46 protein-coding genes, 2 tRNA genes and 11 pseudogenes (1 of these 59 running past the window's edge) are annotated in these 56,773 nt (G+C 36.7%); 35 read left to right on the top strand and 24 right to left on the bottom strand.

Annotated features, from left to right (window positions below; genetic code table 11):
- The 5 genes and pseudogenes from ACFIJ9_RS04435 to ACFIJ9_RS04415 all read right to left on the bottom strand — a co-directional run.
- Nucleotides 1-181: pseudogene (locus tag ACFIJ9_RS04435) on the bottom strand (XRE family transcriptional regulator); the annotation flags it as partial.
- 70 nt (nt 182-251) lie between these two features.
- The gene (locus ACFIJ9_RS04430) at nt 252-671 is read right to left on the bottom strand and encodes a DNA adenine methylase (RefSeq protein WP_375635925.1); all 420 of its coding nucleotides are present in this window, start codon (nt 669-671) and stop codon (nt 252-254) included.
- Entirely contained in the window at nt 640-948 is a 309-nt protein-coding gene (locus ACFIJ9_RS04425) for a DNA adenine methylase (protein WP_375635924.1), read from the bottom strand. The genes ACFIJ9_RS04430 and ACFIJ9_RS04425 overlap by 32 nt, the downstream gene beginning before the upstream one ends.
- 5 nt (nt 949-953) lie before the next feature.
- A complete protein-coding gene (locus tag ACFIJ9_RS04420) occupies nt 954-1,205 on the bottom strand; it encodes a hypothetical protein (protein ID WP_375635923.1) in 252 nt (83 codons plus the stop codon).
- A 116-nt stretch (nt 1,206-1,321) separates the two neighbouring features.
- Nucleotides 1,322-1,549 (bottom strand): hypothetical protein, encoded by a 228-nt coding sequence (locus ACFIJ9_RS04415; RefSeq protein WP_375635932.1) that lies wholly within the window; start codon nt 1,547-1,549, stop codon nt 1,322-1,324.
- Here ACFIJ9_RS04415 and ACFIJ9_RS04410 point away from each other — a divergent pair.
- The 3 genes and pseudogenes from ACFIJ9_RS04410 to ACFIJ9_RS04400 form a co-directional block, all read left to right on the top strand.
- A pseudogene (locus ACFIJ9_RS04410) lies at nt 1,487-1,866 on the top strand (hypothetical protein); the annotation flags it as partial. The gene ACFIJ9_RS04415 and the pseudogene ACFIJ9_RS04410 sit on opposite strands and share 63 nt — an antisense overlap.
- 612 nt (nt 1,867-2,478) lie before the next feature.
- A pseudogene (locus tag ACFIJ9_RS04405) lies at nt 2,479-3,204 on the top strand (antA/AntB antirepressor family protein).
- A gap of 7 nt (nt 3,205-3,211) precedes the next feature.
- The gene (locus tag ACFIJ9_RS04400) at nt 3,212-3,454 is read left to right on the top strand and encodes a hypothetical protein (protein ID WP_375635922.1); all 243 of its coding nucleotides are present in this window, start codon (nt 3,212-3,214) and stop codon (nt 3,452-3,454) included.
- 88 nt (nt 3,455-3,542) lie between these two features.
- Here ACFIJ9_RS04400 and ACFIJ9_RS04395 read toward each other — a convergent pair whose 3' ends face one another.
- A complete protein-coding gene (locus ACFIJ9_RS04395; RefSeq protein ID WP_375635921.1) occupies nt 3,543-3,782 on the bottom strand; it encodes a type II toxin-antitoxin system YafQ family toxin in 240 nt (79 codons plus the stop codon).
- Entirely contained in the window at nt 3,728-4,030 is a 303-nt protein-coding gene (locus ACFIJ9_RS04390) for a type II toxin-antitoxin system RelB/DinJ family antitoxin (protein WP_375635920.1), read from the bottom strand. Before ACFIJ9_RS04390 ends, ACFIJ9_RS04395 begins: the two co-directional genes overlap by 55 nt.
- A 106-nt stretch (nt 4,031-4,136) precedes the next feature.
- Between ACFIJ9_RS04390 and ACFIJ9_RS04385 the strand changes: the two are divergent.
- The 3 pseudogenes from ACFIJ9_RS04385 to ACFIJ9_RS04375 all read left to right on the top strand — a co-directional run.
- A pseudogene (locus tag ACFIJ9_RS04385) lies at nt 4,137-4,370 on the top strand (head decoration protein); the annotation flags it as partial.
- A 12-nt stretch (nt 4,371-4,382) separates the two neighbouring features.
- A pseudogene (locus ACFIJ9_RS04380) lies at nt 4,383-5,460 on the top strand (major capsid protein).
- A 1-nt stretch (nt 5,461) separates the two neighbouring features.
- Nucleotides 5,462-5,844: pseudogene (locus tag ACFIJ9_RS04375) on the top strand (hypothetical protein).
- A gap of 3 nt (nt 5,845-5,847) precedes the next feature.
- Here the strand turns inward: ACFIJ9_RS04375 and ACFIJ9_RS04370 are convergent.
- A complete protein-coding gene (locus ACFIJ9_RS04370; protein ID WP_375635919.1) occupies nt 5,848-6,933 on the bottom strand; it encodes a hypothetical protein in 1,086 nt (361 codons plus the stop codon).
- 383 nt (nt 6,934-7,316) lie between these two features.
- On the opposite strand from ACFIJ9_RS04370, the pseudogene ACFIJ9_RS04365 reads away from it, so the two are divergent.
- The 5 genes and pseudogenes from ACFIJ9_RS04365 to ACFIJ9_RS04345 form a co-directional block, all read left to right on the top strand.
- Nucleotides 7,317-7,427: pseudogene (locus ACFIJ9_RS04365) on the top strand (phage antirepressor Ant); the annotation flags it as partial.
- 9 nt (nt 7,428-7,436) lie between these two features.
- Nucleotides 7,437-7,913: pseudogene (locus tag ACFIJ9_RS04360) on the top strand (phage tail protein); the annotation flags it as partial.
- Nucleotides 7,914-7,918: 5 nt separating this feature from the next.
- Nucleotides 7,919-8,299: a phage tail protein gene (locus tag ACFIJ9_RS04355; protein WP_273724327.1), complete on the top strand. Its 381-nt coding sequence runs from the start codon at nt 7,919-7,921 to the stop codon at nt 8,297-8,299.
- Complete coding sequence (locus ACFIJ9_RS04350) at nt 8,296-8,520, top strand: tail protein X (RefSeq protein WP_375635918.1); 225 nt, start codon at nt 8,296-8,298, stop codon at nt 8,518-8,520. Before ACFIJ9_RS04355 ends, ACFIJ9_RS04350 begins: the two co-directional genes overlap by 4 nt.
- Nucleotides 8,517-9,830 (top strand): annotated as a pseudogene (locus ACFIJ9_RS04345) (contractile injection system protein, VgrG/Pvc8 family). The gene ACFIJ9_RS04350 and the pseudogene ACFIJ9_RS04345 overlap by 4 nt, the downstream one beginning before the upstream one ends.
- 92 nt (nt 9,831-9,922) lie before the next feature.
- On the opposite strand, the gene ACFIJ9_RS04340 reads toward ACFIJ9_RS04345, so the two are convergent.
- The gene (locus ACFIJ9_RS04340; protein WP_208439803.1) at nt 9,923-10,234 is read right to left on the bottom strand and encodes a DNA-binding protein; all 312 of its coding nucleotides are present in this window, start codon (nt 10,232-10,234) and stop codon (nt 9,923-9,925) included.
- Nucleotides 10,235-10,246: 12 nt separating this feature from the next.
- Nucleotides 10,247-10,570 carry a type II toxin-antitoxin system RelE/ParE family toxin gene (locus tag ACFIJ9_RS04335; RefSeq protein WP_375632850.1) on the bottom strand — a complete coding sequence of 108 codons (324 nt, stop codon included), beginning with the start codon at nt 10,568-10,570 and terminating at the stop codon, nt 10,247-10,249.
- Between the two features lie 182 nt (nt 10,571-10,752).
- Here ACFIJ9_RS04335 and ACFIJ9_RS04330 point away from each other — a divergent pair, with 182 nt between their 5' ends.
- From ACFIJ9_RS04330 to ACFIJ9_RS04320, 3 genes are all read left to right on the top strand, one after another.
- Nucleotides 10,753-11,415: a lysozyme gene (locus ACFIJ9_RS04330; protein WP_375635917.1), complete on the top strand. Its 663-nt coding sequence runs from the start codon at nt 10,753-10,755 to the stop codon at nt 11,413-11,415.
- Nucleotides 11,412-11,639, top strand: coding sequence for a hypothetical protein (locus tag ACFIJ9_RS04325; protein ID WP_375635916.1), 228 nt, complete (start codon nt 11,412-11,414; stop codon nt 11,637-11,639). The genes ACFIJ9_RS04330 and ACFIJ9_RS04325 overlap by 4 nt, the downstream gene beginning before the upstream one ends.
- A gap of 131 nt (nt 11,640-11,770) precedes the next feature.
- Nucleotides 11,771-11,983 carry a hypothetical protein gene (locus ACFIJ9_RS04320; protein WP_375635915.1) on the top strand — a complete coding sequence of 71 codons (213 nt, stop codon included), beginning with the start codon at nt 11,771-11,773 and terminating at the stop codon, nt 11,981-11,983.
- A gap of 259 nt (nt 11,984-12,242) precedes the next feature.
- On the opposite strand, the gene ACFIJ9_RS04315 is transcribed toward ACFIJ9_RS04320, so the two are convergent.
- The 5 genes from ACFIJ9_RS04315 to ACFIJ9_RS04295 all read right to left on the bottom strand — a co-directional run bounded on the left by ACFIJ9_RS04315 (nt 12,243) and on the right by ACFIJ9_RS04295 (nt 15,436).
- Nucleotides 12,243-12,319, bottom strand: a tRNA-Arg gene (locus tag ACFIJ9_RS04315).
- A 39-nt stretch (nt 12,320-12,358) separates the two neighbouring features.
- Complete coding sequence (locus tag ACFIJ9_RS04310; RefSeq protein ID WP_015856479.1) at nt 12,359-12,664, bottom strand: ETC complex I subunit; 306 nt, start codon at nt 12,662-12,664, stop codon at nt 12,359-12,361.
- A gap of 89 nt (nt 12,665-12,753) precedes the next feature.
- Nucleotides 12,754-12,830, bottom strand: a tRNA-Pro gene (locus ACFIJ9_RS04305).
- A gap of 708 nt (nt 12,831-13,538) precedes the next feature.
- Nucleotides 13,539-14,228, bottom strand: coding sequence for a DnaA regulatory inactivator HdaA (hdaA, locus tag ACFIJ9_RS04300; protein ID WP_026500728.1), 690 nt, complete (start codon nt 14,226-14,228; stop codon nt 13,539-13,541).
- On the bottom strand, nt 14,225-15,436 hold the full coding sequence (locus tag ACFIJ9_RS04295) for an AI-2E family transporter (protein ID WP_375635914.1): 1,212 nt from the start codon (nt 15,434-15,436) through the stop codon (nt 14,225-14,227). The genes hdaA and ACFIJ9_RS04295 overlap by 4 nt, the downstream gene beginning before the upstream one ends.
- Nucleotides 15,437-15,594: 158 nt before the next feature.
- Here ACFIJ9_RS04295 and purM point away from each other — a divergent pair, with 158 nt between their 5' ends.
- Nucleotides 15,595-16,686 carry a phosphoribosylformylglycinamidine cyclo-ligase gene (purM, locus tag ACFIJ9_RS04290; protein WP_375635913.1) on the top strand — a complete coding sequence of 364 codons (1,092 nt, stop codon included), beginning with the start codon at nt 15,595-15,597 and terminating at the stop codon, nt 16,684-16,686.
- On the top strand, nt 16,683-17,294 hold the full coding sequence (gene purN, locus ACFIJ9_RS04285) for a phosphoribosylglycinamide formyltransferase (RefSeq protein WP_375635912.1): 612 nt from the start codon (nt 16,683-16,685) through the stop codon (nt 17,292-17,294). The genes purM and purN overlap by 4 nt, the downstream gene beginning before the upstream one ends.
- A gap of 291 nt (nt 17,295-17,585) precedes the next feature.
- On the opposite strand, the gene ACFIJ9_RS04280 is transcribed toward purN, so the two are convergent.
- Nucleotides 17,586-20,120, bottom strand: a complete 2,535-nt coding sequence (locus ACFIJ9_RS04280) for a response regulator (protein WP_375635911.1) — start codon at nt 20,118-20,120, stop codon at nt 17,586-17,588.
- A gap of 210 nt (nt 20,121-20,330) precedes the next feature.
- On the opposite strand from ACFIJ9_RS04280, the gene ACFIJ9_RS04275 reads away from it, so the two are divergent.
- The gene (locus tag ACFIJ9_RS04275; RefSeq protein ID WP_015856485.1) at nt 20,331-20,807 is read left to right on the top strand and encodes a flagellar biosynthetic protein FliO; all 477 of its coding nucleotides are present in this window, start codon (nt 20,331-20,333) and stop codon (nt 20,805-20,807) included.
- 52 nt (nt 20,808-20,859) lie between these two features.
- On the opposite strand, the gene dksA is transcribed toward ACFIJ9_RS04275, so the two are convergent.
- Together dksA and ACFIJ9_RS04265 are read right to left on the bottom strand one after the other, a co-directional pair.
- On the bottom strand, nt 20,860-21,276 hold the full coding sequence (gene dksA / locus ACFIJ9_RS04270) for an RNA polymerase-binding protein DksA (RefSeq protein WP_375635910.1): 417 nt from the start codon (nt 21,274-21,276) through the stop codon (nt 20,860-20,862).
- A 313-nt stretch (nt 21,277-21,589) separates the two neighbouring features.
- Nucleotides 21,590-22,123 (bottom strand): flavin reductase, encoded by a 534-nt coding sequence (locus ACFIJ9_RS04265; RefSeq protein ID WP_026500725.1) that lies wholly within the window; start codon nt 22,121-22,123, stop codon nt 21,590-21,592.
- Nucleotides 22,124-22,269: 146 nt separating this feature from the next.
- Between ACFIJ9_RS04265 and rpe the strand changes: the two genes are divergently transcribed.
- From rpe to ACFIJ9_RS04215, 10 genes are all read left to right on the top strand, one after another.
- A complete protein-coding gene (rpe, locus tag ACFIJ9_RS04260; protein ID WP_375635909.1) occupies nt 22,270-22,956 on the top strand; it encodes a ribulose-phosphate 3-epimerase in 687 nt (228 codons plus the stop codon).
- Nucleotides 22,956-24,263 carry an adenylosuccinate lyase gene (gene purB / locus ACFIJ9_RS04255; protein ID WP_015856489.1) on the top strand — a complete coding sequence of 436 codons (1,308 nt, stop codon included), beginning with the start codon at nt 22,956-22,958 and terminating at the stop codon, nt 24,261-24,263. The genes rpe and purB overlap by 1 nt, the downstream gene beginning before the upstream one ends.
- Nucleotides 24,264-24,332: 69 nt before the next feature.
- Nucleotides 24,333-24,881: an RBBP9/YdeN family alpha/beta hydrolase gene (locus ACFIJ9_RS04250; RefSeq protein WP_375635908.1), complete on the top strand. Its 549-nt coding sequence runs from the start codon at nt 24,333-24,335 to the stop codon at nt 24,879-24,881.
- A gap of 172 nt (nt 24,882-25,053) precedes the next feature.
- Nucleotides 25,054-25,818 carry a phosphoribosylaminoimidazolesuccinocarboxamide synthase gene (purC, locus tag ACFIJ9_RS04245; protein ID WP_375635931.1) on the top strand — a complete coding sequence of 255 codons (765 nt, stop codon included), beginning with the start codon at nt 25,054-25,056 and terminating at the stop codon, nt 25,816-25,818.
- 79 nt (nt 25,819-25,897) lie between these two features.
- Nucleotides 25,898-26,137, top strand: coding sequence for a phosphoribosylformylglycinamidine synthase subunit PurS (gene purS, locus ACFIJ9_RS04240; protein WP_375623949.1), 240 nt, complete (start codon nt 25,898-25,900; stop codon nt 26,135-26,137).
- A gap of 11 nt (nt 26,138-26,148) precedes the next feature.
- On the top strand, nt 26,149-26,820 hold the full coding sequence (gene purQ / locus ACFIJ9_RS04235; RefSeq protein WP_273788188.1) for a phosphoribosylformylglycinamidine synthase subunit PurQ: 672 nt from the start codon (nt 26,149-26,151) through the stop codon (nt 26,818-26,820).
- Nucleotides 26,821-27,110: 290 nt separating this feature from the next.
- Nucleotides 27,111-29,321, top strand: coding sequence for a phosphoribosylformylglycinamidine synthase subunit PurL (gene purL, locus ACFIJ9_RS04230; RefSeq protein WP_375635907.1), 2,211 nt, complete (start codon nt 27,111-27,113; stop codon nt 29,319-29,321).
- Between the two features lie 59 nt (nt 29,322-29,380).
- Nucleotides 29,381-29,614, top strand: a complete 234-nt coding sequence (locus ACFIJ9_RS04225; RefSeq protein WP_375635930.1) for a BolA/IbaG family iron-sulfur metabolism protein — start codon at nt 29,381-29,383, stop codon at nt 29,612-29,614.
- A gap of 98 nt (nt 29,615-29,712) precedes the next feature.
- Nucleotides 29,713-30,045 (top strand): Grx4 family monothiol glutaredoxin, encoded by a 333-nt coding sequence (gene grxD, locus ACFIJ9_RS04220; protein ID WP_015856495.1) that lies wholly within the window; start codon nt 29,713-29,715, stop codon nt 30,043-30,045.
- A 71-nt stretch (nt 30,046-30,116) separates the two neighbouring features.
- Nucleotides 30,117-31,373: a multidrug effflux MFS transporter gene (locus ACFIJ9_RS04215; protein ID WP_375635906.1), complete on the top strand. Its 1,257-nt coding sequence runs from the start codon at nt 30,117-30,119 to the stop codon at nt 31,371-31,373.
- A gap of 362 nt (nt 31,374-31,735) precedes the next feature.
- On the opposite strand, the gene parC is transcribed toward ACFIJ9_RS04215, so the two are convergent.
- Nucleotides 31,736-33,985 (bottom strand): DNA topoisomerase IV subunit A, encoded by a 2,250-nt coding sequence (gene parC / locus ACFIJ9_RS04210; protein WP_375635905.1) that lies wholly within the window; start codon nt 33,983-33,985, stop codon nt 31,736-31,738.
- A gap of 953 nt (nt 33,986-34,938) precedes the next feature.
- Between parC and ACFIJ9_RS04205 the strand changes: the two genes are divergently transcribed.
- The 4 genes and pseudogenes from ACFIJ9_RS04205 (at nt 34,939) to ACFIJ9_RS04190 (ending at nt 38,896) form a co-directional block, all read left to right on the top strand.
- Nucleotides 34,939-36,105 carry a tyrosine-type recombinase/integrase gene (locus ACFIJ9_RS04205; RefSeq protein ID WP_375635904.1) on the top strand — a complete coding sequence of 389 codons (1,167 nt, stop codon included), beginning with the start codon at nt 34,939-34,941 and terminating at the stop codon, nt 36,103-36,105.
- 207 nt (nt 36,106-36,312) lie between these two features.
- The gene (locus ACFIJ9_RS04200; protein WP_011180791.1) at nt 36,313-36,513 is read left to right on the top strand and encodes an AlpA family transcriptional regulator; all 201 of its coding nucleotides are present in this window, start codon (nt 36,313-36,315) and stop codon (nt 36,511-36,513) included.
- Between the two features lie 102 nt (nt 36,514-36,615).
- Nucleotides 36,616-37,474: pseudogene (locus tag ACFIJ9_RS04195) on the top strand (toprim domain-containing protein).
- 5 nt (nt 37,475-37,479) lie between these two features.
- A pseudogene (locus tag ACFIJ9_RS04190) lies at nt 37,480-38,896 on the top strand (DUF3987 domain-containing protein).
- A 963-nt stretch (nt 38,897-39,859) separates the two neighbouring features.
- On the opposite strand, the gene ACFIJ9_RS04185 reads toward ACFIJ9_RS04190, so the two are convergent.
- From ACFIJ9_RS04185 to ACFIJ9_RS04170, 4 genes are read right to left on the bottom strand one after another with little or no spacing between them, the layout of a single operon-like run.
- Nucleotides 39,860-40,852, bottom strand: coding sequence for a hypothetical protein (locus tag ACFIJ9_RS04185; protein WP_375635903.1), 993 nt, complete (start codon nt 40,850-40,852; stop codon nt 39,860-39,862).
- Nucleotides 40,821-41,435 carry a hypothetical protein gene (locus ACFIJ9_RS04180; protein WP_375635902.1) on the bottom strand — a complete coding sequence of 205 codons (615 nt, stop codon included), beginning with the start codon at nt 41,433-41,435 and terminating at the stop codon, nt 40,821-40,823. The genes ACFIJ9_RS04185 and ACFIJ9_RS04180 overlap by 32 nt, the downstream gene beginning before the upstream one ends.
- Nucleotides 41,425-43,209, bottom strand: a complete 1,785-nt coding sequence (locus tag ACFIJ9_RS04175; RefSeq protein ID WP_375635901.1) for an MFS transporter — start codon at nt 43,207-43,209, stop codon at nt 41,425-41,427. The genes ACFIJ9_RS04180 and ACFIJ9_RS04175 overlap by 11 nt, the downstream gene beginning before the upstream one ends.
- Complete coding sequence (locus tag ACFIJ9_RS04170; protein WP_375635900.1) at nt 43,202-44,440, bottom strand: radical SAM protein; 1,239 nt, start codon at nt 44,438-44,440, stop codon at nt 43,202-43,204. The genes ACFIJ9_RS04175 and ACFIJ9_RS04170 overlap by 8 nt, the downstream gene beginning before the upstream one ends.
- Nucleotides 44,441-46,058: 1,618 nt before the next feature.
- On the opposite strand from ACFIJ9_RS04170, the gene ACFIJ9_RS04165 reads away from it, so the two are divergent.
- The 4 genes from ACFIJ9_RS04165 (at nt 46,059) to ACFIJ9_RS04150 (ending at nt 54,820) form a co-directional block, all read left to right on the top strand.
- Nucleotides 46,059-51,026 carry a DEAD/DEAH box helicase gene (locus ACFIJ9_RS04165; RefSeq protein WP_375635899.1) on the top strand — a complete coding sequence of 1,656 codons (4,968 nt, stop codon included), beginning with the start codon at nt 46,059-46,061 and terminating at the stop codon, nt 51,024-51,026.
- A gap of 1,407 nt (nt 51,027-52,433) precedes the next feature.
- Nucleotides 52,434-53,267, top strand: coding sequence for a hypothetical protein (locus ACFIJ9_RS04160; RefSeq protein WP_375635898.1), 834 nt, complete (start codon nt 52,434-52,436; stop codon nt 53,265-53,267).
- An 82-nt stretch (nt 53,268-53,349) separates the two neighbouring features.
- A complete protein-coding gene (locus tag ACFIJ9_RS04155; protein ID WP_375635897.1) occupies nt 53,350-53,928 on the top strand; it encodes a hypothetical protein in 579 nt (192 codons plus the stop codon).
- Between the two features lie 112 nt (nt 53,929-54,040).
- Nucleotides 54,041-54,820 (top strand): hypothetical protein, encoded by a 780-nt coding sequence (locus ACFIJ9_RS04150; RefSeq protein WP_375635896.1) that lies wholly within the window; start codon nt 54,041-54,043, stop codon nt 54,818-54,820.
- Between the two features lie 1,566 nt (nt 54,821-56,386).
- Here the strand turns inward: ACFIJ9_RS04150 and aspS are convergent.
- Nucleotides 56,387-56,773, bottom strand: partial view of an aspartate--tRNA ligase gene (aspS, locus tag ACFIJ9_RS04145; protein WP_375635895.1) — the 3' portion only. It continues 1,407 nt past the right edge of the window; 387 of the gene's 1,794 nt are visible here — the last part of the coding sequence; its start codon lies beyond the right edge, outside the window — the gene reads right to left on this strand; its stop codon occupies nt 56,387-56,389.

The following is a 56,773-nucleotide window of genomic DNA, read 5'->3' as shown; positions in this document are numbered from 1 at the left end:
CTTGATCTAAAGCATAGAGTTCAATTATCTTTTCCTCCAGTCCTACAGGAACAGATTTTTTTCTGATCTATACAAAAGATAAAAATGCTACAGATATGTCTAATTTCTTAGCCATATCTAAGAGGCGTTCTGAGTGATCAAGAGAAAGTTTCCGTAAAATTTTACCAAAGGATGTAAGCATCAAAAACGTCCTGTTAGAGAAAAAATATTTCTTCTGATTCTAACAAATCTTTTTATGATTTCCTCAGTTATTACGAATCAAGAGTTCTTTTCGAAGAGTTTTTTTTAGCAAAACCAGATGTCCAAAGGGTCTCTAATTCTAAAAAGTCAAAATCCCTAAAGATCTCTCGAACCTCATCACTATCATTCAGACTCAAGACAAATTTTCCTTGGATGCTTTTGAGAACTTTTGCCATCCTCACAAAATCATCTTCAACAAAATTCCCAGAGCTGTAACACTTCTTCTTTACAAGATAAGGCGGGTCTAAATAAAATAAACTGTCGGGTGCATCAAAAAGTTCGACAACTCGCTCCCACGATAAATTTAAGATTGTTGTATCAAGAAGCTTCTGTCTAACACGCCGCATCCTTGATAACAGCTTATCGGGATTAAATAATGTAAGCTTTTTTCTTCCAAAACTAAAAGAGACATAATCTTTTTTCCCATACATCACACAACGTTGGAGAAACAAACCATTCTAGTCGTTTGGCTAAATCATCAAAGTCATTTTGAACACATTGAAACAGATTCGTGATCTCTCCATTCAGATCATTAATAACGGAATATTTTGCTGGTCTTTTGTTTAGAAAAATAAAACCTGAACCTAAAAATAGTTCAACATAGGTTTCATGGCCAATATTATTTAAAATCGGTATAATTTTCTTACGCAGATAGTGTTTACCCCCCATCCACGCAAACAATATTTGTGTAAATTCTTGTTTCATCATATTTTTTAAGGAGAGATTTGGATATCTAACTTTTTTGTTATCCACTTTTTGAGGTGTGAGAAGCTATTCTCTACGGCGTCCACAAAACGGGAAAAATCTATTACAAACATAAAGAGGATGAAGGCAATCAATTTCATGATACGTGACATCATCTTTAAGCCTTGATAGGTCTCTATCATCTCGTGAAGGAGCTGTTGTTCTGTTTCTGTAAGACCTTTATCTTTGGTGCTTCGTTTCTTGACCATCTTTCCAACCACATAAATGGGCTCCCTGCTTGTTATGCTTCAAAATATCTCTTGCAAGGTTGGAACTGATGACCGCAACATCCTTGTTATCCAAATAAATGGGCAACCAGCCACCACAAGAAACAGACCTATTTGCCGCGCACCCAACGAGAAAGTTCAGAGCGCACACCAGCATCACTTTTTTGATTAACTTCATTTTCTACCTCAAGCCGCGTTGTTGCTGTCTTTAAAGCATTCTCTGTTTGCTTTTGCCGTTCGCTTTGCTTGCCAAGGTGAAACGCCTTGGCTAAAGCCGCTGTAAAGCAAAACTTCTCGAAACAGATATCATTGGTTCTGGAACACCGATACCTCTTAATTTTTTCAAGCAAAAAAAAACAAAACGCGGTGTAACTTACACAATGTTTGGAAAAAAGAAATCTTGCCTCATGGTTTTATTAAGGGTGGAAATTTTCCAAAGCGTGTTGATTTAAAAAAGATGAAGAGTAATGTTTTTCAAAGAGTAGACGGAGGTAAATTCCCCATTGCAAAACAAGAAGGACCATCAATTGCTGGAGTGATGTCCAAGCCAGAAATTGTAAATTCTATCGCACAATATACCAGTGAAAGATTAACTAAAAACATACAGAGACAACTTGAACGTCAAGAATACGCTGCTAATAAGAAAGCTAAATAATGTTCTCAAGCTTTATCTACCTATCCCGTATCCTTATGAGTTTATGCATTACACACTTTGATTGCAATTTTAAAAACAGATTATCACTTATGCTTTGTTTTTTTTATAAAAAAGTCAATAAAATAAATATAAAAGATACTTCCCAGCGAGTTAGCTTCGTTACGGGGCAGGCTGCGCAAACTATCGCTAGCGACAGAATTTTCAAATTAACTGTACATTGTACACTTAACTCATTGATAAATAATGATTTCAATATGTACACTGTACAGTATATAATTATTTTGAGATGGAATTTATTTTTATTCTCGACATTATTGCGTCAATGTATATTTTCGAATTAAGTGCCTAAGAAACACCTTAAATCGATAGCGGATAGATTACCGACACAATCTCTTCTCCGCACATTAGAGACTTTGACTCATTATATGCTACATGCATATAATGGATTTGTCGGGTGTAGTTACGCTATACAATACTCTTTATGGGGAAAGCGTAACGACGGACTATCGACCGTGTTTCTTAGCGCTCGGCATTCTTCTGGAATGTCAATAAGAAACCTCTAATCGATAGGAGTTCACTATGAACACTCTTATAGAAATTAAATAACGGGTTATTGATAGAGAGGCTGTTCAAACCGTCAATGCTCGTGATTTGCATGCGTTTTTGGAAATTACATCAAAATTTGCAGACTGGATTAAAAATCGTATTAAAGAATGCAAATTTCGAGAAAATATAGACTTATAGCTTTTTCTAAAAATTTAGAAAAAGGTGGGCGTCCAAGCATGGAATATCACCTCACCTTAGACATGGCAAAACACCTTTCAATGATCGAGCGTAATGATAAAGGTCATCAAGTAAAAGAGTATTTTATCGAATGTGAAAAGCTTGCAAAACAAGTAGCGACACCGCAAATCGATTACTCCAAGCCCGAAGCATTACTTGGCGTCTTGAATCACCTACAAAATCAAATCGAACAGAAAGTAGCATCATCGCAGAATAGCACCCAAAGCAGACGCGCTTGAGGATTTAAAGCCTTCTGATGGTTTGTTCGGTCTTATTGAAGCGGAAAAAATTTTTGAAGTACGGCCAAAGGACTTAACAGATTACTTACATAAACATGATTGGGTGTATCGCCGTATTCCAAGTGGTCCATTATTACCCTATCAGGATAAAATCAAGAAAGGATTTATGGATTATCCTGCTATCACTATTCAAGGACCTGATGCTACAGAAAAGATACTGCCTTCAACAAAAATTACACCAAAAGGATTGGCATGTTTGAGAGAACAAATATCTTTGGGGGTATGCAATGAAGGTAGATACCAACTTTTTATGTAATGTGTGAATGGCTTTGTTTCAGTTTGTCAATTGTGAATATGTAGATAAAAAAAATTGTAGTACTCTGGTTAACATTATGGGTGTGATAGAAAAAGCTTTGATTTTAAAACTTCAAGATGAGGTACCGAATATTACAAAGATTCTAGCAGTTCTTAAAGGCTTTGGAACTTCAGAACTCCCGCATAGCATGAATTCGTTATTGCAAGCTTATGCTCCTACTTTGGAGAGCCCTGTTGTGGAAGCTGCTTAGCTAAAAACATAACTCCCCTCTCCATTCTCAAAAATGGGGAGGTAGTTTAAAGATCAAGTTTTGAATGAGAGCCTAGACATACTAAAACCTATCGATCTTGACCAATCAAGCGATAAATCAACACTAAGTCAGGTCGAATATGGCAATCTCGATAATTGCTCCAATTCCCAGTCAATGCATAGTCATGATATCGAGGTTCTAAAGGCTGGTCAATTGCTAATACTGCAATGATTTGGCGCAAATCAATATCTAAAAGATGCCGATACCGTCCTTTCATTTCACGCTTGAAATCACGTTTGGAGATAGTGGTGCGTTCAATCGTCCACATAGATCATCAAATAATTCGTCTACGGAATGAAACTTTTTTAAGTTGCCTTCATCTAATTCCGTAAAAGCCGCTATGGTTTCCGCATTGGGTTGAAACAAGAAGGACGGAATAGCTTTATCTTGTGCAATACGCGTCATCAACACTCTCACAACATCACTTACTGATAAATCTGAAGCTTGAATAACTTGATTAGCGATATTTTGAATTTCTTCTGGTACACGCGCCTGAACCATACGACTAGCAGCCATAATGATCTCTCCTCTTGTAACTGTATTTCAGTGCAATACAATTGGAGTTTAATTTCAACCGCAAAATGTTTGGCTTATCTGATACGCCGAAAACCCCATTCCTCAAGCATCAGAAAAATACATCCCCCTTAATCCAGCAGTATCCGATGGCAGTCAAACACCGGCAGGGATTTCTTTTGCCACTGTTGACGCAACAGGCGCAGATCAACGCGCCGTGATTACAGCACGCTTATGCACTGTAAAAGCTTCTGAATTGCTATGGCCAGATGACATCACAGATGAGCAAAAGAACGCGGCCATTCAGTCTTTAGAAGACCATAACAACATTCTATTGCGATAGGAGAATGCAAACATGGATATGAATTTTTTTAAACATGATGCTTTCTCAAGCATCACAATGATGAGAGCCATTGAAAACTATGAGTTTCAACCTGGTCTTGTGAGCTCTCTTAATCTTTTTGAGGAAGTTGAAACCAGTACCACAGTGGTTGGGATTGAACGGCGTGATAATACATTTTCCCTTATTCAAACCAGTGAACGTGGCGCACCTTTGGCAGAAGGTGATAGAGAGGGTCGTAATCTTCGGTTTTTCAAAACAACACGGATTGCCAAAAGTGATACGGTGAAATCAGAAGAAATCCAAAACCGTCGTGAATTTGGCGCAGAAGATCAGTTAGAGACAGCAATGAAATATATTGCCAGAAAACAAAAGAAACTGATTTCTGAAATTGAATTGACATGGGAAAATATGCAGCTTGGCGCTGTTCAAGGTGTTGTCCTTGATGCTGATGGCTCCGTGATTGTCGATTGGTACAAAGAATGGGAAATCACACCACCAAAGCCCATTGACTTTAAACTAAATACAGAAACAACCAATGTTGCTGACCATGTTGACCAAGTCATTATGAGGATGATTGAGGCTTCAAAAGGAGCATTTTCTGATCGTTCACGCATTATTGGACTTTGTGGAAATGAATTCTTTTCCAAGTTGAAAAACCATAAAACAATTCGTGAAACTTATCTCAACACAGCCTTAGCACAAACACTTAATAGCGCCGGAGGTGTTGCAACACCAAGCGCTCTTGGCTCGGGCAGCTTTGGCAGTTTTGACTTTGCTGGTGTCACTTTCATTAATTACCGAAGTATTCACAACTATAATGTAAGTGCACAGGCTGGAACAAAGCGCGCCATAGGAATTAAGCCTGATGAATGTCAATTCTTCCCTGTTGATGCGCCTGGTGTCTTCCAAAAAACCTTTGCACTAGGTGAAAGCTTGGATTTTGCCAACACGGTTGGAAAGCCTCTCTACACCATGCTGATCGTTGATCACGACCGTAATGCATGGGTAAAACCGGAGGTTCTATAGCTATCCGCTTTACATTTGTACACGCCCAGAAATGCTGTTTAAAGCCGTGATTGGAGCGAAATAACATGCGATGGCACGGGCTGCTAAACCAAATGGTTAAAGATGTGCGCAACACTTTTGGGAAGCCCATCATCTACACGCGAAAGGACAATCAGCAATCTTTTCGTATCACAGCGATTTACACCATTAAGCATTCAGAATCGGACGCTGGTGGCAGAATCCCTACCACAATTGCAAGAAAGGAACTTGATCTTTGTATCAATGATATTGGGGGCGGGTGCCACCAAACCCTCAAGATAGTGTTATTGTGATGGTTCCTAAAAACAGCAAAGCTCCCTCTTCCCAAGAGCACTTCGTGATCACAGATGTCCAAGCCTCAGAATCTGGTATGTATAAGCTTATCTTGCGGGAGATAAAAAATGGACGCAACTTTATCTTGTGTGTTTAAAAATCAATAAGGCTGCCCAAGAGCCCGGATTACTGCTGCAAACCTTGGATTTGGAATGGCACTAAATCGGTAATTCCATGGTGCGCCAGTACGGTGACTGATGTGACATCTTTGGTATGTTATAGTGACTGATGCAATTCCTGCCCAAGTAGTCCTTTCATTATCTTCAGGGCTTTCAAATACAATAGCTTGGTTTGTTACTAAAAGACGTCCTAAAGCTGGAGTCTTTTCGCCAATATTGAAGGTAACGCGTTCTTGAACTCCCAACAGTTTTTCATTTTTTGCTAAACGATAATCATATTCACTTGCATCAAGTTCTTGAAACATTTCACATGCTTCCTCAAAATTAGAGGGAGGAATATCTGATTGCCACAGAGAAACTTCTTGCTCAAAGTTTTTTTCCTTTTTCGCCTCACGATAGGCAATAATAACAAAAATTAAAACAATAAGAATGGGTACTAATAACCATGGTGTAATAGTTACTGTTACCACAATGCCTCCACTCAACAGAACACAAAGGAGAAAGATCTGTACCCTCTTTTCTAACCGTTTTTTTTCAAGTTCCAGCGACATTTTATTAACAACTGATAAATCAGAAGAAGGGTGGATATGGGGGGGAGGCATTAAAACCTGCTCTGAAACTTTTTCTTTAAAACGCTTTTTGCGTCTATCTTGCCAATGAACAAAAATAGACAAAGCAATAAATGCAAAGAAAATTAACCTGAACCATCCCCAAAAACCTAGACCATTATTTTCGTCTGACTTTTTGTCTTGAACATGGATACTTTGCTTATCAGTATTCTCAGGTAGTACCTGTTTCACGCTTTCATTTTGAGTAGCAACATATATTAATGAAGTCGAGGAGGAGGAAAAAATTTCATTATTGTATGTAACTTGATCTGGTTCGATTTTGTGAAAAAAAAACGCACCTAATATTGCAGAGCCGAGAAATAATAAAACTCCAATACCAAGAGTTTTCAGTCCGTTTTTCCGCCATTTTTTTATACACACTAAAACAAGTCCGACAACCATCACTGGGAATGATAACAAGTATACGATCACCGCAATTGTATCAAGCGTATCGAGCATTATTTCCCCCTCCACTATAAATAAAAAACTAAGCCAAAAAATTTAAAGTGAGTCGACAAATAAAGTAAAGATGTGCTTATAATTTTTAGAAAAAAGTGATATTGCTGCGTGACATTATTACAGCGATATGAATAATCGAATCAGGTGCCTAAGAAACACTTTAAAGCAACTAGCGAACGGATTGATGGAACAATATCTTCTCCGCCAATTAAAGTTTTGACTCGTTGTATGTTACACACATATAATAACTTTGTCGGGTATAGTTACACTATACAAGACCCTTTACGGGGAAAATATAACGACGGGCTAGTTGCCCATGTTTCTTAGCACCCAGAGCTCTTTTAAAGTGTCATTAAGAAACATCTAACAACTAGGAGTCCTTTATGAATACCCTTATAGAAATTAAAGAACAAATTATTGAGCAGGATACAGTTCAAACGATAAATGCTCGTGAGTTGCATGCATTTTTGGAGATAAAATCCGATCTCATTGATAGCTTGTGAGACGGCATCAAAAGCAAGTGGTAAACCTTGTCCGAATGGTTTAGCGGCATGATAAGCAAATTAACCAACTGGATGCCTAATTGGATGAAAGAAAAGTTAGGGTTTAATGTTTCAATTAACAAAACTTCAACCCAAACCATTAAAACCTTTACCGATGAAACCAATGCACGCGCAAAAAGAATGCTGGATACAGTAGTGGTTACAAATACCCCACCTGAAAAACGCAAGAGTGGTTTTAATACAAGTGTCATTGAAACAGGACAAATGCAGGCAACAAATAAAGTGGGTGCCTTTAAAGCTCCAAAGCCAATTACGGTTCATAAACCCGTTGAAGTAGACGCCCGTGTAACCATTACAAATCTAAATATTTCAGTACCAAATGGTCTCAAGGACGAAATCAGAGACGCTGTCAATCAAGCACTTGAACGCTATGCAAAACAGCAACGTTTAGCCATAGCCTCTAGCCTTTCGGATTAAATACCATGATGTTAGCTTTGGGTGGTTTTATTTTTTCGATTGAAACAGCAGCTTACCAAACACTTGATATGTCTTATGGAGTTCCATGGGTAGAGCAAGGGCGATTGGGGAGAAAGGCTGCTCTTCAATTGCCTGCTGTTGCAAATGCGGAATTTTCTTTAGCAGGCGTAATTTATCCAGATTTCAAAGGTGGTCACAGACAGCTCGAATATTTGCGACAAATAGCGCATATGGGACCTCACATTCTTGTGACCGGTCAAGGTAAAATCTTAGGTAAGTTTGTCATTCTTTCTGTAGAGGAAAAACAAAGCATTTTTCATCATAATGGCACCCCCAAAAAACAAGAATTTACGATAAAGTTGAGAGAATATGGTGAAGACCTATGAGTGACCTTTATATGACCAAAGATGGCGATATGGTAGATGCCATTTGCTGGAAATACTATGCCAAAGGTCAACAAGCGCTTGCTGTTGAACACGTCTATGCAGCGAATTTGGGGCTTGCAGACTATGGACCCATTTTAAAAGCAGGTATCACGATACTCTTACCAACCCTCCCCTATCCGAAAGCCACACCAGTGATCAGAATTTGGGGTAGCAAATCATGAAACCTTTTTGCACGGTTCTGGCAAATGGAGAAGACATCACCAAAACGCTCATGGATTATGTTTTATCAATTGAAATTACCGATGAAGCAGAAAACAAAAGTGATCGTATCACTATAGAGCTTGATGACCGTGCACGTGACAGTGATAACGGCTTTCTTGATATTCCTCTTATCGGGACAGTTATTTCCATAACACTTGGCTATGAAGGCGGGAAAAACCGCGATATGGGAGCCTATCTGATAGACGAAATCTCTGTAAGCAGCCCACCACAAAGCTTAAGTGTTACAGGGCGCGCCGCATCAATGAACACGTCTTACAGAACCCCAAAAAGCCAATCCTATCACCAGCAAACCCTTGGCAGTATTGTTCAAGAGATAGCAGAGCGTAATGGCTATACACCAAAGGTTGATCCTTCTCTTGCAAAAATCGTTGTGCGTCACATTGACCAAACAGCTGAAAGCGATATGGCTTTTGCTACACGCCTTGCAGAAGAATATGATGCGGTAGCAAAGCCCGTTGATGGCAAACTTGTGCTTGCCAAACGGGGTGAAGGCAAAGCCATTACCGGTGAAACACTCCCTATTGTTGTTATTCATGAGAAACATTGCACCTCTTGGGATTTTAAATACAGTGCGCGGGATGAAGCAGGTGCAGCCAATGGCTTAGAAACGGATGTGGGAGACGACCAAAAAGCCGCTGCTGATGCACGAGAACCAGAAGAGATTGATGATGATGAAAACTTTATCCATATGGATGACAGTGACAGAACAGCACCATCATCATCTGAATCGGAAAAAGCAGAAACAACACCTGAGAAAGAAGAGGAAGACAAAGAGAAAAAAGGCGGTGTTCTTGCAACCTATCATGATATCCGCAGTGGTGAAAAAAAAGAAGTCAAAGTTGGTAACCCACCGTTCCATGAACTCAAATACACCTACCATAACCAATCAGAGGCTGTTGCGGCCATTGCTGCTTATCGCAATAAATCATCACGCGGTAAGTCTTCTTTCTCATGTGATATCGGTGGTGATCCCTTTGTGCAAGCAGAAGCAAAGCTTGTTCAAGATCCCCCTTTCCGCCCCTATATTCCAGCAGAATAGCGCATCAAGAGCGTTAAGCACAAACTTGATAAAACGGGTGGTTACACCACAAAAATAGAGTGCGAACTTTTTGATAAAGCGCAAGAAGATGCGGCTGGAAACGTTGCAAACACAACACCAGACAAGGATGATACCCTTGATCCAAACGCCCCACCAAACGCATGTGACGAAGGCGAAGGCGTCATCCATATGGATGAGGAAGATACATGATAGGTTATAAACTAGATGTAGAGCCCCTCATTAAAAATGATTGCTTAAATACCTCCCTTCCCCATCTTTAAAGGTGGGGAGTGGAACTAAAGTTACACGTGTGGAACTGGTCGTTCAAGAGGCTGTACAGCCAAACGAAACCCCATGGTACGCAGTAAAGCATTCAAGCTGCGGAACTCTGGATTACCTTTTTCTGAAAGTGTACGGTAAAGTTGTGTTGGGTTCAAGTTGGCTGCTTTAGCTACAGCTTGAACACCACCATAAGCTTTGGCCATTTGGCGTAGAGTTACAAGCAGCTCACCCTGATCACCATCTGCTAGGATTGCATCAAGGGTAGCTGCTGCCAACTCAGGATCATCACGGAATATTTCTGCCATTGCATCATCATGGTTACGGTCTTTCATTTTTGCACTCCTTTAATCTTCACGGTTTTGCCAATCACGCCAGCAAGCACATGCACGAGTGATATCAGTCTCTTGTGTTTTTTTGCTGCCACCGCATAATAGCAACAATACGGTCTTTCCAGATTGGACATAATAAACTCGGTAGCCAGGACCAACATTAATACGCAATTCATGAACACCCTCACGAAGCGGCTTGAAATCGCCAAAGTTTCCCTGCTCTAAACGATTAAGGCGGCGAATAATTGCAGTTTTAGCCTGTATATCACGGAGCTTTCGCAGCCAATCAGCTATCAAGTCTTTGCCATCAGAAGTAAGGTAGTGACGTATTTCAAACATGATGTATATTCGTTTATAAACGAATATTTGTCAAGAGAGAAATTAAAAGTTGAGAAAAAATCTTCTTTTATTCCAATGAAAAAGCGACATGAAGCTTAACCAAGCTATCTTTCCGAATGAGAAAGATGTCAATTTTTTAATCCAGCTCTGCTTTTTGCGGAGCTTTTTTTATGGAGAATCATATGCGAAAAATATCATCAGAAGGACTAGCACTTATTAAACAATGGGAAGGTTTGCGTTTGAACGCCTATAAAGATGCCATTGGGGTGTGGACAATAGGTTATGGACATACAAACAGTGCTGGAAAGCCTTTTATTTACGAAGGCATGACAATCACTGAAAAGCAAGCAGAAGAACTTCTTTGCCAAGATTTAAGACAATTTGAAAATGTCGTTGAACGCGCTGTTACAGTTTCATTAACAGATGAACAATTCGCGGCGTTAGTGTCGTTTTGCTATAATGTAGGAACAGGAGCCTTTTGTAACTCGACACTGTTAAAAAAGCTCAATCAAGGTGAATATGAAGCTGTCCCTGCCGAGCTACAGAAATGGACCAAAGCAGGCGGGAAACGTCTTGAAGGTCTCGCACACCGGCGTGCGGCAGAAACAGGCTTATGGGCAAAAGGGGCTTATGTTTCCTCCAATTATCAAACAGTAGAAACGCAAGCACCAACGGGGGTTTTCAAAGCAGAAGCTCTTGCACCGATTATTGGCTCTTTCTCAGGTCTTGGCGGCTTGTTAGCAGGAAATGGACCCATCCAATGGGCTTTGGCAACCATTATGATTTTAGCCGCATGTGCGGGCATTTTCTTTGTTGCTAAACGCTTTCAGGAGCACCGCCTATGATCTTATGGATGAAAAGAAATCTGATGCTAACAGGCGCGGCTTTAGCCGCTTTTTTTATGATTTTAGCAAGAGCTTTTACCCTTGGTAAAAAGAGTGAACAGCAAAAGCAAACGGAAAAAGCTTTAAAAGCAGCCACAACACGTCTGGAGGTGGAAAGTGAAGTTAATCAAAAAAGTGATGCTGATGTGCGTGCTGCTCTCTCTGACTGGTTGCGCGACAAATAAATATGCTTCTTCTTGTGTTGGCTGGTTGCCAATTTATTTAGACAAGAAAGATCTGAACGCCATCAGTTCAAACTTAGCAAGAGAAATTTTAAAGCACAATAATCTAGGTGAACGCGTGTGTGGGTGGAAACATGGCTAGAAAAAAAACACAAGACGATATAGAGCTTACAGAAGCAGAAAAAGAAATACTTCAAGAAATCATCATGACCTACAAAAGTGTAAAAGTGATGTCTCGTTATACGAAATGGATTGTACTCATTATACTCTTATTAGCGCTTGATTTTTCACGTATTATGGATGCATTAGTAAGTATTTTTACACAAAAACCAAATATCCGACTCTAAACATACTCTGAGACGCGCGAAATCCTTTAGAAAACGGATTCTTAATTTTGCTCGTCTCATGGAGGCGATAGAGAATGTCTTCGCCCATTTGAAGCAGTGGATTTCAAAGAATTCAAAAAATTATTAGAGAATGTTGGAGGAAAAAGATGAGCTTTGTAACGGTATGTTGGAAAATCCTATTCCCGAACTTTTGTTAACGCTCCCGAACCTTTAAAAAGATTACAAAGAATCAATACGTTATACATGGGTAAAAACTGGATGGTGATCCCGACAGGATTCGAACCTGTGACCCACGGCTTAGAAGGCCGTTGCTCTATCCAGCTGAGCTACGGGACCCCACTGATTATTTTCTCAATTCAAAATAGCATCTTTAATTCAATGTGTCCAAGAGTGCTGCCGATCACTGCGAAAATTATCAGAATAAGAAATAGCACGTCGAATCGACGTACGTTTCTTTTCTACACGGTAAGAGATAGCATTCTTACGCGCAAAAGCAATCGCTTCTTCCTTCCTATTAAATCTGATCCTTACCTGATTATTCATATCAGACGTTGCCGTGTACCCCATAAGAGGTTCAAGCATTTTTGCTTTCACCGGCTCATACTCTAGAATCCAAAAACCTGTATTCCCCTTACCTGACTGCATAGCTGTCTTAGCAGGACTATAAATACGTGCGATCATGCCTTTTTCCTTCAGATTACACAACGCTTGAATGATAGTTTTCCACCACACGTACCCAATTGGGTCATTCTCACACACTTAATCAAATATGGTCGGAGCGATAGGATTCGAACCTACGACCCCCTGATCCCAAATCAGGTGCGCTACCAGGCTGCGCTACGCTCCGCCATTTACATTTACTTGATGCACATTTCCTAAAATTTTCACAACAGAAGTGCAAGAGAAAAACACACTTTTTTTTAATTTTGTTGCATTTCTTTACAAAAAAGCACGTTTTAAAAATTTTTTCCCTACTCAATAACATATTTATTGACAAATAATAGAAAACAACCTCCGTAAAGAATCCAATCTATATTAAAAAAATAATGAATTTCTCTGTAAGGATTTCATAATTTTCATCCTGCTTTAAGCAAACTCTCACTGTATCAAAACGCATTCTACAGATACAATTTTAGAAAAAAACGACTTAAATATCATAGAAAAACTTTCCAAAAGAGAACACAAGCCAAAAAATCAGCTGTATTAAGCTTTTTCCCCTCTTTTTCTATCTTGCAAAGAACTCTTTTATTAAAAATCCTAGAATCTTCTAAAATCCAAATCCATAAACAACAAACATTTTTTCAAAGCACGAAAGTTCCATTATAAATAAAATAAAGCGCTTTTTTAGAAAAATTTTCAAATGCAAAGATGGAAAGAATTCAACATCATACAATAAAATCTCAAAGCTATTTAAGATAAACACATGACTAAAGTAAAAAGTACTATTTTTCACTCTTAACAGATATCAAAAAAGAAGAAAATTTAAATGACTTGTCTTGCCACATATTGAAACGATAATAGAAGGACAGAATAAGTAAGCCATGATAGGGAGTATTTACGGATTTCTTCTATTCAAAACTTCAGCAATAACAGCACGTGTTATTTTTCTTTTTCTTTGTAATGCCAACTGATCAACAGAATCAATAACACGCTTCAATGAAAATAAAGAACGTTCACAACGACTTACAAGATAATAAACCGTGTCTGGATGTACAATAAGTTGCCTATCGGAAAAAAGCTTAAATGCAACAGCTGTTAATAATGCATCATCAGGCTGATTAATTTCAACGAACATCACCGAATTAAGACGACTTTTTAGATCATTTAACTTTAAATTCCAAGCGGAAGGAAGTGTTCGTGCCGTCATCAATAAAGTAGCTTGTCGTGCATCAAGATTTGCTTGCTTAATACTGTTAATTAAATGAAAAAGTTCTGTCTCATTAATTTCACCTGCACCAATATCCTCTATTAAAAATGATCTGCCTAAAGAAGCCATAGTAACAGCCTGATCAATTTCATTGTGCTGAATCCTGAAAGCATCTGCTTTTTGGAGCCATATATTAGAAAAATGCGTTTTCCCAGATCCTTCTTTTCCAACCAAAACTGCAATAGGTAAGCTCCAATTGGGCCAATGATCAATAAGCTGAAAAGCCATACGATTGCTTTCCGTTACCACTAAATCCTCAAATTGAAAAATCGGATCATAAGGAAAATTTAAAGATAATTGCGTTTCACGCCCATTCATTTTAGCGGCTCCGAATTTCCCCTTCGCGAATACATCTGAGAACTAAGATAAGTATGAAGAGCAAAACGAACTAAAACGCCAACAGCCGCCGCCGCAGGAACAGCAACAAGCATACCAGTAAAACCAAAGAGTGAAGAAAAAGCAAAAAGTGAAAACATCAACCATACGGGATGTAATCCCACTGATGAACCTACAAGCTTGGGTTGAAGAATATAACCTTCAATAAATTGACCAATTAAAAAAAGTGCCATCACAACGATGATTCCTCCCCAATTATTGGGATAAAACTGGACCCATGCAATACCAACAGAAAGGACCAAACCACTCATTGTGCCGATATAAGGAACAAAGCTAATAAGACCAATAAACATACCAATCAAAAGACCAAAATTGAGTCCTGAAATCGTTAAACCAATAGCATAATAGCCTCCCAATATAAGACAAACTGTTCCTTGTCCACGAACAAAGCCTGCAATAGCTCTATCCATTTCATGAAAAATACTCCGAACGGTTTCAAGATGATCACGCGGTATTAACGAATCAATTGCTGTTACCATACGCGGCCAATCTAATAACATATAAAATGCCACCACAGGTGCCACAACAAATAGGCTAACGATATTAACGATAGATTTTCCTGACTTTAAAAGTGAATTCAAAAGAGACGTAATAAAATCAGAACCTTCTCCCAAAAATCCTTTAATATTATTCCGTAATTCATTTGGATCACTTCCAAAATAGCGCCTTATCCAATCAAAATCATGCTCAACAAAAAAGGTTTGAATACGATTAATATAAACAGGTAAACCATCACTCATAAATTGCTGTATTTGCCAACTAATAACAGGAATCAAAATAACTAAAGCAGCAACAAAAGTAATAACAATAAATAAGGTAATGAGGACAGTCCCAAACACACGGCGAATACCAAATCTTTCAAGTAATTGAACAATAGGATTGAGAAAATAAGCCAACACAATCCCTGCCACAAAAGGAAGCAAAATCGATCCAAAAACAAACATAAAGAAAATGAAAAAAATCAGCGTACCAAGCCAAAAAAAGATTTGCCTTTTCATATTATTCGGCAACGGTAATTGAGTATACGCTGGCACATAAGTCTTATAACGATCACGAGATGTATTCTCACTCACTTTCTTTCTCATAAGCTGCCAAGAAGACTGACCGTGATTATCTGATATCTTGCTCATAAAATATCCTAAAAAATTCTTCACAAAAAATTATAAACATCTTCAAAATAAGGTACAAGCAAAGTTGCTTATTTTCTTATCAATATCTCTTGCAGAGAGAACTCTATCATGGCATTGCATAATATCAAAACCCGATTTTCCATTAAAGGAAGGCTCCAATGAGCAATCAAGATCTTACAAATAATAAATCCAAAGTTGGTCTTACCTACGCAAAAGCCGGTGTAAACATCGATATGGGTAATGCCATGGTAGAAAAAATTAAACCCTTTATACGCGCGACAAAACGAGCCGGAGCAGATGCAGAAATTGGCGGTTTTGGTGGTCTTTTTGATTTAAAAGCAGCTGGCTTTACAGATCCTATCCTAGTAGCAGCCAATGATGGTGTGGGAACAAAATTAAAAATTGCCATTGAAGTAGGTCACCATAACACTGTAGGTATTGATCTTGTAGCTATGTGTGTCAATGATTTACTCGTACAAGGGGCTGAACCTCTCTTTTTTCTGGATTATTTTGCAACTGGAAAGCTTGACCCTGAACAAGGTGCTACGATTGTTTCTGGTATTGCAGAAGGATGTAAACAAGCCGGTGCTGCGCTTATTGGAGGAGAAACTGCAGAAATGCCAGGAATGTATGCAGAGGGAGATTATGATCTAGCCGGTTTTGCTGTAGGAGCATGCGAACGCAGCAAGCTACTCCCTTCAAAAGATTTAACAGAAGGGGATATTATATTAGGTCTAAGCGCCTCTGGAATTCATTCCAATGGCTTTTCGCTTGTTCGACGAATCATCCAGCAACATGATCTCAAATGGAATGACCCTGCCCCTTTTACCCCCGAAAACAGCCTTGGTGTAGCACTTCTTACACCAACACGCATTTATGTAAAATCGCTTCTTCCCATCATGCAAAAATACGAAGGGATTAAAGCTCTTGCTCATATCACGGGTGGAGGCTTTCCTGAAAATATTCCACGTGTTGTTCCATCTTATCTCTGCGCTGAAATTAATCTTTCTACCATCAATGTTCCAGCAGTATTTTCATGGATTGCCAAACAAGGTAAAATAGAAGAAGCAGAAATGTTAAGAACATTCAATTGTGGTATTGGCATGATCATTATCGTAGCACAGCATGCAGCTGAAACAATTACGCAAGCTCTTGAAAGAAAAGGAGAGAGTGTAACTCCCCTTGGCATTTTAACAAAACGCCAAGATCAAAATAAAGGAATACTTTATAAAGGGGTACTGCATTTATGAAAAAACAAATCGTCGTTTTCATTTCTGGTAATGGATCCAATATGGTCGCCCTTGCTCAAGCTAGTCAGCAAAAGGAATATCCTGCTGAAATCGTCGCAGTTATTTGCGATAATCCGCGTGCAAATGGTATTGAAAAGGCACAAAACCATAACTTACCTATTCATATTGTTGATCGCAAAATTTACAAAACAAAAGAAGAGCATGAAGAAAGTATTTTTACGATTTTAGATCAATATAAACCGGATTTTCTCTGCTTTGCAGGATATATGCGCCTTATCTCACCACGTTTTGTAAAACTTTACGAAGGACGAATTTTAAACATTCATCCTTCTCTTTTGCCTTCATTTAAAGGCTTAAACACACATGAAAAAGCTTTACAAGCAGGCGTAAAAATCACGGGTTGCACTGTTCACCTTGTTACAGAAGACATGGATGCAGGAAAAATCCTTGCCCAAGCAGCCGTTCCAGTCTATCCCCATGATACTGCTGAGAGCTTAGCACAAAGAGTTCTTAAAGCAGAGCATAAACTCTACCCCGAAGCCTTAAAAGCATTTATTGAAGGGAAGAGCAAAATGGTAGATACGCAGCAACAGCTTTTATCTTTTTGAGTGTATCAACAATCTATTAATTAGCATTTTTCAATGTTTTACACATAATTTGTGCTCAGTGTCTATAATTAAAAATCTCTATGAAATATTAACATAATAAAGTCTATCTCTTCATAAATTTTTGCGCAGAATGTGTGATTTTTTTGAATTTTAGTTAATTTTTCAAATTCTTCTTTTTTATTCAGTTCTATGACATTATCACAAGATCACAAGCCCTATTTATTAAAATACTCTCATATTTCGCCTAAAAAATCTTAAATACGCAATTTTTCTATTGCATAAATTTTTGCCTCATGATGAAAGTGTTTCTTTAACTGTTAGAGCTAACTGTTTGAGTGTAAAAGGTTTAGATAAAAAACCAAAAACAGCATCTTGTGGAAGATTTTTAGCAAAAGCATCTTTTGCATATCCAGAAACGAAAAGAAATTTGATATCAGGATAGTTTTTACGTACTTCCTTCAATAAAGTGGGCCCATCCATTTCTGGCATCACTACGTCGGAAACAATAATATCAACAGCTCCTTTTTGTTCCTCAAGAATAGAGAGTGCCTCCACCCCACTCGCTGCCTCTAAAACCGTATATCCTCTCATTTGAAGAGCTCTTACCCCCCCCATTCTAACCGCATCTTCATCTTCAACCAATAAAACAGTCGCAAATCCTGTTAAGTCTATATTTTTATCTTTTTCTTCATCTTTTTCAATCTTTTGAGAAATTTCTCCTTTTATATTGGGGATATAACGGGGAAGAAAAATATGAAATGTTGCTCCTTCACCTTCTTTACTTTCACAATAAATGCACCCACCGCTCTGCTTGATAATTCCATAAACCATTGATAAACCAAGGCCTGTTCCTTTTCCAACTTCTTTTGTTGTAAAAAATGGCTCAAACATTTTTTCTTGTATAGCAGCAGATATACCAGCCCCTGTATCTGAAATAGTCAATTGCACATACTCACCAATTACTAAACCAAGATGATTAAATTCAGCACTTTGTTGCTTTGTAATATTGTTTGTCGCAATCGTAACAATACCTCCATCTAACATGGCATCACGCGCATTAATAACCAAATTCATAATAACACGCTGAAAAGATGCTTGATCAACTTCAACACTCCACAAATCTCTTCCATGGATAATTTTTAACTGAATATTATTTCCCAAGAGTGGTACAATAAGATTGCGAATATCCGATAAAAATTCAGTAAAATCAACTTCTTCAGGTCGAAGTGTTTGCTTTCTAGAAAAAGCTAATAATTGCTGTACAAGAGCAGCTGCACGATTAGCATTATTTTTAATATTGATCAGATCAGCATGAGCAGGATCAGAACTACGATGCGTATTTAAAAGAAGATCACACGACATTAAAATTGCTGTTAAAACATTATTAAAATCATGAGCAATGCCGCCAGCCAATTGTCCAACAGCTTGCATTTTCTGACTTTGCATCATTTTATCTTCAAGCGTTTTTTGTTCGGTTGTTTCAATCACAGAGACAATAAGTAAATCTTGCAATGCATCACCATGATAGGGCGGTACAGACATAATATGAAGCCGTAAATGGCATTCTTCATTTTTTTCCAAAACAGTTTCTAGAGAAACAAAATAATTTTTATTTGTCGCGATTCTCTGAAAAGAACGCTCTAACTGCACACAATCACGACGAGAAATAACATCATAAAAATTGACTGCTTTGTCCACACATCCCGTGAGTGATGAAAAAGCTTTATTCATATGAACCAATTGCCCTTCATGATCCACCACGGCTATTGCAAAAGGACTCGCATCAAAATATTCTCCTAATATAGTGGGTAATTTTAATTGATCGTCCTCTTCTTTTTGTATTTGTTGTGGAATGATCACAATGCGATAAACGGCTTCCTCTTCTAAGAGAGAAGAAACAGAGATAAGACAATGGAATATTTTCTCACAAGTCGCTTGTGAATTTAAACATAACGAAAACTTATAAGGTAATGAGTAACCTGAACTTTGATATCTGTTGGTTTGCAAACAGATATCACTCCATGAGCTCTTAGCGCCAACGCTATCAAATAACGAATCAAAATTATATTGACCAATTGAGAAACTCGCTAAATCAATTGAAAACCATTCGGCAAAAACCGCATTAGCATAAAGAATAGTTCCTTGTGTATTAACTGATACAAAACCAATAGGAGCTTGATCCAAGTGATTGATAGCCTCTTGAAGGTTCGAGAAAAAAACTTCTCGCGTTTGTTGTAAATGCGAAATATCAGCAATACGCCAAAATAAAAGCTTTTTTTTCTGTTTTGTGATAGGTTGAACAGAAATATTATACCAAACAGATTTTTTTGGTGTAGCATCGGTAAAAATTGGTTGTTCTACTCTTAATTCCTCTTGCGCTGCAAGATTATTACAGGCTGCAACCTTTAAGCGATACGAAAGTGCGCCAGCTCCTGGAAGATCAGCAATAACCATATAACAAGACACTTCAGGCTTATAGGTCAGAATTTTTCGATAGTTTTGATTAGAATAATAAACAAAACCAGAAAGGTCAGAGATTACAATTGCATCATCGCTCCCATTAAAGATGCTAAAATCAAAATCTTCATGCAACCACACATGGTATCTTAAAATTCCCATTCCACACAAAACAAGTGTTGCAACGCCGATAATTGCTAGAATCAAAAAAGATATCAATATAGCCTTTTGCAAATAGCTTTGTGGATAAAAAAAACCTAAAATACCCACAATGAAAAGAGAAACTAATATAAAAACAACACTAAAAATCACAACTCTTCGATGAACAGAAGACGCTGATCTTTTATTATTATCAAAACCTTTATCCATCTCTCATTGCCTTAGATTTAGTTGTTTCTTATATCACAAAACTTCCTTTATATTCATTGTTATAAAGTATATACTATGATATTATCTCTAAGAAAGCTCACTTAATGTTAAAAAGTTTATTTCTTGTATTTAAGTGAACCTTTTAAGGGTGTGTTTATAAATTTATCTCGATAAAAAACGATATTTTCACACAAAAATGGGAGAAAATCTATGTATATCTGGTTATCAGAGCAAATAGGTGTATCTGCTGCGAAAATAACGATAAGCTTTTTGTTTTTTATAATAACAATCGTTGCTATTACCATAATTATCTTGTTTTTACGTCGTTTAAGTACGAGAAGATTCAGCATTAATAGAAAAAAAAGTCTATCACGATTAGCATTATGTGAAGTAATTTCTATAGATCGAGCACGCCGCCTTGTTTTAGTCCGTTGCGATAATAAAGAACATTTGCTCCTTATTGGTGGATTAACAGATGTGGTTGTAGAATCCGATATTACCGGTACATCAAAAATACAAAAGGGAGAAACGCTCACACATCCCAATTCCGCCCCTACAGAAAGAAACGATATACCGGATAAAAATCCCTCTCCTTTTACGAATCAAGCGGTAAAAGATTCAGCAATTACCGCCGAAATTGAGGGACGGCAAGAACCATCTTTATTCATTCCTACCCCTCAAAAATAAAAATATACAATTTTATCACCACGAGTTTTGTTTGTTTATCATTTCAATGACCTTAATCATCGCGATAAACTCTTTCACGTCGTTCGTGACGTTCTTGCGCTTCCAATGACAAAACGGCTATTGGCCGAGCCTCAAGACGCTTTATACTAATGGGTTCGCCGGTTTCTTCACAAAAGCCATATGTCCCATTATCAATGCGCTCTAAAGCAGCATCTATTTTTGAAATAAGTTTCCTCTGACGATCCCGCGCACGTAATTCGATTGTACGATCAGTTTCACAAGAAGCCCTATCAGTCAAATCAGGTTGACCAACATTCTCTTCCTGCAAATTTTCCAAAGTCTCACGAGATTCTTTTAATATATCATTCTTCCAAGAAACCAATTTAGCACGAAAATACGCCTTTTGCCGCTCATTCATAAAAGGCTCATCTTCACTAGGGCGATATTGACCATCAATCTCTTCGCTCATGCAATAAAAAACCTCCACATATGCTATGTGCGGTCTATATATTGTGCAATACCCATCAACACAAGAGTAAAATGTTTTTTCATAACAATCTACAAATATGTCTAAATACACTGTTTAGATTTGATCGCTTTTCTATGTAGATTGGATTCTTGATCAAATCTCATCCAGAACATTTTTCTTGCTTACTGAGAAACTTCAAAAAGAAGGAAATCTAATATCAGATATCAGAGTCATCACTCCCCTGCTTTCTCATCGTTTAAAATCTAAATGAAGCAACAATAAATCATTTCAGCAATGCAAAAAAATAAAATCTTTATAAAGGCAAAGTGTGATATTCACGTTTTAAATACATCAAAGCATCTTTTTCTTTATTACAGTTGATTGCAACAACCTCACCAATCAAAACACAATGGGTTGCGTGCTCGTGCCAACAAATCAAACGACAATCAAACGACGCTAGAGCGTCTGAAAGACTAGGCGCCCCCGTTTGCAAAACTCCCCATTGAGCAGCATCAAAACGCTCATTTTGTGTAAGAGTGCAACACCTCGAAAAAACATCCGCTAATGAACGATGTTTTCCTGCCAAGCTATTAACACAAAAATTTCCATTCTCCATAAACACCTGATTCTTTAAATTATGGCGCATGAGACAAACAAGAAGGGTTGGAGGATTATCAGATAAAGAACAACACGCCGAAACAGTCACCCCGCGTCTTCCCTTAATGCCATTTGTTGTCACAATATGCACAGCTCCTGCAAAAAGACTCATGGCATCTCGATATTCTTGGGAAGAAACCGCAATATTATGTTGAAGTTCAGGCATCAAATATGTTTTATGATTCGACATATCTTTCACTTATAAAGCTTTAAAATTTCAAGCGATCTTTCCATAACAAAGACCTATAATACATATTTTTTCTTTTCCGTCATAACACAAAAGATATTTGTGTATACACAGCGATATGATAAAAACAGCCAATCAAGGAGATTTTAATGCCCCATTCTCATCTCATTTCGCCTTCACTCTTGGCTTCTGATTTTTCTAAACTTGGACAAGAAATGTTAGATGTTGTTGATGCTGGTGCAGATTGGCTTCATCTTGATATCATGGATGGACACTTTGTTCCTAACATCACCTTTGGTCCTGAAATAGTCAAGGCTCTGCGCCCATTAACCAAAGCAACATTTGATGTCCACCTGATGATCGCACCGGTAGCCCCTTATTTGGAAGCTTTTGCAAAAGCGGGTTCAGATATTATAACCATTCATGCTGAAGCAAGTCCACATCTTCATCGTTCATTACAAACAATAAAAAAAATGGGAAAAAAAGCAGGAATTGCACTCAATCCAAGCACCCCTGAACATGTACTTGAATATTTGCTTGATCAATTAGATCTCATTCTCATCATGACTGTTAATCCCGGTTTTGGTGGACAAAGTTTTATTCCAGAAATAAAAGATAAAATTAAGCGCGTTAAAAGCATGATTGCAAACCGCCCTATTGATCTTGAAGTTGATGGTGGTATCACCGTTGATACAATTGGGATAGCTGCAAAAGCTGGTGCAAATGTATTTGTCGCAGGCTCTGCAATTTATAAAAACGGAAATAAAGAGCTTTACAAAACACGTATTAATGCATTGCGCCAAGCCGCAATCCTCTCACAAGAAGGAAAAAAATAATGATCGCACGTTATTCCCGCCCTGCAATGGTAGCAATTTGGTCTCCAGAAACAAAATATCGTATTTGGTTTGAAATTGAAGCCCATGCCTGTGATGCCCTTGCTCACTTAGGGATTATTCCGAAAGAAGCCGCCAAAGTCATTTGGGAAAAAGGGGCAGTAGCTAAATTTGATATCAATCGCATTGATGAAATTGAAGCAATTACCAAACATGATGTTATCGCATTTCTGACCCACCTAGCTGAATTCATTGGACCAGAGGCACGTTTTATCCACCAAGGCATGACATCATCTGATGTTCTAGATACAACGCTAAACATTCAATTGATGCGTGCTAGTGATATTTTGCTAGAGGATATAGATCAACTTCTTGAAGCATTAAAAAGACGTGCTTTTGAGCATAAAGAGACAATCACCATTGGGCGGAGTCATGGCATTCATGCTGAACCAACAACATTTGGAATCAAGTTTGCTCTCGCATACGCTGAATTTTCCCGTTGTCGCAAACGTCTTCTTGCAGCACGAGAAGAAATTTCTACTTGCGCAATTTCAGGAGCTGTAGGAACTTTTGCAAATATCGATCCCCGCGTTGAAGAACATGTAGCAAAAGCCTTGAGGATGCGTGCTGAACCGGTTTCCACTCAAGTAATACCAAGAGATCGTCATGCTATGTTTTTTGCAACACTTGGTGTTATTGCTTCCTCTATTGAAAGGTTAGCAATAGAAATACGCCATTTACAACGAACAGAAGTTCTTGAAGCAGAGGAACATTTCTCACCTGGGCAAAAAGGTTCATCGGCAATGCCTCATAAACGTAATCCAGTTTTAACAGAAAATTTAACTGGATTAGCCCGCATGGTACGTGCATTTGCACTCCCAGCCATGGAAAATGTTGCACTTTGGCATGAACGTGATATTTCCCATTCATCTGTTGAGCGTTATATTGCTCCAGATGCGACTATTACACTTGATTTTGCTCTTTCTCGCCTTACATCTGTCATTGAAAATCTCATTGTCTATCCAGAAAATATGCAAAAAAATCTCAATAAATTCCGCGGTCTTGTTCACTCACAACGGGTGCTTTTAGCACTCACGCAAGCAGGAATCAGTCGTGAAGATTCTTATCGGATTGTACAACGAAATGCGATGAAAGTTTGGGAACAAGGAAAAGATTTCTTAGAAGAACTCCTCAACGACAAAGATGTTACCAAAGCTTTAAGTGAAGAAGAACTTCGTGAAAAATTTGATCTTTCTTACCACACCAAACATATCAATACGATTTTTAAACGTGTTTTTGAAGAACAATAAAGGCGACATAGGAAACCCAAATCTATTCTACCTATGATCAAAAATCTATTGTAACAAAGAAAACAATTCATGAAAGCAAATCAACTCGATATTCTTATTGTTCCTGGCTACAAAGGATCTGGTCCAGATCATTGGCAAACACGCTGGGAAAAAAAATTGTCGACAGCCCGCCGCATTGAACAACTCCATTGGTCAAAGCCTGTTTGTGAAGAGTGGGTTAACAAAATTAAAACTGCCATCGCAAAAGCTCAAAGGCCTGTTATGCTTATTGCTCATTCATTAGGAGTTCCCAGCGCTATTCATGCAACGGTACAAAATACAGAAAAAATTTGCGGCGCTTTCTTTGTTGCACCTCCAGATGTCTCCAATGAGAAAATACGTCCCAAACATTTAATGACATTTGGCCCCTATCATCGTCAAAAACTGCCTTTTCCTTCTATTGTCATAGCCAGTCGCAACGATGAGTTTTGTCAATTTTCAGTAGCAGAAAAAATTGCCAATGATTGGGGATCACTCTTTGTTGATGCTGGGTATTCTGGCCATATTAACGCAGAATCCGGACACGGACCTTGGCCTGAAGGGCTTATGGTCCTCTCTCACTTTCTTGCAAAAATTTGATCAAAGAGAGGCAATCTTCTTTCTCATCACTTATGTATCTTCACCTTTGGGTAGACGTGTAATGACAAAAATTATAAAAGTATCATAGCAATATCATTGAGAAATTCTATCAATTAGGATAGTATCATTCACTAATGTTATTAAAACCTCTCAAGATAAATAGAGAATCATGATGAATCGTCGCCACCGTATCTATGAAGGCAAGGCTAAAATTTTATATGAAGGACCTGAACCAGGAACTTATATTCAATTTTTTAAAGATGATGCAACTGCCTTTAATGCAAAAAAACATGAGATTATCGACGGAAAAGGGGTTTTAAACAACCGAATTTCGGAACATATCTTTAGCCATCTTGGGCGTTTGGGCATCCCAACACATTTTATCAAACGTATAAACATGCGCGAACAGCTTATTAAAGCAGTGGAAATCATTCCGTTGGAAGTTGTTGTTCGCAATGTTGCTGCCGGCTCTCTTGCTAAGCGTTTAGGACTGGAAGAAGGAACCCCGCTTCCGCAAGCCATCATTGAGTTCTACTATAAAAATGATTCTCTCGATGATCCTATGGTAACGGAAGAACATATCACAGCTTTTGGGTGGGCTGTCCCACAAGAGCTAGAAGATATCATGCAACTTTCAATTCGTGTTAATGATTTTCTTTCTGGGCTTTTTGCCGGTGTTAACATCCAATTAATTGATTTTAAAATGGAATTTGGTCGCCTGTGGGAAGATGAAACGATGCGTATTGTTCTTGCTGATGAAATCTCACCTGATTCTGCACGACTATGGGATATGCACACACAAGAAAAAATGGATAAAGACCGTTTTCGTCGTGATATGGGTGGGCTTATTAATGCCTATCAAGAAGTTGCCAAACGCCTTGGTATTATGAATGAAAACGAACCAACACGACCAAGTGGTCCCGTTCTCGTAAAGTAAAAACAGGGCAAAAAAACATCACCTTATATAAGTACCCCTCTTCAAAGGAGAGGTTCTTTTAACAAGCAGGAAGCAAAAAATGAAAGCACGCATTACGGTTACTTTAAGAGAAAGCGTTCTTGATCCACAAGGAGAAGCAATTGTCGGTGCTTTAAAAAGTTTAGCTTTCGAAGGCATTCAATCCATTCGTCAAGGAAAGGTTTTTGATATTGTTCTTGATGATCTACCTTCTGAAACCGCAAAGAAAAAACTTGAACAAATGTGTGAAGAGTTACTCGCAAATACTGTCATTGAAAATTATACAATCGAACTTTTTTAAGTGGAACACTCATGAAAACTGCCATCATTCAACTTCCTGGATTAAATCGTGATCGAGATATGGTTGCAGCATTACACCATATAACGGGAGTTGAGCCACTAAAAATTTGGCAAACAGAAACAACAATTCCAGATGTAGATGTTATTATTATTCCTGGTGGTTTTTCCTATGGCGACTACTTAAGATGTGGTGCTATTGGAGCGCGAACTCCCATCTTAAAAGCCATTCGTGAAAAAGCACAAGAAGGTACTACAATAATAGGTATCTGTAATGGATTTCAAATTTTGTTGGAAGCAGGATTATTACCTGGAACTTTAATGCGTAACGCTTCTTTAAAATTTGTTTGTCGTGAAATCAAACTTGAAGTCGTTAACGCCAAGACGAAATTTTCTCGATATTATTCTCAAGGACAAATTATTCGTTGTCCTGTTGCCCATCACGATGGAAATTATTTTGTTGATAGTGAAACATTAAAGCAAATGGAAGACAATGAACAAATTGTTTTTCGCTATGCAGAAAATACAAACCCGAACGGATCAATGAAAGATATTGCTGGTATTGTTAATAAAGCTGGTAATATTCTTGGTATGATGCCTCATCCTGAAAACTTTATTGAACCCGCCCACGGAGGTATTGACGGTCGTTTACTTTTTCAAAGTGCTTTAGAGTTGGTAAATGGATGATGTTGCAAAAATACTCGCGCTCCATGATTGTCAAAAACAAGGATCTATACTATTCCTCGCATCGTAAATCTATGAACAAAGCTCTTCACAAACAACAATGGATATTATTTTCTAAACACATAAGTATTTAAGACCATTTTAGTCTTAAATCCCACCAAACAAACGAACAAAAACTTCAGATTAATATCTATAACTATTTATTATTAAACGACATTATTGCTTATAATATAAGCTACTAGATTAAAAAAATAAAAATGCTAAATTTCGATTAATTTAACGGATAAATACTCATGAAGCCTTGCAATAACATCATTATTACACCAGAACTCATTGCACAACACGGGCTAAAAGAGGATGAATATCAACGTATCCTGACGTTAATCGATAGAGAACCAACATTTACTGAACTAGGAATTTTTTCTGCAATGTGGAACGAACATTGTTCCTATAAATCATCTAAAAAATGGCTAAAGACTCTTCCGACAGAAGGAAAATGTGTCATCCAAGGACCTGGTGAAAATGCTGGTGTTGTCGATATTGGCGAAGGGCAATGTGTTGTTTTCAAAATGGAAAGCCATAACCACCCTTCTTATATTGAACCTTATCAAGGTGCAGCGACAGGTGTTGGTGGTATTTTACGTGATGTCTTTACAATGGGAGCCCGTCCTGTTGCTGCTATGAATGCATTGCGATTTGGTGCTCCTGACCACCCACGAACACGCCATCTTGTTTCTGGTGTTGTTTCTGGAATTGGTGGTTACAGCAATGCTTTCGGCGTTCCAACTATTGGTGGAGAAGTAAATTTTGATGAGCGTTATAATGGCAATATCCTTGTTAACGCTTTTGTCGCCGGTATTGCAAAGACAAATGCCCTTTTTTATTCTAAAGCGCAAGGTATTGGACTCCCTGTTGTTTATCTTGGTGCAAAAACAGGACGTGATGGTGTCGGTGGAGCAACAATGGCTTCTGCTGAATTTGATGATTCAATCAGTGAAAAACGCCCAACTGTTCAAGTAGGTGATCCTTTTACAGAAAAATGTCTCCTTGAAGCATGTTTAGAGCTCATGGAACTTGGAGCCGTAGTTGCTATTCAAGATATGGGGGCAGCAGGACTCACCTCTTCTGCCGTTGAAATGGGTGCAAAAGGAAATCTAGGGATACAGCTTAATCTCGATACAGTTCCTGTTCGAGAAGAAAACATGACAGCTTATGAAATGATGCTTTCTGAAAGTCAAGAGCGTATGCTCATGGTTCTTAAACCAGAACTAGAAAAGCAAGCAGAAGCAATTTTTCATAAGTGGGGGCTGCATTTTTCTATCATTGGAAAAACAACCGATGATTTACGTTTTCGTGTATTTCATCAAGGAGAAGAAGTTGTCAATCTTCCCATCAAAGAGCTTGGTGATGAAGCGCCTGTTTATGATCGTCCTTGGAGTGAACCGGCAAAAAAAACACCCTTGAAAGCAGAAGACGTCAAAAAAGTTGAAAATCTTGGTGATGCGCTTTTGACCTTATTGAATTCTGCTGATCAAAGTTCACGGCGATGGGTTTATGAACAATATGATACCCTTATCCAAGGAAATAGCCTTGTTTGTCCAGGAGGTGATGCAGGCGTTATCCGTGTAGGAAACAACAGCAAACGTGCTCTTGCTTTTTCTTCTGATGTAACACCTCGCTATTGTGAAGCAGACCCTTATGAAGGAGGAAAACAAGCTGTCGCAGAATGCTGGCGAAACATTAGTACGACAGGTGCAACACCACTGGCTGCGACAGATAATCTCAATTTTGGTAACCCTGAAAAACCTGAAATTATGGGACAGCTGGTTTTAGCTATTAAAGGTATAGGAGAAGCTTGTAGAATCCTCGATTTTCCTATCGTTTCAGGCAATGTTTCTCTTTACAACGAAACAAATGGGGAAGCCATTCTTCCAACCCCCACAATTGCTGGTGTAGGCCTTCTTAATGATTGGTCTAAAATGGTAACAATAAGTGGTATGCAAAATGGAGATATTCTTGTTTTAGTAGGAAATTGCGGCTCCCATTTAGGACAATCAATTTATGCACGTAACATTTTAAATATTGATGCAGGTACCCCCCCCCCCGTAGATTTACAACTTGAAAAAAAGCATGGTCAATTTGTTCGAGATGCCATTAATAGCGGTTTTGTTCACGCCGCCCATGACCTTTCTGACGGAGGATTAGCGATAGCACTTGCTGAAATGGTGATTAAAGCAGGTAAAGGAATCAAAGTAACGTTAAGCAATAAATCACCCCATCATGCAGAACTTTTTGGAGAAGACCAAGGACGTTATCTTTTAGCCGTCAAACCTCACTCTCTCAATAGTCTTAAAGAGCGTGCACAAATCAATACAGTTTCTTTAACAGAGCTAGGTCAAGTTGAGGGAACTTCTCTCAATATAGATGGGATATTAACACTTTCAGTAGACAAACTCACAAAAGCCTATGAAAACTGGTTTCCACAATTTATGGGTGAAGAGTAAAAATTGTTTTTTTCTCTTAAACAGCCTTTATAAAAAATGAATAACATAGGAGAATAATGATGGCAATGAGTGCCCATGCAATTGAAACGCTTATTCGTGAAGGCATTCCTGATGCTACTGTAACAATTCGTGATCTTGCTGGAGATGGGGAACATTACGCTGCAGAAGTTATTTCTGAAAGTTTTCGTGGTAAAACCCGTATTCAACAACATAAAATGGTCTATGATGCCCTTAAAGGCAATATGGGAAATGACCTTCACGCCTTAATGTTGCAAACAAATATCCCAAAATAATCTAAAATTTCTTCTTGCATTCACTCATTTAATACGATTAAAAACAGTATGAATATAAATTACACACTTATAAAAATCTGAAATATCGAGGGATAAAAATGACCACTGTTCATGATTTTATTGACAACGAGATTAAAACAAACGACGTCATTTTATTCATGAAAGGAACACCTGACGCTCCGCAATGCGGGTTTTCAGGACAAGTTGTTCAAATCCTTGACTATTTAGGATTGAATTATAAAGGAATTAATATCTTAACTTCTAACGAATTGCGTCAAGGAATTAAAGATTACTCAAATTGGCCAACAATTCCACAGCTGTATATCAAGGGTGAATTTGTCGGAGGCTGTGATATTGTTAAAGAGATGTTTCAAAACAATGAGTTACAGGAACTTTTGAAAGAAAAAAATATTCCCTGTAATCAATCATAGGTATCTTTCATTTTATTCAGACTCTTAAAAAGAGCTGTTTTCAGACGAAATTTCTATTTCAAGGATGCCATATGTCATATTCAGTCGATGAACAAACGCATAGTGATGCGATTAGAAAAAAAATTGGCTATAAAGAATTTGTTATTCTTATTGCTTCGCTCATGGCTATTAACGCTATAGCTGTTGATATTATGCTGCCAGCTATGCCTAATATTTTAGATGGCTTAAATGTTCTCAATGAAAATGATCAACATTATATCATTTCGAGTTATCTTATTAGCTATGGTATTGCTCAAATATTTTTCGGTCCAATAAGCGATAGGTATGGACGACGTAAACTTATTCTTATTGGTCTTGCTTTTTATTCATTTACGGCGATTGGCTGTGCCTTTGTAACTGATTTTTCTCTCTTACTTATTTTGCGTATCTTACAAGGTATTGGAGGAGCTGCTATGCGGGTTCTTACAGTTTCCGTCGTACGTGATCTTTACAGTGGTCGAAAAATGGCAGAAGTTATGTCTATTGTTATGATGGTTTTTCTTGTTGCACCAATGGTTGGTCCCGCAACAGGACAGATCATTTTACTGCTCGGACATTGGCAATATATTTTTATTTTCATGGCAATGATTGGTTTCGGGTTGATGATTTGGATTCAATTCCGCTTGCCGGAAACTCTTTATGCGCAACGCTCTCTTTCCTTTTCTTCAGTCAAACATAATTTATGGATTGTAATAACCAATCGCACAACACTTTGCTATACACTAGCAACTTCGATTATTTTAGGCTGTATCTTTACCGCCGTTAATACATCACAACAAACGTATGAAGGGATCTATAATCTAGGACTTTGGTTCCCTATTGCCTTTGCAGTTGGTGCTGCATTTCAAGCTCTATCATCATTCTTTAACTCTCAACTCGTTGGACGCCTTGGAATGCGGCGTATTGCTCATACTATGCTTTTGCTCTTTTGTATCACTTCATGTGTATGGTTTGTTGGCTCTATCTTAACAGATGGTATTCTTCCTTTTGCTTTTTACATGCTGTTATTCTGTATACTGATGTTTGCCTGCGGTGGTATTATGGCCAATTTCAATACACTCGCTCTTGAACCTGTAGGAGAAATAGCTGGAACAGCTTCTTCTGTATCCGGCTTTCTTCAAACATCTATCGGTGCGGGACTCAGCTTTTTTATTGCCCAACAATTTGATGAAACCACCATCCCAAACTCAGCAGGATTTTTCTTTCTGAGTCTCACTGCCATACTTCTCGTCTTATGGGCTGAACGTGGTCATCTTTTTAGGCAATATCATAGTAATCCTAACGAATAAATATTACGACGAAAGATTAATAACATCTCTCTTGAACAATAAGGAGATAAACCTATCAGACAAATAAAACATCTCCAAATAGAACACTCTTGTGTTAAACAATCACATTGTTTGTTTAAAGGTACAACTCTGTTTGTTTAAAGATACAGCTCTCAAAATATCAAATCATTTCACGACAGCCCCCATAAATGCTGTAATGTTAAAAAACAGTTTTGATTGATTTAACCTGAACAAGATCGAAATAGAAAAAAACTCACGCTTTAGGTTTTTCTTTCAATATAAAAATAATAAATTATCCTTATAAATTAATATCTTACACAATCATGAAACCATAGGGAATTTTCCCCATTTATAAAATACATTTAATTAATAAATTTTCCTGATTTTGGAAATCCTTTTGGAACCAAACGCCCGACGCCTGCACGCGTTCCCATCCATTCAAAGAGATCGTCCGCCTGACGGTTAAAGATTCGTTCAGCTGTATCTTGCCAACTTAAGCCTTCTGATAAATTAAAAGTCTTGGCATCAACAACACCACCTTCTTTATAACGCTGTAAACGAACACCTTTACCGCGATTCATTTCTGGTATTTGTTCAATAGAAAAAATAAGCATTTTACGGTTCTCACCAACCACCGCAACATGATCACCATTTACTTGAACACAAAGCTTTACCTTATCAGGAGCTTTCACATTCATCACTTGCTTTCCTTTTCGTGTATTGGCGATCACTTCTGCAGAAGAAACAATAAAACCATTACCGTGAGATGAAACCAAGAGCAATTTTTCCTCAGCGTGATGCACAAAAGCTGTAAGAACATCGTGCTCATCATCCATATCAACTAAAAGACGAATAGGTTCACCATGTCCCCGCCCTCCAGGTAAACTATTTGCACCAATAGCAAAAAACTTTCCCCCCGTACTTATCAGCACAATCTTGTCGGTCGTAAATGCTGGAAATGCTAACTTTAAACTGTCTCCTTCTTTAAAAGAAAGTGCTTTATAATCGCTCAAATGTCCCTTCAAAGCACGCATCCATCCCTTTTCAGAAATAACAATAGTAATCGGCTCTTTTTCGATCATTGCCTGTTGAATATCATCAAGATCATGTCTAGGTGCCTCTTCAAATGTCGTACGTCTTTTCCCTAAGAGTGTTTCAGGACCAAAAGTATTTCGAACTTTTTTGATTTCTTCTGAAATTATTTTCCATTGTTTTATAGGAGAAGCCAACAAATTCTGTAGCTTTTCTTTTTCAGCTTTCAAACTTTCAAATTCTTTACGAATTTCAAATTCCTCAAGCTTACGCAAAGAACGCAAGCGCATATTAAGAATAGCTTCAGCTTGATTTTCTGTTAATTCAAAACGACTAATCAGCTGCTTTTTAGGTTCATCCTCTTCACGAATAATCTGAATAACCTCATCAAGATTTAAATAGGCAATAAGATATCCATGAAGAATTTCTAATCGACAATCAATTTGATCAAGCCGATAATGAGAGCGACGAATAAGGACTTCTCGACGATGTTCGAGCCATTGCTGTAAGCTCTCACGCAAAGAGAGAACATTGGGTATTTTTCCCAAAGACAAAACATTCAGATTAAGGGGAAATCTTACTTCAAAATCAGTCAATTTAAAAAGAGACTCCATAAGAAGCTCCGGATCAACCGTACGATTTTTAGGAACCAGCACGATTCTGATATCTTCTGCTGATTCATCTTGGATATCCTCAAGCATTGGCAATCGCCGTGCAAGCAATAACTCTGCTGTTTTTTCAATAAGACGTGACTTTTGAATCTGATAAGGAATTTCAGTCACAACAATCACATAAGAACCACGGCTACCCGATTCCTGATGCCAACGTGAACGCAAACGAAAGAATCCACGCCCAACACGATAAGATTCCTCAATACTTTTTTTAGGCTCAACTAAAATTCCCCCTGTCGGGAAATCAGGACCAAGAACGAATTGATTTAATTCCTCATCATTTACATCGGGATGCGCAATCAAATAGAGCGCTGCATCACAAAGCTCAGCAACATTATGAGGTGGAATAGATGTTGCCATACCAACAGCAATACCAGAAGAACCATTTGCTAAAAGATTAGGGAAAGCTCCTGGTAAAACAACAGGCTCTTCATCTTCTTCATTATAGGTTAAACGAAAATCGATAGCATTCTCATTAATTCCTTCAAGTAACAATGCAGCCACTTCAGTCATACGTGCTTCCGTATAACGCATGGCAGCAGCATTATCACCATCAATATTACCAAAATTGCCTTGCCCATCAACCAACGGATAACGAACAGCAAAACTTTGAGCCAAGCGCACCAAAGCATCATAAATAGACGCATCCCCATGAGGATGAAATTTTCCCATGACATCACCGACAATCCGCGCACATTTCGCATAAGACTGTCCAGGATTTAGTTTGAGAAGACGCATCGCATGAACAATCCGCCGGTGGACAGGCTTCAATCCATCACGTACATCAGGCAATGCACGGTGTGTAATCGTAGAAAGTGCATAAGCCAAATAACGTTCCTGTAAAGCAGAACGTAATTCTATTGGTTCAATATGTTCTTTATCAAAAGGTAAATTCATTTTATCAGACATAGTATTAAAATAACAATTCCCACAATAATAAGAAATTATTTTATAGGATTTATTTAATGAAATCTTCTATGAGTCGACTTTTTTATTAAAAGTCAATTACATAAAAACAAACGCCGCGATTAGAACATGAACAGAAAATTATATCAATTTGAAAAATTTATACATGTCCTTCCCCCTTGTCCTAAGTGATTTATTGAAAGCTTTGTCAAATCCGACAATAATTTAACTGCTCACAAAGAGTTATTTCATCTCTTTTTGGAATGACAAAAGCACCTTTCAAACATCATCTTTTATTATAAAGGTAAATTGTATAACAACCCCATTCAGTTTTTCTATGAAAAACTAAAAAAATATTCAAAGCTTATAAAATTTAAACTTTTCAGAATAAGTTCATAGAATAGAAAACCGTATTATTCTCATAAAAACGAAGAGACACAATTCTCTGCTACAACATTGTAAAAACTTCAACAAAAAATAAATAATATATTGACTTATAAAGATAATTCATTTTTTTCAACTAAAATGAGACTCCCAAAACTTATAGAATTCTCTTATTTCTAATTTATTCATGATAAAACAATCACAATCATTTCCTCACCTATCACAAGGGAGAGAGGCATTATAAAAACAAGGAATAAAAATGCCTCGTAAAGAATCAACACAATGGCGTTTTTGTCTATCTAAATTTCACAAACAGCACACACACATGATGCTCTTGAGAGACATCAAAACTTCACTCTACATAAGAAAAAGATGAAAACAATCCATAATCAACTTTACAAGGCATTGATTTATAATGATAATTCACTGTTTTGTATGTTGAATGAGAGTCTCGAATATCGTAAGATTCTTTCATTTCAAAGCTGTTTATCTTGAATCAATCAAAACCACTCATTTGCACATAACAAGTGGGATAAGTGTGTGGACAAAATTTGTATAAGAAAGGACTAAAAATGGCTCTTATGAACCGTCTTAATGCAAGAGCTGTCGCAACATTAGGGGCTGGCAAATATAACGATGGTGCTGGCTTGTTACTTCATAAGCGTAAAGATGGAGGTGCTCAATGGATTTACCGTTATACCATTCATGGTCGTCGTCGCGAAATGGGCTTGGGTGCCTTGAGAGATGTTTCTTTAAAACAAGCCCGTGAATGTGCAATGCAATGGCGTTCTGTTTTACGTGAAGGGCGTGACCCCATTAAAGAACGTGAGAAACAAAAGCGTGAGGCAATAAGTAATCTCCATTACTTAAAAGATATTGCCTTGGATACTTTTGAAACTCGTAAAGCTGAATTAAAAGGGGATGGGAAAGATGGACATTGGTTTTCGCCTTTACAACTTCATATTCTCCCTAAATTAGGTTGTCTTCCTGTGTCAGAGATTACACAAACAGAAATACGTAATACACTTGCCCCTATCTGGCATACAAAAGCTGGAGCTGCTCGGACAGCATTGATACGTCTCAAACTTTGTCTCAAACATGCTGCTGCATTAGGTTTGGATGTTGATTTACAAGCAACCGAAAAAGCACGCGCTCTTTTAGGAAAACAACGCCATAAAGTCAAAAATTTACCTGCAATGGATTGGAAAGATATACCAGCTTTTTATCAAACACTTTGCGAAGCATCAACCCTAACACAACTGGCTTTGCGTTTGCTTATCCTTACAGGGGTTCGCTCTAACCCTTTACGTCATATTCATAAAGATCAAGTTGAAGGTGATATCTGGACAATCCCTGCTGAGAATATGAAAGGAAAGCGTGATACTACAAAAGAGTTTCGTGTGCCCTTATCATCTGAAGCATTAGACATTTTAAAACAAGCGCGCTCACTTTCTCGCAATGATTTCTTCTTTTCTGCAACCGGTCGCGGTCCCCTTGCTACGAAGTGTATGGCTCAATACATGAGAGACAATAAACTTGAAGCCTGCCCCCATGGATTTCGCTCTAGTTTACGTGATTGGCTCGCTGAAACAACCGATGCCCCCTATGAGGTCGCTGAAACCATTTTAAGTCATACGGTAGGAGGACAAGTAGAGCGTGCCTATCGTCGCACTGACTATCTAGAACAGCGCCGTGTCTATATGGATAAATGGGCGGCATATGTCACAGGTCAATCTTAAGATATGGGGTGCATAACCCCATTATCTGTGGATAACTTTAACTCTCTTTTCTCTCATTCTTTCTCAATAAGATTCATCACGTATCACATTAGAAATTGTATAATAAAATATTGTTTTCTATGAATAAAACATCTTTCTAAATGAACCAAAATGTGGTTAATAAATAGTTATGATTTGTTCTCATTTTTTGATAGAAAGGAAATTATTATGACAGAAAATGATATTCTTTTGACAGACCGTGAAAGTGCAAAATTGCTTCATATGAGTGTCTCAACATTCCGCCGTCATGTTACCAATGGCTCTTTGCCAAAACCTTTAAAATTTGGCTTTTTATCGCGTTGGTTACAATCAGATCTTATCAATGTCATCGAACAAGCAAAACAGCAACGTCAAAGTGACGCGGCATAAAAAAAAACCTTGTCACGTAAGGACGGACAAGGCTTTCTCAAACTCATCACCCTAGAGTTAGCATAATCCGTCCTATGGTGCAATATTCATAGGATAAAAAACATGTTTTCTTATATAAATGCTCGGGACATCACAAATGCCTTGCATGGGGTTTGGCATGGATATTATGGGATAGCCCGTTGTCCTGCTCATGATGATAGGCTGCCTAGCTTATCCCTTTCTCATGGACATGATGGGCGTCTCTTACTTTATTGTTATGCTGGCTGCTCTTTTAGAGAGATCATACAAGCGCTCATCAGAATTGGCTTGCTTGGAAAACAAGCCTTTTTTGATAAAGCTTATGATCAGACGCTCTCTTTATCAAAACAGAAAACAGAGAGAGCAAAAGCAATTTGGCAACAAAGCCAACCAATCAAAAATACTTTAGCAGAAACCTATTTACGTATGCGGGGTATTACATGTGATTTGCCTACTGATTTACGCTTTCATAGCAAATGTCCACACCCCTCTGGGGGGTACACTGCCCGCGTTGGTTGCTCTTGTTAAGGGTGCTGGCTCCTTTGCTATTCATAGAACCTTTTTACAAGCCAATGGCTGCAAAACAGATCAGAAACCAGCAAAAGCCATGTTGGGATCTGTAATGGGCGGTGCTGTGCATTTAAGTCAAGCCAATCCCAAACATCTGGTTATTTGTGAAGGCATTGAAACGGGGCTGTCTCTGCTGTCTGGGTTGTTATCAGAGCCCGTTGATTTATGGGCGTCTCTTTCAACCAGTGACATGATGCGTGTGAATTTACCCCATACAAAAGGACGTCTGACAATTGCAATGGACGGCGATGATGCGGGTCGTAAAGCAGGTTTTACCCTAGCCAAGCGTGCTTATAGCCAAGGCTTTGAGGTCTTTATCATGCAAGCTCCTAACGCTTTAGATTTCAATGATTTTCTCTATTATTCAAGGTAAGTAATATGACAAAAGATAATCAAAATATTTTAGAGAATAATACCCCCGTCAATGATAACGATAATGCTTGTTTAAAAGCCATTCCTTATGAACAAGCCTTGCAACAAAACGGTTGGGGGGAATTACAACAGATTGAGAGTGCTCTTTTACCCGTTGAACCTTTTAATCCATTACAGCTCCCAATGCCATTCATGGACTATATTTATGACGTTTCAGAGCGTCAACAAGCTCCTCTTGATTTTGTGGCTGTCGCTGCTTTGTGTGGCTTGGCTGCTCTCATTGGCAATGGTGTGCGTATTGCTCCAAAACAACATGATGATTGGAAGATTGTTCCTAATCTCTGGGGCGCTCTTATTGGACAGCCTTCAACATATAAAACACCAGCCATGAAAGCCGCTTTAGCTCCCATTACTTACCTTCAAAAGCAATGGTATAAAGAGTGGTTAAAACAGAAAGAAAAACAAGAAATTGAAGAGAGATTTGAAACTTTAGACAAACGAGAAAAGGAAAGACAAGCTCATAAAGCGCTCAAAAAAGGAGATCTTGAAACAGCCCGTGCTCTTTTGTCTGAAACGCTCTCTCAAGACAATGAGCATGATGATGATGTCTCTCGGTTTATTGTCAATGATGTGACGGTCGAAAAGCTTGGAGAATTATTAAAAGAACCCCCCCGTGGTTTATTGTTGGTTCGTGATGAGTTATCTGGTTTTTTAACCAATCTGGAAAGAAAGGAATATCAAACAGACCGTGCCTTTTATTTAACAGCTTTTAATGGCAAAAAATCATACACCTATGACCGTATAGGACGTGGAACCATTTTTATTCCCAATGCAACTATTTCCATTATTGGGGGCATTCAACCTTCACGGATTATTCCCATTATTCAAGCAATGCACCATGGAACAAATAATGACGGCTTATTGCAACGATTTCAAATGCTGGTGTGGCCCGATGAACGAAAAGAGCGTTTATGGGTTGATAGACCTCCCAATCAAAAGGCATGGGAAAGTTATCAAGGAGTCTTTCGTGTATGGTGGGAAAGTTTTCAAAGAACAATCAAAGGGGGCATTTCTCTGCAAGTTTACAAGCACATCTTTTGAAATGGATAAAACCATACCAACCCTTGCGTTGATTTTTGAATTGACCGAAGGAGGCATTTTGAAATAGGCTTGCCTTCACTCACTATGACATTGTGTTGATCACCCTATTTGTTAAGTCATGCAAAACTCATTGTAGAGCCTTGTGATCATTTACCAGATGGTTTTTACCTGCACGAGATGTTTATAAGCGTGATTGGAAGCTTTTAAAGGATAAAGGAATTATTCAACAAACTTTAGAGCTTTTATGCTGTTGCGACTATCTTCGTGAAATTTATGAAGACAAAACCCAAAATGCGGTCGGCCTACAAAACGCTATGAATAGCCCACCTTGGTGAAAAATCATAGGACCACACAATAGAGAAATCTCTTTTGAGAGTTTTTCAAGCCAATCGCTCAAAGCTCTTTTTAGTGATATTCTCTTCATTGCTCTTTTTTCAAAGAAAATGATCAGCGTTCTTCTTACAAAGAGTTTTGTTGCTTTTGGAGAGTTATTCCAATGTTTATGTTATTTTTTAAATAATAAAAAACATTATATTTTAATATTTTTGTTTAGGATTTCGAGCTACTCTATGGAGATTTCTATTTTTGTAAAAAATCCAAACATGCAACAGCATGGTAAAATATATTTTTATGACATTGGTGATTATCTCAAGAGAAAAGAAAAACTTACGATAATAGAAGTTATTTGGGAGTATTGATGGTATTACGTGAATATCAGCTACAATATCATCTGGATTTATATTACTCGTAATTGGCATTTTGGATGCATGGCTCATTTGTTCTGCAAACTATTGAACTTGAATGTTTAATCTATAAAGCTCGGTATTGATGATATTAGAATAAAAGCCATCTTGATTTGTAAGTTTAATCGAATGCAAATTGAGAACATTCGATATAATAACAAGCGTATGCTTCTTAGCTAGCCCCCTTTAAGTAAGATAATAAGGCCACCTGCTATACTGTTCTGATTGGGGTTGAGCTCAGCTTTATAATAAACATCAAGCTTAAAAATACCGTTCGCTTATTTTGAGTTACATCAAGCTGAAATACCTATAATTCTTTCTCATCAAAAATCTTGAATAAAAAAGGCAAGTTGCTGCTTAAATTACTGCTAATATTAAAAAAATCAAAACCAATTTTGCCACCATCTTTGACACTTTTAGTACACCATCTTTGACACTTTTAGTATATGAGATTCCGATATATGAGACAAACACCATATCGTTCTTCCATCGGTATGTCCTATATCTATTCACGAAACATCGCTGCTTCAGAGTGGGAAACACTATATATTTGTAGCAATTTCTTTTAATGTATTCATATCAAAATACAAATCCGATACCTTTCGGCAAAATTTATCAAGATAAATAAACAATTCATCAGAGAGATATATCTTTTTTTCTCGAATTCTCATTAAATCCTCAGTTTTATTATTTAACGGATGCGCTTCAAAGTTACTTGCACGATTTCCTGCTAATTTGGTAGGCATATAATGATTTATGATGTTACAAAAACTACAATCTAAAGGGCCAGAAACATTACTTCCAACCATACCAACGTAGTTATTTTTATTCTCAAAACACTTATATAATTCTTTAATATTACTTGCAAATGGCTTATAGACAAAAGCATTATAGCCATATTCGTGAATTTTTTCATAACCACATTTCACGAATGTCTCATCAGCGATATTTAAGAAACCCAAATTTGGAATTTTTGAAGGAAATTTCATAGGCTGTTCTATTCCAAACAAATTATTCTTATCTATCCTATCAATAAAATAATTCCACTGCTCAAAATTAATACTTGCATTGAAATCAATAATAAATTTTACATTTTTGTTTTCATTAACAATTGCAATTGTATCATCCAAATACTGATTCGATGATTTCAATTTTATCAAATCGTAATTACGTATCTCATCATCAATAATTGCACCTATTCCTATCGTTTTAATAGATTTCATTAATCCAGAATTAATAATTTTAGCCATTTCAACTTTTTTAAAAAAATCTTCCAACCCAAAGAAATAGCTTAAAGAATTTGCAAAGTGTTTACTTTTATTTATTGATCGTTCATTTATAGATTTTATAAAATCGTCCGGCATTTCTCCGTGACTAGGTGACAATGGCAACTCCATAGCAAAGGGCGAAATAACTTTATCCTGAGCAGTAAATAAAATTATCAGTTCTGTTTTTTCAACTAATACACCAGAAGAACTGTGAAAAGAATCCGATAGTTTATATTTATTGGTGTAAACTCTGATGCGTATATCCATATTTTATCTCACAGTCAGAAAAAAAATCCCGTATCATATTTAACTGAAATGTATTCTCATACTTTTTTCTATTTTCAAAATTAACTAAAATGAACTCGGGAGTAGCAATACGTATTAGAGCTAACACTTCTGCCAAATCGAATCTCTCCGATAAAGTAATCGTCACACTATATGGTACGCTATCTTTTTTCATACATTCTATGTTACGCACCCACGTTTGTTTATATTTTTTACTGTCTAGATTTCTTATCTCTGAAATAACATCTGTGCCTATTTGTATCCCTAAAAAGAACGGATTACTCTTTAATAGCTTCAAATATGGTTGAATATAGATGTGCCCCCCTGTTGCAATCCGAAAATATTTTTTACAAATGAGACACATACAAGTATATTTATGAAGTAAATCATAATCGAGCTCAAAAGGCTCTCCACCAGAAAGAATAATAAAATCAGATTTTATGTCATTTATTGTATATAAAGATTCAGGCAACGCGTCATCTCTCACCATATATTCCATCGAATACGGACAATGATTGCAGCCCGCACTGCAATTTTCATTACAAATTACAATATTATCGCCCATGAAATTTCTTATTCAAGTTTATATAATCCAATACTAATTGTTTCATGAAAATATTTTGGTATAGAGAAAGATCAGAAATTTTTTTAGCCACAAACGCTTTTATCATTGGTAAAGCTTCATCCTTTGATATAGACAGCAAATGAGAAATATAGTCTATCCGTTCTTCTAAATTGAGAGATAATCTTGGACTGGTGAAAAATGTTAAGATATCCAATTCCGGACTAGCTTCTTGACATAAATCCCAATCCACTACCATAAAAGAACTATCAGAAGTAACAATGATATTATCAGGATGTAAATCTCCGTGTGATAAGATTATATTCTTGCTTAATCGATCTTGAAAGATCTTATTGATTTGATCAATAATCGCCTTTTGATGTAGCAAATCCATTTGGCTCAATGCAGTACCCCGGATAAACTCCCATTCGACTATTTCATCGCAAAGTGTTATCAAATTTGGTGCAGGATAGAGACTTTGTCGAAAAGAGCCATCCTTGATGTTTTCATTAATGCACGATGCTTCCGGATAAATTTGCCCATAGCAAAACTCTTGATGCTTGCGTTTCAGGAAATGTTGTTTTGACGATTGTGCATTTTCAGGCTGCAACCAAATGATTTCTTGTTTTCTGACAAAAATAATTAAAGCAGACACCCCAAAAATCACAGCCATAATCACTGCCAACCACAAATTAGCTTGCCGGAATGTTGAAAAAACATGACCGTATAAAAAACTGAATGCAAAGGATACAACAGCTGTAATAATGGCTGTAAATGATAAAACAGTCGCGATAGCTTTGGGATCAATCAGTGAATTTATAAGAAGAGACGACAGATAAGATCGATAAGCAGATTTAAAAACACATAGCAGTAAAAATCCTAATATAAGAGCCGCAATGATTCGAAATGACATGAGAAAAAAAGCAATGGTTACCATACAACCAATCATTAAGACGGGAAAAATAGGATTTTGAAACTTTGAAAAATACTTCTGAAACAATATATTGGAACTTGCTGAAAAAAAATTCCCAATGATAAAAATAATCGAAACCAAAATAGCAGGTTGAAATGGCAAAAAATCAGAAAATGCGATAGAAACAGTTCGATTATTAACCAAAATAGCAAAAGCTGAAACTGCACTTAAAAAAATAAGAGTGAAGCGATAAGGACTTTTGACTTCTTTACGGCTGGCGCACATAACTGTGAAAATATTCGGATGAGCGTTGATATGAAAACTATCTAATCCCTTCGTCAGTTTTGAAAACATAAAAATAGCAAAAATTAATGAAAGGACTTGAAAAATCACAGGCAATGCAGGATGCACATAATAAAGTATTCCTCCTAAAAAAATAAGTACCGTTGTCACACTATAGGTAACAGCAGCCACTTCGGACTTAACGGAAAACAGTGTGCGATGCTTTGGTACTACAGAAAAGAGTAAACTATCTTCCGCACCTGAGAAACAAGCGGCTGCTAATGTAATACACAACAAATAAGTGGCGTAAGCAAAATATGCATAATTCATAAAAAGAGCTAAAAAACCGCAAAGAAAGAAAAACAGCCCAGTATAAATAACGCGCTTACTTCCATAAACATCTGATAATAAACCCAAGGGGACTTCTAAGATCAAAGGAAGCAATAAAAAATAACTACCGATTAAAACAATATCCGCTTGCGACAAATGCAATTTTTCCGACAAAAAAAGTGGTAAAACAGCAACCACTAGAGCAGTAGACTTGCTAACACTATAAATCTTAAATTGCTTAACCTTATCCACAAAACACCTTCCCACGACATCCGCTACATGCGCCAGATTCTTTCAAAGATTTTAAAACGCTTTGAGCAGACCAATCTATTGCCTCATAATTTTGTAGATTCCCAAAAGCTTCTGAATAAAAGCAATTTTTTAAATCTCCATTATAGTCCAATACCAAGGATGAAAATGGAAATAAACACATTAACGGCGACGAAACGTACGTAGAATTCTCGCCTAAGTAATAATTAATACAATTTACAAAATTTTGTGACGTCCATGAGATCTTCCTTTCTTGGAACTTTTTATCTATATAAATCTGGAGGGGGGATTCTTTCCTTGATAATTCATCTCTCAAATGAAAAAGTGAAGCGTTTGGCGGAAGAGTTTTGTTTCTTAAAGCCTTAGATCGATCCTTTGTATTATTTTTTCTAGAAAAACTAAATGACGACGTATCGAGCGGGCTGAATCCGATATAATCGACATCTTTGCTTATACAAAAATCGATAAAATTAATAATATTTTCTAGAATCTCTTTGGTAACTGTCGCTCTTATTCCTATACTTTGCAGAGGTTGGAGATTCTTAACTGTTTCAATGTTTTTCCACACGCGATCAAATTTATTCGCCCCCCGTATATCATAATATCCTTGGACACTAGTCGAATCCATAGAAATAACAATTTCTTTTATGTCATACTGTGAAATCCATAAATTTTTATGCAATAAGATGCCATTAGTATTTAATTCAACGGGCAGACCTAGTTCATTCAACGTTAATAAAATATCTTTAAGCTTCGGATGCATTAAAGGTTCTCCCCCAGAAAGCATCACTGAGGCAGCTCCTTTTTCTTTCAACATTCTAAATAAGGGTATTAAACTTTCTGGAGTATGCCAATTTTTTTCCTTAATCTTCCAGCAATCGCACGTGATACAAGGGCTATTGCAATTCTGGATAATATGTATAATAGGTGTTACAGGTACCCATAATTTTTTAAGATCAAAAATCGAATCTGACGCACTAATCAAGTTTTCCTTCTTTAAAAGAAAACCATTCTTTTCTAGTTCTCTTAACAAGATTGAAAAATCTGATGCTAAAATCTCTGTCTCTACATTAAGCTTTGCCGCAACAGTTTCAATTTTCTGATTCTGTAAAAAAACTGAATCAATTAAAATTATAGCTGAATCATTAAGCACAATAGTCTGAAAATCATTTAATCTAGTTATGCTATTCTCGTCGAGATTAATACGAAACATTTCCCCTCCTAAATTGTTTCTTAATAATACAATGGATAAGGGCGCTGCTGCGCCCTTATCCTGCTTTTTTATTTTTTTCTATCTCGCACCAATGGTTTATAACAAGTTAAAGTTGCACTATTCACAGTGCCAATCACCTGCGGTTTTTTATATGACATAATATCCTCCTCATATTGTTATTATGTACCTTATTTATATTCAAGACATTGTGATTTACAACTTTATAATTGTAAAGTCAATTTAACTGTATTATGCAATATTCAGTTTGGGAAACAAATTGGCCTATACCGGTATAAATCGAAAAACTCTTGTGCTCAGCTAATTTCCATTTTAATTAGTAAGTTCATTCAAAAAGTATTATTCCTGATTTCAATGGCTATTTCACTTAAATCGCAATAAGAAATATGCAATGTTCTGCTTTATCAAGTAATTTTAAAAAGATTTTTTGGGCTGAAATAAAGAATAGTTGTTGCGTAAATCAGCTTCTCAGAAGAAAAAATTTTCAATTATTTTTCTGTTTTAATTGTAATTTTGTGAAATACTACTTGCGGTGAAATTACTTTTAAAAGAGGTTCAATTCGACGCCAAAATACAAACTTTTATTTCTTATTAAAGATACAATCATATTGATTTATAATGATAATCTAGCATTCTTTGGTTAAAAACAACAGCATAAAACAATAAAGAAATCTCTTTTGAAGTCTTTAAGACAACCACGCAAAACTCTTTTTATGGCATTCTCATCAAGGAACTTTTTTCCAGAAGCAAATGATCTGAGTGACCTTATCAGAAGAGTTTTGTCAGTCTTATCAGTTCTTTTTAGAACCTATATCATTTTTTTAAATGAGAAAAAATTAAAATCATTATATTTCAATAAGTTAATTTTTGTCTATTTTTCAAAATACAACTTATTAAAACAACCATAACAAATAAATACAACTGTAAATATATATTTGTCAGTTTGTGTCAGTAAATTGAACTGACAAAAGTGATCATTTTACTGAGTAATTAAAAACGTGCTTTATGAAAAGCATATGATCCTTTAAAGCCTTTCAAAAGAAAGGGGTATAATCATAAGAAATGCTATCAAAATCATTATGGTTATGAGTTTTGAAGAGGTTTTGAGTTTTGACGGTTGCTGCTTTTATATAAAAAAATAGCAAAAAATAAAAACGTTATATTTCAATGTGTTAAGATTTTACAGATCTTAAAAAAACAACCTATATCGACATTACAACCTATAAATTCAACTAATAATATACGTTTTGAGGGGGTTTTGACGATTTTTATACCTTCAAAACCTCTCTATAAAATAATTCATAAAACTTATCAAAATACTCATTCTGATATTTTAAAGCCCATGGTGCATTTGTCTTGATTAACAGGTCAATTAACACATCAAATAAACAGCAAATTTCACTATTTTGCTGATCTGACCTCTCTCATGGGCTGTGGATAAACAGCCTTAAAAAAACTTTTGAAAAAAATTTATCCGCTTTTGAATAACTTTACCTCTTCTGATACTCGCTATTTGTCCTAAATGGATTTAATTGACTTCATTTCGATTCTTTTGAAGAGAATTAATCAATAGAATATATTGTTATGGAGTTTATTCTTTATGTCTCACCTTCATAAGTCTGATCATGAACATGTCTCTTTACGCTCTCTCTTAGAATATTATCGTCAACAAGCAAAATCACCTCGTGAATTGGGAACATTGTTTGAAAACCTTGTCATGGCTTATCTTATGCATGACCCTCTCCATTTTGGACGATATGAAACGGTTGAGAGCTATTATGAATGGGCAACAGAGCATGAAGGTTGGAATAAAAATGATATCGGCATTGATCTGGTGGCAAAGCTTCGTCATCAAGAGGGATATGTGGCTATTCAATGTAAGTTTTATAAAGCTGACCATCAGATCAGTAAAAAAGATATTGATAGCTTTATCGCTGCCTCTGGAAAAGACATCTTTAAATATCGTCTTCTCGTCGATACCACGGAAGTGGAATTAAGTGACAATGTCAATGCCATGATCAAAGGACAAGCGATACCCGTTTATCGCATTGACCTTCGTCATATGGAAAACAGTCGTATAGATTGGCAAATATTTGCAACTAAAAAAGAAATTGTTCTTAAATCAATAAAAGAGCCTCGTCCCCATCAAGAAGAAGCCATCAAGAAAGTCTGTGAAGGGTTAAAAGAAGCAGACCGTGGCAAGCTGATTATGGCATGTGGAACGGGCAAGACTTTCACTAGCCTTAAGATAGCAGAAACCATAGCAGGAAAAGGCAAGCGTGTGTTGTTTTTGGTGCCCTCGCTTGCTTTAGTCTCACAAACGATCCGTGAATGGACAGCCGATGCACAAGTACCTTTGCGTTCTTTTGCTGTGTGTTCGGATACAAAAGTAGGCAAGCGTCGTAAAAACCAAGATGATATTGTTGGCATGGAAACATCAGATCTTGTGCTCCCTGCTACCACGGATGCCCAAGCCCTTGCCAAAGAAGCTAGTGAAAACCTAGCAGATGCAATGACGGTTATCTTTTCAACTTACCATTCTATCCAAGTGATTTCGGATGCACAAAAAGAGCATGGTTTACCCGAATTTGATCTGATCATTTGTGATGAAGCGCATAGAACAACTGGGGCTTCATTGGGAAGTGAAGACAATGAATCTGAATTTATCAAGGTTCACGATAACAGCATCATTCGAGGTAAAAAACGGCTGTATATGACAGCAACGCCGCGTATCTTTAGTGATACTGCCAAAAGGCGGGCGGATGAGATTAATGCCGTTCTCGCATCTATGGACGATGAAACGCTTTATGGCAAACAACTCCATCATTATACATTCGCGGAAGCTGTCGATAATGAACTTTTAACTCCTTACAAGATTGTGGTCTTGGGTATTAATGAAACCTATATCACACCAGCCATACAGGAGATTATTGCCAATGAAAACCGTGAAATTGATTTAGATGATGCGGCAAAAATTATTGGCTGTTATAGAGCACTTACCAAAATAGATAAGCAAGCCGCTGTCGATGATGATGATACAGAGCCCATGCAATGTGCTTTAGCTTTTTGCAAAGATATCAATACCTCTCAATATATAACAAAGCTCTTTAATAAAATTATCAAATCTCATATTGATGATTTCCTTCAAACCGTTCCCTTTCTGAACTGTGAAGTAAGACATATTGACGGAACGCAAAGTGTCAAAAAGCGCAATGAGGAACTGGATTGGCTTAAAGAAGATGCTGGGAACAATGTTTGTCGGATCTTAAGCAATGTTCGGTGTCTTTCAGAAGGGATTGATGTCCCTGCTCTTGATGCCATCATGTTTTTACACCCGCGTAATAGCCAAGTCGATGTGATACAGGCGGTAGGGCGTGTGATGCGCCGTGCTCCAAATAAGAAAACGGGCTATATCATTTTACCCATTATCATTCCTTCACACTTAGAAGCCAAAAAAGCTTTAAAAAACAATAAGAGATACCGTGTTGTTTGGCAAGTTTTGCATGCTTTACATTCTCATGATGAAAGGCTTGCTCGGACAATTAATCAAATGTCTTTAGGACAAGATAGCAGCCATACGATTGAGATTATAGAAATTAAGCGTGAGGATGAATTAAAAGAGCTTACCACAACGGTTGATGAGATCTCGATACCATCAAAAGCAGAAAGTTCTGGACGTGTCATTGGAACAGCAGAAAGCAAATCTCAATCGGTATCTGGAGGACAAGGAGACTTATTCCCCCGTTCTGAATTTTTTGATTTTGTCAAAGCCATTTTTCTGGATAGTTTTAAAATCACGGATTATTGGGGCATTTGGGCGAACAATGTTGCTGAGATTGCTCAAAACCATATCAATCATCTTAAAGATATGATTTCCGATGAAAAGAGTGAAGCCTTTCACGCCTTTGATGCATTCCATAAGGAATTAAAGAACAACGTCAACAGTGAAATCAAGCAAGAGGAAGCCATTGAGATGTTAGCGCAACATCTTGTCACGCGTCCCGTGTTTGAAGCTTTATTTGACGGTAATGAATTTGTACAGAACAATGCCATTTCACAAGCAATGGACAAGATCTTAAGAGAACTGGATAAAACGAACATTGAAGAAAAAACCAAAGATCTTGATAAATTTTACAAAAGTGTCACGTTCTGTACAGCAGGTATTACAGAAACTCATGCAAAACAGAATCTTATTATCAAACTTTATGAAAGTTTTTTTGCCAAGGCATTTAAGAAAACCACGGATAGGCTTGGGATTGTTTATACCCCCGTTGAAGTTGTGGATTTTATCATTCATTCTGTTGATGATGTGTTGCGGAATGAATTTGGCAAAAGCTTGGGGTCACGGGGTGTTTCTATTCTTGACCCTTTCACTGGAACGGGTACTTTTATCACGCGGCTTTTACAATCCAATCTCATCAAACCAGAGGATATGGAATATAAGTTCCGTCATGATATCCATGCCAATGAGATTGTTTTACTTGCCTATTACATAGCAGCGATTAACATTGAATCGACTTATCATAGTATCATGAAAGGTGAGTATATTCCTTTTAAGCATATTGGTTTGACTGATACGTTTCAGATGCTTGAAGAGAAAAATCTTCTACAGGAATTATTCAAAGAAAACAGTGAATATTTAGAGCATCAAAAGAAACTAAATATTGAAGTTATCTTTGGTAACCCTCCTTATTCGGTAGGACAAAAAAGCGAAAACGACAATGCAAAGAATACTCCCTACCCGATATTAGATGATCGCATTCGTGAAACTTATGCTGCTCAATCTAAAGTAACAAATATACGAGCACTTTATGATAGCTATATCCGCGCTATTCGTTGGGCAAGTGACCGTATTGATAATGCTGGGGTAATCGGTTTTGTTTCTGGTTCAAGCTATATAGAAAAGCCAGCAATGGATAGTTTACGAAAATCTTTAGCCCAAGAATTTACGAGTATTTATGTGCTTAATTTACGAGGTGATATCCGTAAAAATATGATGAACAAAAATAACGCTCAAGAAGGAGAGAATATTTTTGGCAATGGTAGTATGACGGGTATTGCCGTAACATTATTTATTAAAAATCCCAATGTTTCTGGAGATTGTAAAATTTACTATCATGATATTGGAGATAATCTTTCCACCGAAAAAAAACTTGAGATGCTTCAGTACTTTGGTAGTGTTGGTGGTATTACACGTGAAAACGGTTGGAAAATAATTACACCAGACAAGCATAATGATTGGCTTGGTCAACGTGATGATAGTTTCAAGACATTCCTAGCTCTAGGTATTAAAAAAGGTCATAGTAAAAAGCTCTTTGAAACTTATTCTCGTGGTATTATGAGCAGTCGTGATGCTTGGGTATATAACTCAAGCAGTGAAGTTTTAGCTAAAAACATGAGTAATATGATTACTTTTTATAACAGCGAAGTGAAACGTTTTAATGATGCTTTCCCACATACTGACTGCAAAACACGCGAAAATTCTGTAAACAATTTTGTAAATTTAGATGCAAGTAGAATTAGTTGGAGTCGTGCACTTAAACAACATTTAGCTAAAGGAAAGATTTTTGAATTTGAGACTACATGCCTTACGCAAAGTTTGTATCGTCCATTTACACGACAGTGGCTCTATTATAGTCGTGCCTTTAATGAAATGGTTTACCAAATGCCGCGGATATTCCCTATAGAGCAAGCGGTTGAAAATAAGGTCATACAAATTTCAGGTATGGGAACTCAATCAGGTTTTTCTGTTTTGATATCTAAGTCTATACTTGATCTTCATGTTGTGCATAATGGTCAATGTTTTCCACGCTATATTTACGAAGACACTCCGGTTTCAAAAGATAGAAACAAGAAACAAACTCATTTATTTACGAATTCTATAGAAAAAAGCATCAATGCTGATTTACAAAAGCGTGATGCCATTACTGATGAAGGATTAGCACATTTTAAAGCTGCTTATCCGAATGAAATAATCACTAAAGATGATTTGTTCTATTACGTTTATGGTCTTTTGCATTCGGAAGATTACCGTGCTCGTTATGCTGATAATCTCTCTAAGGAATTGCCTCGTATCCCTTGTGTTAAAAGCACTGATGATTTTTGGAAATTTGTAACAGCAGGACGTGAACTCGGTCATTTGCACGTAAATTATGAAGATGTGGAACCTTATCCAGTGACCTTTAAAAAAGGCAATCCTAAACAGACTGATATCTTTAATCCCGAAAAATTTTACTACGTTACAGAAATGAGATTTTTGGGGAATAGTAAGGAAAAGGATAAATCAACTGTTTTTTACAATAGCAATATCACAATAACAGATATCCCTCTTGAAGCTTATGCGTATATCGTCAATGGTAAACCCGCTCTTGAATGGGTTATGGGACGTCAATGTGTTAAGACTGATAAAAAGAGTGGCATTGTTAATGATGCCAATCGCTATGCTGTTGAAACCATTGGCAACCCTGCTTATCCATTAGAGTTGTTTCAAAGGGTTATTACCGTAAGTTTGGAAACAATGAAAATCGTTAAGAACCTACCAAAACTAGAAATTAGAGAAACTGAATAGACTTGGCTTGCTAAACTCACAAGGGGTATAGAATCTTATAACTATAATCTATACCTCTCTTGTTAAGTTGATTAGATACAATCCTAATATGCGTTATTCTAAAAAGAAATCATTTGCACTTTTAAATACTCTTATTTTGATTGCTTTAAGACTTTTAAGAATTCCCATCTTAAAGTGAATACGCTTCTTTTACATTGCCTTTAAAAGATTATACCGTAATCTAAAATGATAGCTTTATCCTTTTCAAAAGCTTTGTTTAAACAGAATTATGTATATTCATTTTCTTATATTACTTATAGGTTTTTAAGGTTCTTAAAACCCTCAAAACTAAGTACCATAAAAGTCTTGATAACATTTCTTATGAGTTACAAACTATCTTTTGAAAGGCTTTAAAGATTACATACTCTCATAAGACATGTTTTAATCATTCACTAAATGATCACTTTTGTCGCTTCAATGTACTGACATAAACTGACAAATATATATTTACAGTTGTATTTATTTGTTATGGCTGTTTTAATAAGTTGTATTTTGAAAAAATCATAAAACTTAACTTATTGAAATATAATGATTTTAATTTTCTCTCATTTAAAAAAAATGATATAGGTTCTAAAAAGAACTGACAAAAATGACAAAATTTTATTAAAAGGGATTTTGCTCATCTCTATAATTATCATTCTCTCTTTAGATGTTTTCATAAAAAGCAGTAAATCATAATTATCATATATTCTATTTATCATTTCTCTTATGAAAATGGAAAATGATGCCATGGCTATAAAGAACATAACAGCTATAGAGAAAGCAAAAATGCAAATGAAAGCATTTGTTATAAGAGCGCGGTGCTATTAAGGTCGTTTAAATTAAAGCCCCTTATAAATAAAATTCACAAAAAATTTAAAATTCATTTAGTAAAAAAATTGATAGGTTATAAAGATAAAAATACGCATTATGATAGCATTTTTAAATATTATAAATGTATAGATTCAGAAAATAACGCAATCGTTTCATAAAGCCAATAATATAGCTTTAAAAGCATATAAATATAAAAGAAGCAATTGATAAGAACATGATAAATATTTACACATAATGAATTTAAAAAACATAAAAAATATCAAACAAGATAAAATGTATTTGACAATAAATACGTATTTTGTTATATAAATGATCAAGTGATTAACAAACACTTTACGTTAAGCGGATAGGTTACGATACAACCTTTCCTATGTTTTTAAAATACTGGCTGTTTTTTATGTGTTAATTAGCATATAATGACTCTGTCGGGTGTGCTTACATCATACAATACCCTTATGGGAAAAGTGTAAGCAACGGACTTAACGCCGTGTTTGTTAGCGCCCGATGCTTGTTAAGAGCGTCAATAACAAACAATTTTACGTTAAGGATTTAATTATGACAAATATCTCAAAAATCCCCCCCGTTATCTCTAATATTGCAAATGAAACCGCGCCTGTTAATCAACAAAAGCCTGCAAAAAAATACGAATTTACCAATGAAAAATTCACTTTTGATGGTCTTACTTTACACCGTATACGTGCTCTAAGAGATTTTGATGATGTTAAGGCGGGAGACCTCGGCGGTTTTATTGAAAATGAAAGTAACTTATCCCATGATGGCAATTGCTGGGTCTATGATAATGCCGCGGTTCTTTTCAATGCAACTGTTTATGAAAATGCTAAAATTTATAATGACGCGAAAATCTTTAGAGGTGCCAAGGTGTATGGCAATGCTATCGTTAATGGCAAAGCATTGGTTTTTGATACAACCGCTCATATTTATGATAATGCAAAAATTCATGATAACGCTAAGGTCTGTGGGCATGTTTATGGTAATGCCGTAATCAGTGATAATGCTACTATTTCTAATGGTGCCAAGGTTTATGACAATGCCCGTGTCTATGAAAGTGCCTATGTTTGTGGCTATATTTTTGGCAATGCTCGTGTATATGGCAAGTCACGGGTTTATGTCTGGGCGCGCGTTTATGATAATGCCCATGTTTTTTGTAATGCTTGGATTAAGGATTATTCAAGTATCTATGGTCATGCCAAGGTTTCTGGCTCGGCTCGTGTTGGTTGCTTTGTAAGAATTTATGATCATGCCAAGGTCTATGGCAAATCAAATATTGATCATCATGTGCAAATTTATGGCAATGCTGTTGTGAATAGCCGTGCAAAAATTCGTCATGATATCTGTGATGATAATCAGTCACTAAAAGACGCTGCTTAAATAACGCGTGGGCACGGCGGGGGCGCCCTCCTTTAAACATCTCATTTAAAAATTTAAATCTCTTTATGAAGGAATTGTGCTCATGCAAAAGAAGTTTGCACTCACAAATGAAACGCGTGTATTTGGTAATCATGTTCTCTACCGTATTAAAGCATTAAAAGATTTTGCTGATATCAAAGCAGGTACCTTAGGCGGCTTTATTGAAAAGGAAGATAACCTCTCTCATGATGGCAATTGCTGGGTGTATGATGAGGCTCTTGTGTTTAAAAATGGTCACGTTTATGAAAATGCAAGGTTTTTTGGCAATGCTATTACTTGTGGTCATATCTATGGTCATGCGTGGGTTTATGACAATGCTATCGTTGCTAGCTATGTCTATGATAATGCCCATGTTTATGGCAATGCTGTTGTTTCTGATAATTCCCATGTCTATGGTAATGCGCGTGTTTATGGCAAGGCTATTATTTATGATAATGCCTATGTTTATGACAATGCTAGGGTTTATGAAAACGCTCGTATAGCAAATAACGTGCATGTTTTTGAAAATGCCAATATTCATGGAATTGCTGTTATTCGTGAAAATGTCGGCGGGTCTACTAAAATAAAAACCTATACTGAACGTCTCTCTCCTTATGGTGAATTAGAGATTGTCTGGGTCTAATCAATAAAGCAGTGTAAATGAAAGCAGGGGCACGGCGGGGGCGCCCTTCTTTCAAATTTTCCATTCCAAATTTTATCAAACGTTTATCACATTAGATTGTGAGGGTATCTTTATGTGCAAAAAATATGAATTAACCAGTGAAATCAAAAAAATCAAACATGCTCTTACTCGAAATATTATAAACCTTTATCGCATTAAAGCTTTAAAAGATTTCGATGATATAAAGGCGGGGTCCTTAGGCGGCTTTATTGAAAAGGAAGTTAACCTATCCCATGATGGTAATTGCTGGGTGTATGATGAGGCTTGTGTCTACGGTCATGCAAGAGTGTATGAAAATGCAAAAATACGGCATTTTTCTCAAGTCTGTGGTCAAGTTTATGGCAATGCTGAAGTCTATGGAAAAGCTTTTATCTCTCAATATGCTAAAGTTTATGACCATGCTTTTGTCTATGGCAATGCTCATGTTTATGGCAATATTTATGGTAATGCTCATGTGAATGGTAGTGCCCGCATTCTTGCTGATGCTCATATTTATGACCATGCGCATGTTTCTTATGATGCTACGGTTTTTAGTTATGCACGCGTTTATGGTCATGCCAAGGTTTCTGGCTTGGCTTGTATTTATAGCCATGCAAAAATTTATAATTATGCTGTTATTAATGGTCGTGCAAAAATTTATGGCAAGGTCTATGGGAATGCTTGTGTGAGTGGCTCTTGTGAGATTTATGGCTCTGTTTATGGCAATGCTAAAATCTCATATTGTGCAACGATCTGGGGGCGTGCTTATGGCAATGCAAAAATCAACAAAAAAAGCACAGTAAGGTTGGTTCCCAAAAATTGTGAGGTGTATGAAGGCGATAAGCTTGTCAATATACCTGATAAAACAGAATAAAAACACGCATGGGGCGTGCATTCTTTATGGTTATGAACGCATATAAAATGCATTGTTATAAACATATAATAAAAGAGAGAGTAAAATAAAAAAAAAGCCGTGCCAAGTGATATGACGCGGCTTTCAAATGTCTATTCTAATGATTAAAATGAATCATCCACAATGGAGTAATGAATGCATATATACAAAACGTATCATATTGCAAGCGCTCTATTAGAGATATGAAAACTTATCAAAAGAAACGTAAATGGTGCGTATGATCTTTAAGCACTCATTTGAATTATAGAGCCTATAAACGCTTTTATGGCTATCAAACGTATCAATCATAACGTCTTTATCTTAAGCACATTATCAAAACGCTTGGTAGCTTTAACAAAACCCGTTTTTTACATTTACAAGCATTGGTTTTTAAAACAATCTCTCATAAGACAATAAACAACCGCTTTTATAAAATGTAAGATTTTCAAAATTTTGCTCTGCTGTGAAATCTAGATCTTTGTTTTTTCGTAAATGAAACGTTCTTAAGAACAAATGGTAACTAAGTTATAGCTGTTATAAAAAAAGTTTTAAACACTTATAAAGATCTCATTTTATGTTTCAAACGTTTAAAGGTTCATTTAATGAGGTTCTCATAAGCGTATTTGTACTTTTCTTTAAAACCTAATTTCTTTAAAAATTAGCCGGCTCAAATTTGAGTTGGCAATATTAACCACCCCAATTTGGGGGCGTTAACTTTAGAATAGAGCATTCTTTAAACAGCATTATTTTATTAAAAATTTAGTAAAACCCCATGCCTTATGATGTTACAATGGTTTTGAAGTTTATTTGCTTCTCTAAAAAGGGAAGCTAAAATTTCTCAATCCAAATTTGGATTGATCCCATTTGGCTTCGTATTTTTAAACGATAACTTTTAAAACGTTTTTTGATAGCTTGCTTTTATTCATTAAAAAGGCTTTTGATCATAAGATATAACGTTTTGAATTTCATATCTGTTGTAATGATAATATCTATATAATACCTGCCTATCATTTTCTAAATTTTTAGAAACGTTTTAAAAACGATATTGAAATCCTTTATGCGCCCTTATGAATTGAAACCTATAGGCTTATGACAGTTTCAAACGATTACCTTCTTATAGGTAATAAAATATTGCTATAGCATTTTTGGATTTTACGCTTTTCAATTTTGGCGAATATTAATTTGTTCCTTATGCTATTAACAATCCAATCTTTAAAACAAGATGTGATCTTTAAACGTATGTTATCGATAATTCCAAACAACTAAATTTTAAAACAATGCGATTTTTAAGTGATAAAAACGTATCATAAAATTTATGAACTGTTATGAATGATAGCTGCTTTTCATTTCATTTGAATACACACATGCGTTATAATATTTGCATCATGATTTGCTTTTTATGCTCTATTCATACGTGCTAATCTTATATAAAAAATGGTCAAATGAATCACGTATAAAAATGTGGATTCCTAAGTGGATTCATGTAAAATAATTGCAAACAACCTATTGACTTTATTGTGTTTTTTGATATGATATCGAATATCAACTTTATGAGCTATTTTTGTGAGTAGGAGCCATACGGATTCCTAAATCACGTAATTGTGTGGGAGAAACATCAGACGGAGCACTCATCAAAAGATCAAGTGCCTGTTGATTCATAGGAAATAAAGCAACTTCACGCAAATTTTTAACACCTTGCAACAGCATAATGATGCGGTCAATTCCCGCAGCCATACCACCGTGTGGCGGAGCCCCATAATGGAATGCACGATAAAGACCACCGAAACGATCTTTCACAACTTCCTTAGAAAGTCCTACAAGTTCAAAAACTTTAAGCATCATTTCTGGTAAGTGATTACGAATTCCACCTGATGCAATTTCATAACCATTGCAAACAAGATCATATTGAAAAGCTTTAAGAGTAAGAGGATCTTG

Source organism: Bartonella sp. MR90HLJMH (assembly GCF_042194115.1).
Lineage (GTDB): Bacteria > Pseudomonadota > Alphaproteobacteria > Rhizobiales > Rhizobiaceae > Bartonella > Bartonella grahamii.
Note: the sequence above shows the minus strand (reverse complement) of the source record. Positions and strands in the feature narration are given on the sequence as shown.

Coding starts and splice junctions, on each gene's coding strand:
- ACFIJ9_RS04430 (WP_375635925.1), bottom strand. CDS start 671: ATGTATGGGAAAAAAGATTATGTCTCTTTTAGTTTTGGAAGAAAAAAG.
- ACFIJ9_RS04425 (WP_375635924.1), bottom strand. CDS start 948: ATGATGAAACAAGAATTTACACAAATATTGTTTGCGTGGATGGGGGGT.
- ACFIJ9_RS04400 (WP_375635922.1), top strand. CDS start 3,212: ATGGCTTTGTTTCAGTTTGTCAATTGTGAATATGTAGATAAAAAAAAT.
- ACFIJ9_RS04395 (WP_375635921.1), bottom strand. CDS start 3,782: ATGTGGACGATTGAACGCACCACTATCTCCAAACGTGATTTCAAGCGT.
- ACFIJ9_RS04390 (WP_375635920.1), bottom strand. CDS start 4,030: ATGGCTGCTAGTCGTATGGTTCAGGCGCGTGTACCAGAAGAAATTCAA.
- ACFIJ9_RS04370 (WP_375635919.1), bottom strand. CDS start 6,933: ATGCTCGATACGCTTGATACAATTGCGGTGATCGTATACTTGTTATCA.
- ACFIJ9_RS04355 (WP_273724327.1), top strand. CDS start 7,919: ATGATGTTAGCTTTGGGTGGTTTTATTTTTTCGATTGAAACAGCAGCT.
- ACFIJ9_RS04350 (WP_375635918.1), top strand. CDS start 8,296: ATGAGTGACCTTTATATGACCAAAGATGGCGATATGGTAGATGCCATT.
- ACFIJ9_RS04340 (WP_208439803.1), bottom strand. CDS start 10,234: ATGAAAGACCGTAACCATGATGATGCAATGGCAGAAATATTCCGTGAT.
- ACFIJ9_RS04335 (WP_375632850.1), bottom strand. CDS start 10,570: ATGTTTGAAATACGTCACTACCTTACTTCTGATGGCAAAGACTTGATA.
- ACFIJ9_RS04330 (WP_375635917.1), top strand. CDS start 10,753: ATGCGAAAAATATCATCAGAAGGACTAGCACTTATTAAACAATGGGAA.
- ACFIJ9_RS04325 (WP_375635916.1), top strand. CDS start 11,412: ATGATCTTATGGATGAAAAGAAATCTGATGCTAACAGGCGCGGCTTTA.
- ACFIJ9_RS04320 (WP_375635915.1), top strand. CDS start 11,771: ATGGCTAGAAAAAAAACACAAGACGATATAGAGCTTACAGAAGCAGAA.
- ACFIJ9_RS04310 (WP_015856479.1), bottom strand. CDS start 12,664: ATGATCGCACGTATTTATAGTCCTGCTAAGACAGCTATGCAGTCAGGT.
- hdaA (WP_026500728.1), bottom strand. CDS start 14,228: ATGAATGGGCGTGAAACGCAATTATCTTTAAATTTTCCTTATGATCCG.
- ACFIJ9_RS04295 (WP_375635914.1), bottom strand. CDS start 15,436: ATGAGCAAGATATCAGATAATCACGGTCAGTCTTCTTGGCAGCTTATG.
- purM (WP_375635913.1), top strand. CDS start 15,595: ATGAGCAATCAAGATCTTACAAATAATAAATCCAAAGTTGGTCTTACC.
- purN (WP_375635912.1), top strand. CDS start 16,683: ATGAAAAAACAAATCGTCGTTTTCATTTCTGGTAATGGATCCAATATG.
- ACFIJ9_RS04280 (WP_375635911.1), bottom strand. CDS start 20,120: ATGGATAAAGGTTTTGATAATAATAAAAGATCAGCGTCTTCTGTTCAT.
- ACFIJ9_RS04275 (WP_015856485.1), top strand. CDS start 20,331: ATGTATATCTGGTTATCAGAGCAAATAGGTGTATCTGCTGCGAAAATA.
- dksA (WP_375635910.1), bottom strand. CDS start 21,276: ATGAGCGAAGAGATTGATGGTCAATATCGCCCTAGTGAAGATGAGCCT.
- ACFIJ9_RS04265 (WP_026500725.1), bottom strand. CDS start 22,123: ATGTCGAATCATAAAACATATTTGATGCCTGAACTTCAACATAATATT.
- rpe (WP_375635909.1), top strand. CDS start 22,270: ATGCCCCATTCTCATCTCATTTCGCCTTCACTCTTGGCTTCTGATTTT.
- purB (WP_015856489.1), top strand. CDS start 22,956: ATGATCGCACGTTATTCCCGCCCTGCAATGGTAGCAATTTGGTCTCCA.
- ACFIJ9_RS04250 (WP_375635908.1), top strand. CDS start 24,333: ATGAAAGCAAATCAACTCGATATTCTTATTGTTCCTGGCTACAAAGGA.
- purC (WP_375635931.1), top strand. CDS start 25,054: ATGAATCGTCGCCACCGTATCTATGAAGGCAAGGCTAAAATTTTATAT.
- purS (WP_375623949.1), top strand. CDS start 25,898: ATGAAAGCACGCATTACGGTTACTTTAAGAGAAAGCGTTCTTGATCCA.
- purQ (WP_273788188.1), top strand. CDS start 26,149: ATGAAAACTGCCATCATTCAACTTCCTGGATTAAATCGTGATCGAGAT.
- purL (WP_375635907.1), top strand. CDS start 27,111: ATGAAGCCTTGCAATAACATCATTATTACACCAGAACTCATTGCACAA.
- ACFIJ9_RS04225 (WP_375635930.1), top strand. CDS start 29,381: ATGGCAATGAGTGCCCATGCAATTGAAACGCTTATTCGTGAAGGCATT.
- grxD (WP_015856495.1), top strand. CDS start 29,713: ATGACCACTGTTCATGATTTTATTGACAACGAGATTAAAACAAACGAC.
- ACFIJ9_RS04215 (WP_375635906.1), top strand. CDS start 30,117: ATGTCATATTCAGTCGATGAACAAACGCATAGTGATGCGATTAGAAAA.
- parC (WP_375635905.1), bottom strand. CDS start 33,985: ATGTCTGATAAAATGAATTTACCTTTTGATAAAGAACATATTGAACCA.
- ACFIJ9_RS04205 (WP_375635904.1), top strand. CDS start 34,939: ATGGCTCTTATGAACCGTCTTAATGCAAGAGCTGTCGCAACATTAGGG.
- ACFIJ9_RS04200 (WP_011180791.1), top strand. CDS start 36,313: ATGACAGAAAATGATATTCTTTTGACAGACCGTGAAAGTGCAAAATTG.
- ACFIJ9_RS04185 (WP_375635903.1), bottom strand. CDS start 40,852: ATGGATATACGCATCAGAGTTTACACCAATAAATATAAACTATCGGAT.
- ACFIJ9_RS04180 (WP_375635902.1), bottom strand. CDS start 41,435: ATGGGCGATAATATTGTAATTTGTAATGAAAATTGCAGTGCGGGCTGC.
- ACFIJ9_RS04170 (WP_375635900.1), bottom strand. CDS start 44,440: ATGTTTCGTATTAATCTCGACGAGAATAGCATAACTAGATTAAATGAT.
- ACFIJ9_RS04165 (WP_375635899.1), top strand. CDS start 46,059: ATGTCTCACCTTCATAAGTCTGATCATGAACATGTCTCTTTACGCTCT.
- ACFIJ9_RS04160 (WP_375635898.1), top strand. CDS start 52,434: ATGACAAATATCTCAAAAATCCCCCCCGTTATCTCTAATATTGCAAAT.
- ACFIJ9_RS04155 (WP_375635897.1), top strand. CDS start 53,350: ATGCAAAAGAAGTTTGCACTCACAAATGAAACGCGTGTATTTGGTAAT.
- ACFIJ9_RS04150 (WP_375635896.1), top strand. CDS start 54,041: ATGTGCAAAAAATATGAATTAACCAGTGAAATCAAAAAAATCAAACAT.